This is a genomic window from Roseovarius sp. W115 (genome assembly GCF_032842945.2).
Lineage (GTDB): Bacteria > Pseudomonadota > Alphaproteobacteria > Rhodobacterales > Rhodobacteraceae > Roseovarius > Roseovarius rhodophyticola.
The window spans coordinates 3,275,162-3,330,771 of the sequence record NZ_CP146606.1; the positions used below are offsets into that span (position 1 = coordinate 3,275,162).

The 55,610-nt window shown below is 55.9% G+C and carries 61 protein-coding genes, 2 tRNA genes and 1 pseudogene (2 of these 64 running past the window's edge); 25 read left to right on the forward strand and 39 right to left on the reverse strand.

The genetic code is table 11. The features are described from left to right. Positions 1-96, forward strand: the end of a protein-coding gene (locus RZS32_RS16615; RefSeq protein WP_339106719.1) for an aspartyl/asparaginyl beta-hydroxylase domain-containing protein. The gene continues 804 nt to the left of window position 1, outside the view; the window shows 96 of its 900 coding nt (coding positions 805-900); its start codon lies beyond the left edge, outside the window; its stop codon occupies positions 94-96. A 74-nt stretch (positions 97-170) separates the two neighbouring features. Beyond that, positions 171-1,130 carry an agmatinase gene (gene speB / locus RZS32_RS16620; RefSeq protein ID WP_317054678.1) on the forward strand — a complete coding sequence of 320 codons (960 nt, stop codon included), beginning with the start codon at positions 171-173 and terminating at the stop codon, positions 1,128-1,130. A gap of 8 nt (positions 1,131-1,138) precedes the next feature. Here the strand turns inward: speB and RZS32_RS16625 are convergent, their stop codons facing one another. Then, a complete protein-coding gene (locus tag RZS32_RS16625) occupies positions 1,139-2,023 on the reverse strand; it encodes a sulfotransferase domain-containing protein (RefSeq protein WP_339106720.1) in 885 nt (294 codons plus the stop codon). 87 nt (positions 2,024-2,110) lie between these two features. Here RZS32_RS16625 and RZS32_RS16630 point away from each other — a divergent pair, with 87 nt between their 5' ends. Then, complete coding sequence (locus RZS32_RS16630; RefSeq protein ID WP_317054680.1) at positions 2,111-3,106, forward strand: alpha/beta fold hydrolase; 996 nt, start codon at positions 2,111-2,113, stop codon at positions 3,104-3,106. On the opposite strand, the gene yidD is transcribed toward RZS32_RS16630, so the two are convergent. The 3 genes from yidD to rpmH are packed head-to-tail and all read right to left on the reverse strand — an operon-like array spanning position 3,042 to position 3,854. Next, positions 3,042-3,299 carry a membrane protein insertion efficiency factor YidD gene (gene yidD, locus RZS32_RS16635; protein ID WP_317054681.1) on the reverse strand — a complete coding sequence of 86 codons (258 nt, stop codon included), beginning with the start codon at positions 3,297-3,299 and terminating at the stop codon, positions 3,042-3,044. The genes RZS32_RS16630 and yidD overlap by 65 nt on opposite strands. Next, positions 3,296-3,694 carry a ribonuclease P protein component gene (gene rnpA / locus RZS32_RS16640; protein ID WP_339106721.1) on the reverse strand — a complete coding sequence of 133 codons (399 nt, stop codon included), beginning with the start codon at positions 3,692-3,694 and terminating at the stop codon, positions 3,296-3,298. Before rnpA ends, yidD begins: the two co-directional genes overlap by 4 nt. A 25-nt stretch (positions 3,695-3,719) precedes the next feature. Further along, positions 3,720-3,854, reverse strand: a complete 135-nt coding sequence (rpmH, locus tag RZS32_RS16645) for a 50S ribosomal protein L34 (RefSeq protein WP_005980833.1) — start codon at positions 3,852-3,854, stop codon at positions 3,720-3,722. A gap of 293 nt (positions 3,855-4,147) precedes the next feature. On the opposite strand from rpmH, the gene RZS32_RS16650 reads away from it, so the two are divergent. The 4 genes and pseudogenes from RZS32_RS16650 to RZS32_RS16665 all read left to right on the forward strand — a co-directional run bounded on the left by RZS32_RS16650 (position 4,148) and on the right by RZS32_RS16665 (position 7,849). Continuing rightward, positions 4,148-4,879, forward strand: coding sequence for a TVP38/TMEM64 family protein (locus tag RZS32_RS16650; protein ID WP_317054682.1), 732 nt, complete (start codon positions 4,148-4,150; stop codon positions 4,877-4,879). Between the two features lie 3 nt (positions 4,880-4,882). Further along, the gene (locus RZS32_RS16655) at positions 4,883-6,301 is read left to right on the forward strand and encodes a dihydrolipoyl dehydrogenase family protein (protein ID WP_317054683.1); all 1,419 of its coding nucleotides are present in this window, start codon (positions 4,883-4,885) and stop codon (positions 6,299-6,301) included. A gap of 18 nt (positions 6,302-6,319) precedes the next feature. Then, positions 6,320-7,715 (forward strand): annotated as a pseudogene (locus RZS32_RS16660) (HAMP domain-containing sensor histidine kinase). Between the two features lie 57 nt (positions 7,716-7,772). Beyond that, positions 7,773-7,849: transfer RNA gene (locus RZS32_RS16665), tRNA-Arg, on the forward strand. A 90-nt stretch (positions 7,850-7,939) separates the two neighbouring features. Here RZS32_RS16665 and RZS32_RS16670 read toward each other — a convergent pair. From RZS32_RS16670 to RZS32_RS16680, 3 genes are read right to left on the reverse strand one after another with little or no spacing between them, the layout of a single operon-like run. Continuing rightward, a complete protein-coding gene (locus tag RZS32_RS16670) occupies positions 7,940-9,424 on the reverse strand; it encodes a carboxypeptidase M32 (protein ID WP_317054685.1) in 1,485 nt (494 codons plus the stop codon). A gap of 20 nt (positions 9,425-9,444) precedes the next feature. After that, positions 9,445-10,584 carry a heme A synthase gene (gene ctaA, locus RZS32_RS16675; protein ID WP_317054686.1) on the reverse strand — a complete coding sequence of 380 codons (1,140 nt, stop codon included), beginning with the start codon at positions 10,582-10,584 and terminating at the stop codon, positions 9,445-9,447. A gap of 49 nt (positions 10,585-10,633) precedes the next feature. Beyond that, entirely contained in the window at positions 10,634-11,377 is a 744-nt protein-coding gene (locus tag RZS32_RS16680; RefSeq protein WP_317054687.1) for an RNA methyltransferase, read from the reverse strand. A gap of 161 nt (positions 11,378-11,538) precedes the next feature. Here RZS32_RS16680 and RZS32_RS16685 point away from each other — a divergent pair, with 161 nt between their 5' ends. Continuing rightward, positions 11,539-12,159, forward strand: coding sequence for a thiamine phosphate synthase (locus RZS32_RS16685; RefSeq protein ID WP_317054688.1), 621 nt, complete (start codon positions 11,539-11,541; stop codon positions 12,157-12,159). A gap of 7 nt (positions 12,160-12,166) precedes the next feature. Here RZS32_RS16685 and RZS32_RS16690 read toward each other — a convergent pair whose 3' ends face one another. From RZS32_RS16690 to RZS32_RS16700, 3 genes are all read right to left on the reverse strand, one after another. Next, positions 12,167-13,006, reverse strand: a complete 840-nt coding sequence (locus RZS32_RS16690) for a lysophospholipid acyltransferase family protein (protein WP_317054689.1) — start codon at positions 13,004-13,006, stop codon at positions 12,167-12,169. Next, the gene (locus RZS32_RS16695; RefSeq protein ID WP_317054690.1) at positions 13,003-13,770 is read right to left on the reverse strand and encodes a GNAT family N-acetyltransferase; all 768 of its coding nucleotides are present in this window, start codon (positions 13,768-13,770) and stop codon (positions 13,003-13,005) included. The genes RZS32_RS16690 and RZS32_RS16695 overlap by 4 nt, the downstream gene beginning before the upstream one ends. 149 nt (positions 13,771-13,919) lie before the next feature. Beyond that, positions 13,920-14,102: a DUF3553 domain-containing protein gene (locus RZS32_RS16700; RefSeq protein WP_317054691.1), complete on the reverse strand. Its 183-nt coding sequence runs from the start codon at positions 14,100-14,102 to the stop codon at positions 13,920-13,922. Positions 14,103-14,134: 32 nt separating this feature from the next. Between RZS32_RS16700 and RZS32_RS16705 the strand changes: the two genes are divergently transcribed. Next, entirely contained in the window at positions 14,135-14,770 is a 636-nt protein-coding gene (locus tag RZS32_RS16705) for a histidine phosphotransferase family protein (protein WP_317054692.1), read from the forward strand. Here the strand turns inward: RZS32_RS16705 and RZS32_RS16710 are convergent. The 10 genes from RZS32_RS16710 to RZS32_RS16755 all read right to left on the reverse strand — a co-directional run bounded on the left by RZS32_RS16710 (position 14,730) and on the right by RZS32_RS16755 (position 23,143). Beyond that, entirely contained in the window at positions 14,730-15,995 is a 1,266-nt protein-coding gene (locus tag RZS32_RS16710; RefSeq protein ID WP_317054693.1) for a glutamate-5-semialdehyde dehydrogenase, read from the reverse strand. The genes RZS32_RS16705 and RZS32_RS16710 overlap by 41 nt on opposite strands. Positions 15,996-16,038: 43 nt before the next feature. Continuing rightward, on the reverse strand, positions 16,039-17,145 hold the full coding sequence (proB, locus tag RZS32_RS16715; protein WP_317054694.1) for a glutamate 5-kinase: 1,107 nt from the start codon (positions 17,143-17,145) through the stop codon (positions 16,039-16,041). After that, positions 17,133-18,170 (reverse strand): GTPase ObgE, encoded by a 1,038-nt coding sequence (gene obgE, locus RZS32_RS16720; RefSeq protein ID WP_317054695.1) that lies wholly within the window; start codon positions 18,168-18,170, stop codon positions 17,133-17,135. Before obgE ends, proB begins: the two co-directional genes overlap by 13 nt. A 53-nt stretch (positions 18,171-18,223) precedes the next feature. Beyond that, on the reverse strand, positions 18,224-18,727 hold the full coding sequence (locus tag RZS32_RS16725) for a GNAT family N-acetyltransferase (protein WP_317054696.1): 504 nt from the start codon (positions 18,725-18,727) through the stop codon (positions 18,224-18,226). Next, positions 18,720-19,265, reverse strand: a complete 546-nt coding sequence (locus tag RZS32_RS16730) for a GNAT family N-acetyltransferase (RefSeq protein WP_317054697.1) — start codon at positions 19,263-19,265, stop codon at positions 18,720-18,722. The genes RZS32_RS16725 and RZS32_RS16730 overlap by 8 nt, the downstream gene beginning before the upstream one ends. Further along, complete coding sequence (locus RZS32_RS16735; protein WP_317054698.1) at positions 19,262-19,867, reverse strand: LysE family translocator; 606 nt, start codon at positions 19,865-19,867, stop codon at positions 19,262-19,264. The genes RZS32_RS16730 and RZS32_RS16735 overlap by 4 nt, the downstream gene beginning before the upstream one ends. Continuing rightward, positions 19,864-21,270 (reverse strand): RtcB family protein, encoded by a 1,407-nt coding sequence (locus tag RZS32_RS16740; protein WP_317054699.1) that lies wholly within the window; start codon positions 21,268-21,270, stop codon positions 19,864-19,866. The genes RZS32_RS16735 and RZS32_RS16740 overlap by 4 nt, the downstream gene beginning before the upstream one ends. A 125-nt stretch (positions 21,271-21,395) precedes the next feature. Further along, a complete protein-coding gene (gene rpmA / locus RZS32_RS16745; RefSeq protein ID WP_317054700.1) occupies positions 21,396-21,665 on the reverse strand; it encodes a 50S ribosomal protein L27 in 270 nt (89 codons plus the stop codon). Positions 21,666-21,676: 11 nt separating this feature from the next. After that, positions 21,677-22,354 carry a 50S ribosomal protein L21 gene (locus RZS32_RS16750; RefSeq protein ID WP_317054701.1) on the reverse strand — a complete coding sequence of 226 codons (678 nt, stop codon included), beginning with the start codon at positions 22,352-22,354 and terminating at the stop codon, positions 21,677-21,679. Positions 22,355-22,606: 252 nt separating this feature from the next. Beyond that, a complete protein-coding gene (locus tag RZS32_RS16755; protein WP_317054702.1) occupies positions 22,607-23,143 on the reverse strand; it encodes a peroxiredoxin-like family protein in 537 nt (178 codons plus the stop codon). A gap of 90 nt (positions 23,144-23,233) precedes the next feature. Between RZS32_RS16755 and RZS32_RS16760 the strand changes: the two genes are divergently transcribed. Then, entirely contained in the window at positions 23,234-23,980 is a 747-nt protein-coding gene (locus RZS32_RS16760; RefSeq protein WP_317054703.1) for an AraC family transcriptional regulator, read from the forward strand. 214 nt (positions 23,981-24,194) lie between these two features. Here the strand turns inward: RZS32_RS16760 and RZS32_RS16765 are convergent, their stop codons facing one another. Then, positions 24,195-25,022 carry a DUF2059 domain-containing protein gene (locus tag RZS32_RS16765; protein WP_317054704.1) on the reverse strand — a complete coding sequence of 276 codons (828 nt, stop codon included), beginning with the start codon at positions 25,020-25,022 and terminating at the stop codon, positions 24,195-24,197. Beyond that, positions 25,022-25,861 carry a DUF2059 domain-containing protein gene (locus RZS32_RS16770; RefSeq protein ID WP_317054705.1) on the reverse strand — a complete coding sequence of 280 codons (840 nt, stop codon included), beginning with the start codon at positions 25,859-25,861 and terminating at the stop codon, positions 25,022-25,024. Before RZS32_RS16770 ends, RZS32_RS16765 begins: the two co-directional genes overlap by 1 nt. Before the next feature lie 536 nt (positions 25,862-26,397). Between RZS32_RS16770 and RZS32_RS16775 the strand changes: the two genes are divergently transcribed. From RZS32_RS16775 to RZS32_RS16795, 5 genes are all read left to right on the forward strand, one after another. Beyond that, positions 26,398-27,120: a hypothetical protein gene (locus RZS32_RS16775; RefSeq protein ID WP_317054706.1), complete on the forward strand. Its 723-nt coding sequence runs from the start codon at positions 26,398-26,400 to the stop codon at positions 27,118-27,120. After that, positions 27,117-27,728, forward strand: a complete 612-nt coding sequence (locus tag RZS32_RS16780) for a hypothetical protein (RefSeq protein WP_317054707.1) — start codon at positions 27,117-27,119, stop codon at positions 27,726-27,728. Before RZS32_RS16775 ends, RZS32_RS16780 begins: the two co-directional genes overlap by 4 nt. Positions 27,729-27,931: 203 nt before the next feature. Continuing rightward, positions 27,932-28,021, forward strand: a tRNA-Ser gene (locus tag RZS32_RS16785). A 142-nt stretch (positions 28,022-28,163) separates the two neighbouring features. Continuing rightward, positions 28,164-29,432 (forward strand): tyrosine-type recombinase/integrase, encoded by a 1,269-nt coding sequence (locus RZS32_RS16790; protein WP_317057813.1) that lies wholly within the window; start codon positions 28,164-28,166, stop codon positions 29,430-29,432. A gap of 1,050 nt (positions 29,433-30,482) precedes the next feature. Further along, positions 30,483-32,270 carry a DUF3363 domain-containing protein gene (locus RZS32_RS16795; protein WP_339106722.1) on the forward strand — a complete coding sequence of 596 codons (1,788 nt, stop codon included), beginning with the start codon at positions 30,483-30,485 and terminating at the stop codon, positions 32,268-32,270. A gap of 49 nt (positions 32,271-32,319) precedes the next feature. On the opposite strand, the gene RZS32_RS16800 is transcribed toward RZS32_RS16795, so the two are convergent. From RZS32_RS16800 to RZS32_RS16830, 7 genes are all read right to left on the reverse strand, one after another. After that, a complete protein-coding gene (locus RZS32_RS16800; protein WP_339106723.1) occupies positions 32,320-33,537 on the reverse strand; it encodes a helix-hairpin-helix domain-containing protein in 1,218 nt (405 codons plus the stop codon). A 212-nt stretch (positions 33,538-33,749) separates the two neighbouring features. Next, a complete protein-coding gene (locus tag RZS32_RS16805) occupies positions 33,750-34,517 on the reverse strand; it encodes a protein kinase domain-containing protein (protein ID WP_317054711.1) in 768 nt (255 codons plus the stop codon). A 2-nt stretch (positions 34,518-34,519) separates the two neighbouring features. Then, a complete protein-coding gene (locus tag RZS32_RS16810; RefSeq protein WP_299280786.1) occupies positions 34,520-35,266 on the reverse strand; it encodes a PP2C family serine/threonine-protein phosphatase in 747 nt (248 codons plus the stop codon). A gap of 4 nt (positions 35,267-35,270) precedes the next feature. Beyond that, positions 35,271-35,957 (reverse strand): vWA domain-containing protein, encoded by a 687-nt coding sequence (locus RZS32_RS16815; protein ID WP_317054712.1) that lies wholly within the window; start codon positions 35,955-35,957, stop codon positions 35,271-35,273. A gap of 951 nt (positions 35,958-36,908) precedes the next feature. Continuing rightward, entirely contained in the window at positions 36,909-38,684 is a 1,776-nt protein-coding gene (locus RZS32_RS16820; RefSeq protein ID WP_339106724.1) for an SLC13 family permease, read from the reverse strand. Positions 38,685-38,924: 240 nt separating this feature from the next. Beyond that, entirely contained in the window at positions 38,925-39,296 is a 372-nt protein-coding gene (locus tag RZS32_RS16825) for a c-type cytochrome (RefSeq protein WP_317054714.1), read from the reverse strand. An 81-nt stretch (positions 39,297-39,377) separates the two neighbouring features. Continuing rightward, positions 39,378-39,791 carry a universal stress protein gene (locus tag RZS32_RS16830; protein ID WP_317054715.1) on the reverse strand — a complete coding sequence of 138 codons (414 nt, stop codon included), beginning with the start codon at positions 39,789-39,791 and terminating at the stop codon, positions 39,378-39,380. A gap of 210 nt (positions 39,792-40,001) precedes the next feature. Here RZS32_RS16830 and RZS32_RS16835 point away from each other — a divergent pair, with 210 nt between their 5' ends. The 4 genes from RZS32_RS16835 to RZS32_RS16850 all read left to right on the forward strand — a co-directional run bounded on the left by RZS32_RS16835 (position 40,002) and on the right by RZS32_RS16850 (position 42,867). Next, positions 40,002-40,361: a spore germination protein GerW family protein gene (locus tag RZS32_RS16835; RefSeq protein ID WP_317054716.1), complete on the forward strand. Its 360-nt coding sequence runs from the start codon at positions 40,002-40,004 to the stop codon at positions 40,359-40,361. Positions 40,362-40,371: 10 nt separating this feature from the next. Beyond that, a complete protein-coding gene (locus RZS32_RS16840; protein ID WP_317054717.1) occupies positions 40,372-40,926 on the forward strand; it encodes a hypothetical protein in 555 nt (184 codons plus the stop codon). Then, positions 40,923-41,204, forward strand: coding sequence for a hypothetical protein (locus RZS32_RS16845; RefSeq protein ID WP_317054718.1), 282 nt, complete (start codon positions 40,923-40,925; stop codon positions 41,202-41,204). The genes RZS32_RS16840 and RZS32_RS16845 overlap by 4 nt, the downstream gene beginning before the upstream one ends. Positions 41,205-41,307: 103 nt before the next feature. Further along, positions 41,308-42,867 (forward strand): PAS domain S-box protein, encoded by a 1,560-nt coding sequence (locus tag RZS32_RS16850; protein ID WP_317054719.1) that lies wholly within the window; start codon positions 41,308-41,310, stop codon positions 42,865-42,867. Here the strand turns inward: RZS32_RS16850 and RZS32_RS19030 are convergent. From RZS32_RS19030 to RZS32_RS16880, 7 genes are all read right to left on the reverse strand, one after another. Then, positions 42,840-42,932 carry a winged helix-turn-helix domain-containing protein gene (locus tag RZS32_RS19030; protein WP_422395925.1) on the reverse strand — a complete coding sequence of 31 codons (93 nt, stop codon included), beginning with the start codon at positions 42,930-42,932 and terminating at the stop codon, positions 42,840-42,842. The two genes, RZS32_RS16850 and RZS32_RS19030, sit on opposite strands and share 28 nt — an antisense overlap. A gap of 5 nt (positions 42,933-42,937) precedes the next feature. After that, positions 42,938-43,732, reverse strand: a complete 795-nt coding sequence (locus tag RZS32_RS16855; RefSeq protein ID WP_339106725.1) for a response regulator transcription factor — start codon at positions 43,730-43,732, stop codon at positions 42,938-42,940. After that, positions 43,696-44,028: a TraR/DksA family transcriptional regulator gene (locus RZS32_RS16860; protein ID WP_317054721.1), complete on the reverse strand. Its 333-nt coding sequence runs from the start codon at positions 44,026-44,028 to the stop codon at positions 43,696-43,698. The genes RZS32_RS16855 and RZS32_RS16860 overlap by 37 nt, the downstream gene beginning before the upstream one ends. A 1-nt stretch (position 44,029) precedes the next feature. Next, entirely contained in the window at positions 44,030-44,284 is a 255-nt protein-coding gene (locus RZS32_RS16865) for a YgaP family membrane protein (RefSeq protein WP_317054722.1), read from the reverse strand. Beyond that, a complete protein-coding gene (locus RZS32_RS16870) occupies positions 44,248-44,778 on the reverse strand; it encodes a hypothetical protein (RefSeq protein ID WP_317054723.1) in 531 nt (176 codons plus the stop codon). Before RZS32_RS16870 ends, RZS32_RS16865 begins: the two co-directional genes overlap by 37 nt. Before the next feature lie 132 nt (positions 44,779-44,910). Next, the gene (locus RZS32_RS16875; RefSeq protein WP_339106726.1) at positions 44,911-45,612 is read right to left on the reverse strand and encodes a sodium:calcium antiporter; all 702 of its coding nucleotides are present in this window, start codon (positions 45,610-45,612) and stop codon (positions 44,911-44,913) included. Further along, complete coding sequence (locus RZS32_RS16880) at positions 45,588-45,947, reverse strand: hypothetical protein (RefSeq protein ID WP_339106727.1); 360 nt, start codon at positions 45,945-45,947, stop codon at positions 45,588-45,590. Before RZS32_RS16880 ends, RZS32_RS16875 begins: the two co-directional genes overlap by 25 nt. 95 nt (positions 45,948-46,042) lie before the next feature. Between RZS32_RS16880 and RZS32_RS16885 the strand changes: the two genes are divergently transcribed. Further along, positions 46,043-47,197, forward strand: coding sequence for a site-2 protease family protein (locus RZS32_RS16885; RefSeq protein WP_317054725.1), 1,155 nt, complete (start codon positions 46,043-46,045; stop codon positions 47,195-47,197). 26 nt (positions 47,198-47,223) lie between these two features. On the opposite strand, the gene RZS32_RS16890 is transcribed toward RZS32_RS16885, so the two are convergent. After that, on the reverse strand, positions 47,224-47,661 hold the full coding sequence (locus RZS32_RS16890; protein ID WP_317054726.1) for a host attachment protein: 438 nt from the start codon (positions 47,659-47,661) through the stop codon (positions 47,224-47,226). Between the two features lie 204 nt (positions 47,662-47,865). On the opposite strand from RZS32_RS16890, the gene RZS32_RS16895 reads away from it, so the two are divergent. From RZS32_RS16895 to RZS32_RS16905, 3 genes are all read left to right on the forward strand, one after another. Beyond that, entirely contained in the window at positions 47,866-48,540 is a 675-nt protein-coding gene (locus RZS32_RS16895; RefSeq protein ID WP_317054727.1) for a helix-turn-helix domain-containing protein, read from the forward strand. Positions 48,541-48,731: 191 nt separating this feature from the next. Further along, the gene (locus RZS32_RS16900) at positions 48,732-49,211 is read left to right on the forward strand and encodes an Hsp20/alpha crystallin family protein (protein WP_317054728.1); all 480 of its coding nucleotides are present in this window, start codon (positions 48,732-48,734) and stop codon (positions 49,209-49,211) included. Between the two features lie 40 nt (positions 49,212-49,251). After that, the gene (locus tag RZS32_RS16905) at positions 49,252-50,091 is read left to right on the forward strand and encodes a universal stress protein (protein ID WP_317054729.1); all 840 of its coding nucleotides are present in this window, start codon (positions 49,252-49,254) and stop codon (positions 50,089-50,091) included. On the opposite strand, the gene RZS32_RS16910 is transcribed toward RZS32_RS16905, so the two are convergent. Further along, positions 50,081-50,791: an endonuclease/exonuclease/phosphatase family protein gene (locus tag RZS32_RS16910; protein WP_317054730.1), complete on the reverse strand. Its 711-nt coding sequence runs from the start codon at positions 50,789-50,791 to the stop codon at positions 50,081-50,083. The two genes, RZS32_RS16905 and RZS32_RS16910, sit on opposite strands and share 11 nt — an antisense overlap. Before the next feature lie 82 nt (positions 50,792-50,873). Here RZS32_RS16910 and RZS32_RS16915 point away from each other — a divergent pair, with 82 nt between their 5' ends. Both RZS32_RS16915 and RZS32_RS16920 read left to right on the forward strand, forming a co-directional pair. Further along, positions 50,874-51,500, forward strand: coding sequence for a hypothetical protein (locus RZS32_RS16915; protein ID WP_317054731.1), 627 nt, complete (start codon positions 50,874-50,876; stop codon positions 51,498-51,500). 84 nt (positions 51,501-51,584) lie between these two features. Beyond that, the gene (locus RZS32_RS16920) at positions 51,585-53,714 is read left to right on the forward strand and encodes an acetate--CoA ligase family protein (protein WP_317054732.1); all 2,130 of its coding nucleotides are present in this window, start codon (positions 51,585-51,587) and stop codon (positions 53,712-53,714) included. Here the strand turns inward: RZS32_RS16920 and RZS32_RS16925 are convergent. Next, a protein-coding gene (locus RZS32_RS16925; protein WP_339106728.1) for a cation-translocating P-type ATPase crosses the window boundary here: on the reverse strand, positions 53,637-55,610 show its 3' portion. 633 nt of this gene lie beyond the right edge of the window; the window shows 1,974 of its 2,607 coding nt (coding positions 634-2,607); its start codon lies beyond the right edge, outside the window; the stop codon is at positions 53,637-53,639. The genes RZS32_RS16920 and RZS32_RS16925 overlap by 78 nt on opposite strands.

Genomic DNA, 55,610 nt, shown 5'->3' on the forward strand with positions numbered 1-55,610 from the left:
TTCCTCGGCAAACGCGTGAAGGCTTGGAACAGCAACGTCTATTACGTGGTGCAATACGGCATTTACCTCGCGCTGATTTACTGGATTTTCTTCTAGGCTTCCGGCACAGGGACGCTTTCAATTCTGCACCCCGTCTGTAATCTTCTGTGCAAGGCGACTAGAGGACCCACATGAGCACACATGGATATGAAGGCGGCAGGCTGGATCTGCCCTTTGTTGGTATTTCTACCTTTGGCAAACGACCCTATGTCTCGGACTGGAGTGCCATAGACGCTGATGTGGCCATCCTTGGGGCGCCTTTTGACTTTGGCACGCAATGGCGCTCGGGTGCGCGGTTTGGTCCACGCGGGGTGCGAGAGGCATCGACGCTATTCTCTTTCGGTCATGCCGGGGCTTATGACCATGAAGATGACGCCACCTACCTGCCTGGCGACGTGCGCATCGTGGATATTGGCGATGCCGATATTGTGCATACGGACACAGAAAAATCGCACGCCAATATTGAGTCCGGTGTGCGCGCTATTCTCAAGGCCGGTGCCCTGCCCGTCACCATTGGCGGAGATCATTCGGTCAATATCCCTTGCGTGAATGCCTTTAAGGGTCACGGCGACATCCACATCCTGCAAATTGACGCACATCTCGATTTTGTCGATGAGCGCCACGGGGTGCGTTACGGACATGGCAATCCGATGCGTCGCGCCGCTGAAAAGCCCTATGTCACCGGCCTCACACAACTTGGCATCCGCAACGTCAGCTCCACAGCCAAGGAGGGCTATGAGGATGCACGCGCGCGCGGCTCGGACATCCTGTCGGTGCGGCAGGTGCGCGCTCTTGGCCCGAAGGCCACATCAGAACGCCTTCCAGAAGGCGCACGTGTCTATATCACCATCGACATAGATGCCTTTTGCCCCTCCATCGCGCCGGGCACAGGCACACCAAGTCATGGTGGGTTTCTCTACTACGATGTGCTGGAAATCCTCCAGCAGGTGGCGCAGCGGCATGAGGTGGTGGGCATTGATCTGGTAGAAGTGGCCCCGGACTATGATCCGACAGGCTCAACCTCGATCCTCGCTGCACAAGTGCTTCTGAACCTGCTTGGCTTCATCTTCCACTTCAGCTCAAAAACGTAGGCAGGGGTTCACCCCGGCTCTCCCTCCAAAGCCTTGCGCAAAGTGGCATAGTCCTCAAACCCAAATTGCGCCTCAATCGTCTCGGTCCATGTGGCGGCAAAAGCCGCTTGGACCGCATCACTGACCAAAGGCTTGCCTGCCCCTGCTTTCCCCGTGCTGACCTTTGAGGCCACGCTGCCCGGTGGCAGGCCACACGCGGCATCGCGTGCCATCCGGGTCAGATGGTCATCAAACTGCGTCTCATGTGCCTTCATGAAGTCAAACTTCGCCTGCGCCTCGGCCACAGCAATTGTTGCATCATCCGTGATCTCAAGAAACGCGGCCACTTGCGCTACGGACGCCCTCAAATCATGCTTCATCGCCTCATAGCTTAGCAGCAGGACATCATCCCGCTCTCGCATCGCCCACCAGGAGGCCAGATGCGTCCAGTAGTCCCGCCCGTCGCGTTCACCCAGAAAGTAGTCGGCAAACCTGTCCAGAGCTACAGACCCGGTCTCAAAGAACCACCCCTCAAAGAACCGAAAGAGCGACACCATCGCATCCACCGGATCACGCAGAACCACGATATAGCGCCCGCCTTTGGGAATCTCGTTCCAACTCAGATGGCTCTTGAAGACACGAAAATCGCCCGGTTGTGGGTCTAGTGGCAGTCCAAGATCATGTGCCATCTCGATCCAGGGTGTGACGGCGGTGATCTCGTCAAAGCTCATATCTCCACCGGTGCGCAGCCCATGCACGATCTGTTGCATCCAGGTGGTGCCGCATTTGGCATAGGGCGAGATAAACACATCGCTGGCCCGAACCGGATGGGACAGCCCCCTGGCCTTGCCCTCGGCTGTCATGAAGCCCTCAAGCGCGCGCATCATCCCGGCAATATCGGTGGGTCTTTGCATGTCTTCTGCAAAGCACGGCCAGACCACAGACGCAATGTTCAAAACGTGCTAGGATCTATCATTATTTGAGTAAAAGGAGCATTTGTTATGGACTATTTCTTTTCCGTACGCGGTCGATCGGGTGATGGGTATTCAAATTCTTTGGGCGGGGCAAAGTACCTCGCTATTCCAGGCGATGTGACGCGCGCCATCCGCAGTCATGAAATCTCTCGCACGGCCTTTTTTCGCGCAGTGCAGGACAAAGCCGGGGCCACCGACACGGACAAGGGCAACATTGTTTTCTTTGTACATGGCTTTAACACCGACCAGTGGGACATGCTCGAACGCCATCGCAAAATTCGTGATGGGTTAATGGCGCATGGGTTTAAGGGTTGTGTCGTCAGCTTTGACTGGCCAAGCGATGGTTTCGTATTGGGCTACAATGCCGACCGGCGCGATGCGCGGCTATCGGCGGACCGGCTGTTCAAAGACGGCATTACTCATGTGGCGCGTGCACAGGAGCCGGATTGCAGATTTAACATTCATGTGCTGGCCCACTCGATGGGGTGTTTTCTGGTGCGCGAGGCGTTTGATTTTGCCGATGACGATCATGCCACGGCACAGCAAAGCTGGACCGTCAGCCAGATTGCGTTTGTCGCCGCGGATATCACCTCAAAGTCGATGGCAGAGGGCAATCCGAAATCAAGCTCTTTGCTGCGCCGCTCCACACGTCTGACCAACTATTACAGCCCGTTTGACGAAGTTCTTTCAATTTCAGAAACCAAACGCATTGGTGTGTCCCGCCGTTTGGGGCGTGTTGGGTTGCCCGATGATCATTCTCAGAAGGCGGTCAATCTCTACTGCGGGCATTACTTTGACACGCATCGTGCGGAGTTCGGCACAAGTGCAGGTATTTCACACCGCTGGTATTTTGAAGCGCCGCGTTTTTATGAGGACCTGTTTCATACTTTTGAAGGTAAGCTTGATCGCAACGTGATCCCGACCCGTGCCATGACCGATCATTGGAATCTGGCTCTGGTCAGTGACGGCCCTGCCCCTGATCCGACCCCGCGTCCGGATCCGATACCGGATCATAACCGCTAGAGCCCCACGGATTGCAGCGCAATATTCGGCGCAGGGCCAGCCACCCGCCCCGCAGCCCGCCATGTTTTGCCAACGCGTCCAGCGCGTATTGACTGCACGTTGGCTGGAAGCGGCAATTGTGGCCGACCCATGGGGAAAAGATCAGCCGGTAGGCTTTGACCGGGAGCGCGAGGATATTTGCCAGCGGGCTCATGTCGGACCGTGCAGCTTTTTGAGCGCATAGCCTAAGTCAGCTTTGAGCGATGCAAAGTCGCGCTCAACCGTCGCCCCCGCGCGTCCGATCAGAACGTAATCCCATCCCGGCTGTCCATCTCGGAGCAGCACGTCACGGGCCACTTCGCGCAACCTCCGTTTGGCGCGGTTGCGCAGCACGGCATTTCCAACTTTTTTGGAACAGGTAAATCCGACCCGTATTTCGCCGCTGTCATCGCCGCGATGGCGCGCCTGCACCATCATGCCCTTGGTCCCTTGCCGGCGTGCGCGTGCCGCGGCCAGAAAATCACTGCGTTTCTTGAGAACCTCCAGACAAACGGACACCGCCGGGGGCGTGTTCCCCGCTTGCGCAGCAGGGGCCTCCGGCGGTGTCATATCCGTTGTCCTGTCTGGCGCGGGTTTACGCGCTCAGGCTCTTGCGGCCACGTGCGCGGCGCGCATTCAGGATTTTGCGTCCAGCCTTGGTGGCCATGCGCGCGCGAAAGCCGTGGCGGCGTTTGCGCACCAGGTTCGAGGGTTGATAGGTGCGTTTCATCGCTCCGATCTCCGATCAATGGGGTGTTGCATATGAATCGCGCAGCACCCGGAATACGTCGTGAAGCCCGGTCTATAGGGGGCGGTTTTTGCGAAGTCAAACCCAAGCTGACCCTTCTGCAACAAAAAACCAATGAAATTTCCCGCCAATGTTTCATTCCTGCAAGAATAGGCGTCATAATGGGGGTGTTTCCATCACCCATGATCACCCCCACGTGAGCGCTATAGCGCCAGACTGGATCGAGACGCATTTACATGGCAAGCCACCGCAACGGGAAAGCATCGGACAGCGACATGGAAAATGTAAACCAGGGCAGCAAGCCCTCCATCCTTCGTCACGCCCCTCTAGGCGCAATCATTATCGCAGCGGTCGTCGGATATTTCACTTTGGGTGACTATCTGTCATTCGACACGCTAAACGAAAACCGCGAACAGCTTCTGGCCTTCCGGGACAACCACTTTGTGCTTATGGCACTGGCATTCATTGCCATCTATTTCACGATCGTGGCCTTCTCATTGCCTGGAGCAGCGGTGGCGTCGGTCACTGGTGGGTTCCTCTTTGGCCTTGGTCTGGGTGGGGCTTTCAATGTCACCGCAGCGACTTTAGGAGCGATTGCGATCTTCCTGGCGGCACGCTGGGGACTGGGAAAAGCTCTGTCCGCCAAAATGGACGCCTCAGAAGGCTCTTTGAAGAAAATCAAAGAAGGCCTGCGCGAGCATGAGATCAGTGTCTTGTTCCTCATGCGCCTTGTGCCTGTGGTGCCGTTTTTCGTGGCCAATCTCCTGCCTGCTCTTGTGGGGGTGCGGTTCATCAACTTTGCCTGGACGACATTTGTCGGCATCATTCCGGGCGCACTGGTGTTTACCTGGATTGGCGTGGGCCTTGGCGAAGTGTTTGACCGCGGCGAACGCCCTGATCTGTCCCTGTTGTGGGAACCACAGGTTATCGGCCCCATTCTGGGCTTGTGTGCCCTGGCCGCTTTGCCCATCGTGATCAAAACGATCCGCGGCAAAAAGGACATCTGATCAATGACACAATTGAAAGCGGATTTGCTGGTCATCGGCGCCGGCTCTGGTGGGCTGTCTGTTGCGGCCGGTGCAGTGCAGATGGGTGCCTCGGTTATCCTTCTGGAAGGCCACAAGATGGGTGGCGATTGCCTGAATTATGGCTGTGTGCCGTCTAAGGCCCTCATCGCGTCTGGTAAGGCGGCATATGCCCAATCTCACGCCAGCGCTTATGGCGTGGCCGATCTCAAGCCGAAAGTGGATTATGCTGCGGCCAAAGATCACGTGGCTGATGTCATCGCCACGATTGAACCTCATGACAGCGTGGAACGGTTCGAAGGGCTTGGCGTGCAGGTCATCCAGGAATTTGGCGAATTCATCTCACCCACCGAGGTGCGCGCCGGGGAGCACACCATAACCGCCCGCCGCATCGTCATCTCTACAGGCTCATCGCCCTTTGTGCCGCCCATTCCCGGCCTCGACACCGTGCCCTATGAAACCAACGAGACACTTTTTGAGCTGCGTGAACAGCCCAAACATCTGCTCATCGTGGGCGGTGGCCCCATTGGCATGGAAATGGCGCAGGCGCATGTCCGGCTGGGCAGCAAGGTGACGGTTATTGAGGGCATGAAGGCACTTGGCAAGGACGACCCGGAAATGGCTGCGGTTGTGTTGGACCGGGTGCGCGCTGAGGGCGTCGAGGTCGCCGAAGGCGCCATGGCCAGCGAAATTCGTGGCAAGGCAGGCGCGATTGAACTCGAAACCAAGGATGGCCGCGTCTTCAAAGGCACGCATCTTTTGATGGCTGTGGGGCGCAAAGCCAATACGGACCGCCTCAATCTTGAGGCCGCAGGCATTGAAACCACGCGCGCAGGCATCAAGGTGGATGCCGCGCTCAAAACCACCAATTCAAAGGTGTATGCCATTGGTGATGTGGCGGGCGGCCTGCAATTCACCCACGTGGCGGGATATCACGCCGGGATAATCATCCGCTCTGCACTTTTCGGGCTGCCTGCCAAAGCCAACCATGACCATATTCCATGGGCCACTTACACCGACCCGGAACTGGCGCAGGTGGGTTTAACCGAAGCACAGGCCCGAGAGGCGCATGGCGATGCGCTTGAAGTCGTGCGCTTCCCCTACTCCGGCAATGATCGCGCCATCGCCGAGCGCAAGACCGAAGGCCTGATCAAGCTGATGGTTGTCAAAGGCCGTCCGGTCGGCGCATCCATCGCAGGCGCACAGGCCGGAGAATTGATCGGGTTTTGGGCGCTGGCACTGGCCAATAAAATGAAAATGAAGCAGATTGCGGCCATGGTTGCGCCATACCCGACTTTGGGTGAGATCAATAAGCGCGCGGCAGGGGCTTATTTCTCTCCACGTCTCTTTGAAAGCGACGGTGTCAAACGTGTTGTGCGGCTTGTACAGCGCTGGCTGCCCTAACTCAGAAACAGGATCAAAATGCAGTTTCTCAAGTCACTCTCGGGACGGTTTCTTATCCTGACAGTCATCTTTGTGATGCTGGCAGAAATTCTGATCTTCGTTCCCTCCATTGCCCGTTTTCGGCAAGAGTTTCTTATGGACCGGCTGGACCGCGCACAGATTGCCTCTTTGGCGCTTTTGGCGGATGGCCAGATCTCGGAGGATTTGCAGGAAGAGCTTCTTTTCAACGCGGGTGTCTACAATGTCGTTTTGCGCCGGAACGAGGCTCGCCAGCTTGTGCTCTCGGCGCCCCTGCCCTCTGCGATCTCAGAGACTTACGACTTACGTGATCCAACGCCTGTGACGCTTATTCGGGATTCTCTCAAGTTTCTGATGCAGCCCAATGATGAAATCATTCGCGTGATTGGCGAGCCGTCAAACATGGGTGGCTTGCTTATTGAAGTCACTGTCGACAGCGCGCCATTGCGCGCGGCGATGCTGGATTACGGTTTGCGTATTCTTATCCTGTCGGCTGTGATCTCCGTTGTCACGGCTGCGCTGCTCTTTCTGGCTGTGCGCGGTTTCCTGGTCAAACCGATCCGTCGGGTTGTGGGCCACATGAAGGTCTATGCTGAAGCACCGGATGACGCGCGTCGCATCATTGAGCCGTCCTCAACCACCACCGAGATACTGCAGGCTGAAGAAGCGCTGAAATCCATGCAGCAACAGCTGACCGCCTCTCTCAAACAGCGCGAGCGGCTGGCGCAGTTGGGCGGTGCCGTGGCCAAGATCAGCCACGATCTGCGCAACATCCTCACCTCGGCGCAGCTCTTTACCGATCGCATCGAAATGAGCGAAGACCCCGCCGTCAAACGGATGGCCCCAAAACTGGTCAATTCGATCACCCGCGCTGTGCATCTCTGCGAGATCCACCCTGGCCTATGGCAAGGCCGAGGAGCAGGCTCCGATGCTCAGTCGCTTCATGCTGATCGATATCGTGTCGGACGTGATCGAAAGCGAACGCCTGGCGGTGGGAGACGCGGATGTCAGTTTTGGCGAAGATATTCCGCCAACGCTTGAACTTCGCGGCGACTCTGAGCAGATTTATCGCGTCATCTCGAACCTTGTGCGCAATGCGCGCCAGGCGATTGTGAACACCGGCAACGCGGGTGAAATCGCCATTTCCGCTGAAGAAACGCCTGCAAGCTGGGAAATCTGTGTGTCCGACACCGGCCCCGGTCTGCCGCCCAAAGCCAAAGAGCACCTCTTTCAACCCTTCCAAGGCGGCGCGACCAAAGGTGGCACAGGGCTGGGCTTGTCGATTGCCGCAGAACTTATCCGTGGTCACGGCGGTACCCTGGACTTGGAACGCAGCGACGAGACCGGAACAACATTCCGCATCTCTATGCCGCGCGGCGAAGTCTCTGCCGCCTAAGATTTTCCCAAACCCTCTTGCATTGCCCGGCACGAGGGTCTAGATGCCTGATCCGACGGACCGATAGCTCAGCTGGATAGAGTACCTGACTACGAATCAGGGGGTCGGGGGTTCGAATCCTCCTCGGTCCGCCACATTCCCAAACTGCAAGAGTGCGATAGCGTTCTGCTGCTTCTCTTTTTGCGCAGCGCATTGACCTCGCCGATCGCGTCAGCCTGCGACGCTCAGCGGCCACTGGCCGCGCTCGCCCCCAAAACCTCGAACTTGTCTTTGAGATATCGCATCAACGGCTCGGCTGAGGGCTCAAACCCGCAAGCCAGGGCAATGATATCACGCGGTTCATTGAGACCACCGTGGCGTTGCACGTGCGTGCGCAGCCACGACGTCGGAGCGCTCAGGTCACCTTTGCTCAAATGTGTCTCGAGATCCGGCACAGCCCTCTGCAATGCCTCATAGAGGCATCCGGCATACACATTTCCTAGGCTGTAGGTCGGGAAATATCCAAACAACCCAACCGACCAATGCACGTCCTGCAAAATCCCGTTTGAGGGCCGGTCAACATCGTATCCGAAATCAGACAAAAACCGGTCGTTCCAGGCAGCCTCAAGGTCGCTCACCTGAAGGTCACCCGACATCAACGCCCGCTCCAGATCAAAGCGCAGCATGATGTGCAGGTTGTATTGAACTTCGTCTGCCTCGGTCCGTATGTACCCGCGATTCACGTTATTTACCGTCCGATAGAACGTGTCTTCATCGGACACACCAAAGTCACCAAAAACATCCCGCATCCGGCCATAGAGATATCCGCAAAACGCCCGACTGCGCCCCAGTTGATTTTCGTAAATACGGCTCTGGCTTTCATGCACCCCCATCGACACGCCCTGCCCTATGGGCGTCAGGTGATAGGTCGGATCGATGCCTTGTTCGTAACAGGCGTGGCCGACCTCGTGGATGGTCGAATAGATGCAGTTGAACGGATCATCCTCGGCGGTTCGCATAGTGATGCGCACATCCTCGCCAGAGCCGCTGGAAAACGGGTGCACCGCCTTGTCAATGCGGCCGCGGCTGAGGTCATACCCAAAACTTTGCGCCAACTCACGGCTGAGCGCCACCTGCACCGCTTCGTCAAAAGATCCGGTCAGTTCGGGCGCTGCAGGCTGCGCCAGAGCCGCCTCGCGCAACGCCACCAATCCAGAGCGCATGTCCTCAAACATCGCACCCAGTTCAGATGCTGTCATTTCAGGTTCAAAGTCATCAATCAGCGCGTCATAAAGATCGCGACCATTGGCCAGCGCACTGGCCTCTTCGCGCTTGAGAGCGACCACGTCTTTGAGTGTTGGCAGAAAAGCAGATACGTCTTCCGCCTCGCGAGCTTCGGCCCAGATGCCCTGTGATTTCGAGGTCAGACGTGCCAGGGCTGTGGCCAAATCCGCCGGCACTTTGATCGCGCGCTCATAACTGCGCCTGATCAACCGAAGCTGCGCCGCGCCGTCCTCATCCGTTGCCTTTGCATTCGCCAGCCAGTCGCCAACCCGCGGGTCGGTGCGGCGCGCATGAAGCACCGCTTCCATCGCGCCTGCTTCCTCCGCGCGCTGCCCTGTGGCGCCACGAGGCATCACTGTTTCCTGGTCCCAGCTCAACCGTCCGGCCACCCGCGCCAGCGCCTGGCTTTCGCGCTCAAACGCCATCAACTCGTCAAAAGCAGACATCTTTACCCTCGTTGCAATGATTATCCGCGCACCGACTGCGCAATTGGATATTGGCTCAAAAACCGTGCCCGCAAGATCAGCACCCAAAGCACAACAGCCACAAACTGGTGCACGATCGCCACTTGCCAGGCTGCCACGTAGAGCACTGTGACAATGCCCAGCACAATCTGTGCCAGAAGTGCGAAGAAAGCGGCGGTGAAGGCTGCGCGTGTGGCCGCATGTGCACTCTTGCGTCCCTTGAGCCAGACCATGACCGCGAAGGCAAAAAGCAGATAACCCGTAAGACGGTGAATGAATTGCACCAGACCGGGGTTTTCAAAGAAATTGCGCAAGCCCAGCTCGGCCATCCAGATATCGGGTGGTAAAAATCCTCCCGCCATCAAAGGCCAGTCGGTATAGGTGCGCCCGGCATCAATACCCGCCACCAAAGCGCCGATGAGAATTTGGAGAAACGCGAAATGCAGCAACCCGGTCGAGAGGCCAAAGAGCTTTGCTTCGCGTCCGCGACGGGCCTGCATCAACTCGCGTTCTTCACGCCCCAGCAGCATGACATACCAAGCGATGAAGCCCAGAATGACAAAAGCTAGTCCCAGATGTACGGCCAGCCGATAGGAGGCCACATCCAGCATCTCGCCGCGCAACCCGGAGCTGACCATCCACCAGCCAATGGCGCCCTGAGCGCCGCCCAGCACACCCAGGAACAAAAGCCGTCCCGTCCAGCCCGGTGGTATCTTGCGTGTGGCCAGAAACCCAAGAAAGCCAACAGCCCAGACCAGGCCGATCACCCGGCCCAGCTGCCTGTGGCCCCATTCCCACCAATAGATGATCTTGAACTCTTCCAGGCTCATGCCCTTGTTCTGCAGCTGATACTCCGGGATTGCGCGGTATTTCTCGAATTCCGCGTCCCAGGTTGCCGCATCCATTGGCGGCAAGGCCCCCGTCACGGGTTTCCACTCGGTAATGCTCAGGCCGCTATCGGTAAGACGTGTGAGACCCCCAACGGCAATCATCACCACAACAAGCGCAAATAACACCATCAGCCAGACGCGCACCGCCCCGCGCGCACCACGCCTGCCGGCATCGATCATACCACCCTTAGGTGCAGATGGCTGCGCGGCGCCCTCGCCCACGTCTTCAAAGATGCTGCGTTTGTCGCTCATGGCCTCTTCCCCGGTTTTCATCGCAACCTAGCCTTGCGCCCGGTTGCCTTCAACCGCGCTCCTTCCAGCGCACCATTTGCCGCAGAACACCGTGCAGCATCTGCACATCGGCCCGCGTGAGGGGCATCCGGCTCCACATGTTGCGCAGATTGGTTTTCATGCTTTGGGCTTTTTCGTCAGGGAAAAAGAACCCGGCCTGACCCAAGCGATCTTCATAATGGGCTGAGAGCGCATCAACCTCTTCCTGCGAGGCCGGGACTGTTCCGGCCATATCGACCCTTTGGGACATGATCTCTTGTGTGGCTCGGCGCCATTCATAACCACAAAGCAATACACATTGCGCAAGATTCAGGCTTGGAAACTCCGGGTTCACAGGCACGTTGATAAGCGCATTGGCGCGGGCAATGTCGTCATTCTCCAGACCCGCACGCTCCGGCCCGAAAAGAACCGAAACCCGCTCACCACGCGCAATGCGTTCAGCGGTCTGCCGCATGGCCTCCTCCGGGCTCAGCACGGGCTTGGTCAGATCACGCACCCGCGCGGTGGTTGCCATCACGAAATGATCTTCGGCAACGGCCTGTGGCAATTCATCAACCAGCCGCGCCTCATCCAAAAGCCGCCCTGCGCCGCTGGCCATGGCATCTGCCGCCGGATTGGGCCAGCCATCACGCGGGGCCACAACCACCATCCGATCCAAGCCAAAATTCCACATTGCCCGCGCCGCTGCGCCGATATTCTCGCCCATCTGTGGGCGCACCAGTACAAAACTGGGTTGAGCCTGAACACCTGGCATCATCCATCCTCCATGCCTTCGCTTTAGGCCACAGGCGTGAGCCTGAAAACCCCCAAGCCTTTCTTCTTGCCTGAAATATCCTCGCCGAAGGCATGCCGAACATAGACACCCGTACCAAATTGCCGCTATAGCAGCGCAACGAGCTGCAGAAAGACCAGAACATGGCCGAGACAGAGCCACCGCGCCTTTACCTCATTACACCCTCCGAGATCGAATTGAGCCGGTTTCCCGGACAATTGGCGGATGTTCTGGATGCGCATGAGGTGGCCTGTGTGCGACTGGCGCTTTCAAGCCATGACGAGGACACGCTGTGTCGTGCGGCTGATGCCTGTCGCGACGTGACCACGCCGCGTGATGTTGCGCTGGTGATCGACACGCATTTTGTGCTGGCCGAGCGATTGGGCCTTGACGGTGTCCACCTGACCGATGGTGCGCGCTCGGTGCGCAAAGCGCGTAAGGCGCTTGGAGCGGATGCCATCGTCGGGGCTTTTTGCGGAACCTCGCGACATGAAGGCATGAATGCAGGTGAATCCGGGGCCGATTACATTGGTTTTGGCCCCGCGGGCCTGTCGGCTCTGGGAGATGGCACACAAGCTGATCCCGAGCTTTTTGAGTGGTGGTCGCAAATGATTGAAATTCCCGTGGTTGCCGAAGGTGCGCTTGACCCGGGCACGATCCAAACCCTGACACCGAACACGGATTTCTTTGGCATCGGTGATGAGATTTGGCGACAGGACACGCCGAGCAAGGCTCTTGAAAGCTTAGTCTCTGCAATGCGCTAGGCCTGTGTCACGTCTCCTGTTGTCGTCCCTCAGGCATCCCGCTGCGGACATGTTTTTCCAGTTCAGCCGCCAACGTCTTGCGCCCGTCGAAATCCGCGACAGCCAAAGGCGCATGGTAGATCACCCGCACGCGTCCTTGCCGTGTTGATGCCAGAACCTGCAACGCATGTGGACCCAGATCCATATCTCCCCACCATCCATAAAACCTGGGTTCCTCTGAGTTTTGCGGCGCTTCATATACCACTGTCACGGGCTGAATATAGGCGATGTCACGTAGGCTTTGTGCGAAAAACGCTTCGAAAAGTGTTGATTTAAATGGCAAAACTCTCATTCCGTCCGTGGACGTGCCCTCGGGGAAGAACAACAGCTTCTGACCGCGCTCCATCCGCGCACGAAACATTGCGCCCTGAGCCATCGCCTCATGCCGATTGCGTCGGATGAAGGCTGTGTCCACCAGACGCGCCAGCCAGCCGATCACGGGCCAACCTGCAACTTCGGCCTTGGACACAAAGACAACCCGCTGACCGGCATTGAGCACCAGGATGTCAAGCCACGAAGAATGGTTAGCCACCACCGCGCCACCCGTTTGCATCGGGCGCCCCACGGTGTCGCGCCGTAAACCGAGAACCCAAAGCCCGACACGAAACACATTTTGTGTCACAGGCGCCGTCAGCGGTCGCCGTATGTCCCAGATTAGCCTCTCTATCGGGCGCAGTATGAGTGTGAGCAGGAGACCTATGAGCAAGACAAGTGCCATGGCCGAGCCTCGTAACATCGCCCGCACAAGCCCCAAAGCGCCAATGCGATCTGGCTTGGGCCCCTCTCCATCGTCCCAGGTGAGGTTCATGCTTTAACTTCTTTGGAATAAATGGTTTTCCGCCGCTCGCTTAGCCGATCTGTATCCATGATCAGACAGACATCTGTGGTGTTAAAGGCGTGGTCAATAAAGGCGCCTTCGCCAACAAATCCACCGAGCCTCAGATACGCCTTGATCAGTGCGGGAACCGCCAGCATGGCGGCCCTTCTGTCAATCTGGGCCTCCGGCAGCAGGTTCATGTTCTGAAAGGACGTCTCCAACGCCCGCACCCGCAAGGTTTCGGGCGCCAGATGACGGTGATGCAAAAGCGATAAAGGCTGTGCGAGCGACCGCGCATCGGTGCCGTGAAAACTTGCCACGCCGAAAAGAATTTCGACATTGTGCTCTGCCACATACCGCGCCAGTCCGTTCCAGAGGTGATACATTGCCGCTCCGCCACGATAGTCGCGCGCCAGACAAGATCGCCCCAATTCCATGCATTTGCGGCCAGACCGTTTCAGGACACTCAGATCGTACTCATCTTCTGAATAGAACTGTCCCACCTGCGCGGCCTGATCGTCTCGTAAGAGCCGGTAGACACCTACGATGTCTCCCGAGCGCGCTTCATCCAGTAGCAACAGGTGATCGAAGAACGGATCGAACTGGTCCCGCTCCAGTCGAGCGTCATGATCGACCAGCGGCCCATCGCCCCCCAGCTCGTCGATGAAAACATCATATCGCAAACGCTGAGCCGCGCGCAGATCAGCGTCGTTCTCAGCAAGCCGGACGGTGAACTGCGCCGCGTCAGACAGCATTTGGGATCACGCTCCTTTTCGTGGCGTTCTACTGGCATTCGCAGCTGGGCTGCAACCCATGCAGATGTCCTTATGCGCCCTAACACTATTGACGTGTGGCTTTGCTTGTTACACACTTTAAACGAGTATTAATCCTTTACTAACCACCTTTATGGTTCGATGACCGGCATCAGAGCAACCCGAGTCCCATCGATGACCACCTTTCCCGCATCGGGAAAATTGACTGTAACCTTACCCCCGACATTTGACTGGACCTGCCCTGTGCCCCAGTCGGGTTTTTGGGGGTGCTGGACCAGCATGCCGGGTTCCAGAATGGAATTGAGGTCGCTCATATCGTTTTGGCCCTTGAGCAGGAGAAAAAGACGTGTCGTATAATACCAACAGCCTTGCAACGATGATAGGGTCGCGCATTTGTCATGACCTGATCAGCCCGCTTGGCGCAGTGAATAACGGGCTTGAATTGATGCAGCTGTCAAATTCGACCGAAAGCCCCGAGATGTCACTTATCTCGCAAAGCGTCACTTATGCCAATGCGCGCATCCGGTTTTTCCGGCTGGCCTTTGGCATGGCATCCGAGGATCAGATGACCGGTGCAGAAGAAGTGAACACGATTTTGCACGACTTGCAGACCGATGGCCGGTTAAAGATCAGCGATTTCCCCCAAGGCGTCCATCCCCGCAGTCAGGTGCGCGCGATCCTGCTGGCGATACTCTGCGCTGAGCAGGCAATCCCTTATGGCGGTCAAATCGCGATCACCGAGCAGAATGGAACCTGGAACGTGATCGCGCAGAGCGATCGGCTGAAACCTGATCCAGAGTTGTGGGGCTTGCTCAATGGAACCGATCTGGCGCAATCTTTGACGCCCGCTGCGGTACAATTTGCAATTTTGCCAGAGCTATTGCCGGGAATTGGCATGGCTTGCTCCACGCGGCTTACACCGAACTATGCTGAGATCCGTATCACGCCCGCGTCGCACCATCCCCCGTCACAAGATACTTGAAACTTGTCAGTTGCGCGGCGCCCACCGGGCCGCGCGCATGCATCTTGCCGGTGGCAATGCCAATCTCGGCACCCATACCGAATTCTCCACCATCGGCGAACTGGGTTGAGGCGTTGCGCATAAGGATCGCACTGTCGAGGCGGGCAAAGAACCTATCCGCTGTTGCGTCGTCCTCGGTGATGATGCAATCGGTGTGGTTGGAGCCATATTTTCGAATATGATCAATCGCTTCATCAGCATTCTTCACGCGTTTTGCAGCCATGATCATCGCCAGGAACTCGAATCCCCAATCCTCCTCTGAGGCAGGTTTGGTTCCCTCGACACTTTGCAGAGCCGCATCCGCACGTAGCTCCACACCCTTCTCCATCAGCGCGCGCATGACGCCCTGTCCGATCGTGTCAACCACATCCTCATGCACCAAAAGGCATTCGGCCGCACCGCAGATTCCAGTGCGTCGTGTCTTGGCGTTGATCACAACCTTGAGCGCCTTGTCCGGGTCGGCGTGTTTGTCGATATAGATATGCACGATGCCTTCGAGATGGGCGAAGACCGGCACCCTTGCCTCACGCTGCACCAACCCGACAAGACCCTTGCCACCACGCGGCACGATCACATCAATAGTGTCGGTCATGGTCAGCATTGCCTGAACCGCTGCGCGGTCCCGCGTCGGGACAAGCTGAATGGCGTCTTCCGGCAGACCTGCTTCGGCCAATCCTTCGACCAGACATGTGTGAATCGCGCCGGAAGAATGAAAACTCTCAGAGCCACCCCGCAGGATCACCGCATTCCCGGATTTGAGGCAGAGCGCCCCTGCGTCCGCGGTCACGTTGGGGCGGCTTTCATAAATCACGCCAATGACGCCCAAAGGTGTGCGCACGCGTTTGATATGCAGGCCATTGGGACGATCCCATTCGGCCATGACCTCCCCCACCGGATCATCTTGCGCGGCCACAGCGCGCAGCCCCTCGCAAATGCCATGAATGCGCGCTTCATCCAGCATCAGGCGGTCCATCATCGCATCCGACAGCCCCTTGTCGCGGCCATAATCGAGATCTTTTGCATTGGCCGCAATGATGCCCGCACGCCCCGCCCAGACGGCATCTGCAGCCGCCTCAAGCGCTGTTTGTTTGACCTCTGCCGGAGCAACCGCCAAAGCACGCGCCGCAACTTTGGCACGTGCACCGATCTCGTCCATCAGCGCGGGAATATTGTCGAGGTCTTTCATGGCAACACCTTTTGTCTCTTGCGCCAAAGTAAATCGTACGCGGTTAAAACGCCATATCATCGCGGTGAATGAGCGGGCCTCGTGGCGGATAACCCAGAACCGGCTCCAACGCATCACTGCGCAACCCTTTGATCTTGCTGGCATCAGCGTGATCATAACGTGTCAGGCCCTGCCCTAGACTAGCCCCATCAACACTTACCACCTCCACTGCATCGCCACGCCCAAATCCGCCTTGCACCTCCGTGATCCCGGCAACCAACAGGCTTGATCCCGCACGCAGTGCCTTGGCCGCACCGGCATCGACGGTTACCCGCCCCTTGGGCTTCATTGCAGCAATCCACTGCTTGCGCTTTTGCTGCGGGTCACCTTGGGCTGTGAACCATGTCGCCGCCGCCCCTTCTGACAGAGCGCGGATGGGATTGAGCACATCACCTTGCGTGATCGCCATCACACAGCCCGCAGCCGTGGCTGTGCGCGCAGCGAGAAGTTTCGTCTTCATGCCGCCCTTTGAGAGCCCCGACCCGGCCTCGCCGGCCATGGCTTCAATTTCGGGTGTGATCTCGGCAATCACATCAAACCGTTTGGCCGCGGCATCCACGCCAGGTTGACCCGAGTAGAACCCGTCCACGTCACTCAGCAAGACCAGTTGATCCGCCCCGGCCGTCACCGCCACTTGTGCGGCCAACCGATCGTTGTCGCCATATCGGATTTCGTCCGTTGCCACCGTGTCGTTCTCATTCACGATAGGCACCACACCAAGGCTCAAGAGCTGTTCCAGAGTGGCGCGGGAATTGAGATAGCGCCGACGGTCTGCGCTGTCTTCCAGAGTCACCAGAACCTGTGCCGTCGTGATATCATGCGCCGCCAGCGCCTCGGCATAGGCGCGTGCCAGTTGAATTTGCCCAACTGCTGCCGCCGCTTGCGATTGTTCCAGCGTGAGGTCCTTGCCCGGCAGGTTCAACACACCGCGCCCAAGAGCAATGGATCCCGATGAGACAAGGATCACATCTGTGCCGCGCGCGCGGATCATGGCCACATCCTCGGCCAAAGCCCGCAGCCAATCGGCGCGCAAGTCTCCTGTGGCGCGATCCACCAAAAGCGCCGAGCCGATCTTGATGACCAGCCGTTTGGCCGCGCTCAGGGACGCCATGGTCCGGCCTCCTGAATATCGCCGCGTTCGCGCAGGCGCTTGGTGTCAATCTGCGCTCTGAGCGCGCGCAGGACCTCTGTGACGCCTTCTTTTGAGACACCGGACATCAGCATCACAGGCGCGCCCACCGCCGCCTCCAGCTCGTCTTTGAGAAAGTCGCGTTCTTCGCCGTCCAGCGTGTCGATCTTGTTGAGCACCGTTATGCGCGGCTTCTCCACCAGCCCACCGCCATAGGCCTCTAACTCGTGAATAATCGTTTGATAGTCCTCAATGAGCGTGCCGGAGGACCCATCCACCAGATGCAAGAGTACCGCACAGCGTTCGACATGGCCCAGAAAGAGATCGCCCAGCCCCCGGCCCTCCGACGCGCCATCAATCAGCCCAGGAATATCAGCCACGACAAACTCGGTGTTGTCGACGCCCACGACGCCCAGATTTGGGTGCAGCGTGGTAAAGGGATAATCGGCCACCTTGGGCCGCGCATTGGAGGTGGCGGCAAGAAAGGTGGACTTGCCTGCATTGGGCAGCCCCAAAAGGCCCACATCGGCAATCAGTTTAAGGCGCAGCCAGATCGTGCGCTCCACGCCCTCCTGTCCCGGATTGGACCGGCGCGGTGCCTGATTTGTGGAGGTTTTGAACCGCAGATTGCCCCAACCGCCATTGCCGCCCTGGGCCAGACAGACGCGTTGTCCTACCTCTGTGATGTCGTCAATCACCGTTTCCTGATCTTCGTCGAGGATCTCTGTGCCCACCGGCACGCGCAGCACGATGTCGTCGCCGGTGGCTCCGGTCCGCTGGCGTCCGGCACCGGGACGGCCATTGTCGGCAAAGAAATGCTGCTGATACCGGAAATCAATCAGCGTGTTCAGCCCATCCACCGCTTCGACCCAAACCGAGCCGCCATCGCCCCCGTCGCCCCCGTCCGGGCCGCCATATTCGATATACTTCTCCCGCCGGAAGCTGATGCATCCGTTGCCGCCCGATCCGGAGCGGATGTAAACCTTGGCGAGATCAAGAAATTTCATTGGGGCTGCCTAGTAACTGTCAAGGCTTGCGATAGAGCGAAACGGCGCGCGGCTCAAGCCTGTGGTCGCGGCAGGGCGTAATTGATGATCGGGAAAACGCCGCCCCGCGCGGCGCTCGGCCCTTCGCAGGGGCCAACACGTGCAAAGCCCAGTTTTTCCAGAACCCGTCCCGAAGCAGGGTTGTCGTCAAACACACAAGCCTCGATTCGGGACCAATCATAACGCGCAAAGATCACATCGATCGCCGCATGCCCCAGCTCGGTGGCATAGCCTTTGCCCCAATGCGCAGGCGCAAACATGTAGCCCATTTTGCCATGGTCCAAGCCCATCATGCCGATCACCTCGCCTTGGGATGTCACCACGCCGCCAAGACCTTCGTCCCTGGGCATCGGTTGACACCGGCTCGCGGTAAAATCGCGATCCGCAGGCCAGGGCCAGGTCGATGTCTGGCGCACCACCTCAAATTCTGATGCAATCGCATGCAGGGCGTCCAAATCCGCAAGCGTGGCGGCACGCCATATCAGACGGTCTGTCGTGGCATAGACTGTTTCAGACATCGGGAGATTTCCGGCTGTATGTCCATGTCGGCACCGTGCTGTTGCGCGCGACCGAAAAGCTCTCTGCATCGCCCAAATACTCAAACCCGCAAATGGTCAGCACCCGCGCCGATGCGGCATTGTCCTGAAAAACGCTCGCAAAGATCGTGCGGGCCTTTTGCGGATTGGCCTGCAAAATCGCCTCGACTGCGGTCGAGGCCACGCCTGAATTCCAATAGGCTGGTGCCACCCAATAGCCGATTTCGGATTGTTCGCGGTCCATGCGCTCCAACCCGATCACGCCCATGACCTCGGCCCCGCCCATGCGCGTGGCGTCCATCACCCAGACATCCTCGTGATGCTCAGTGTCCACCACACGGTCGATAAACGCCTCGGCGGTGCCCGGTGGCAGGGGGTGGGGAATGTCCGTGGTGTTCCATGCCACCCGTCTATCTCCGCCATAAAGCGCAAGCAGCCCGGCATCCGAGGTCCGGATCGGGCGCAGATCAAACCGGCCTGCGTCGATCAGGGTGTCGTGTTGAACAGCTTTGAGTTTCATGCGCCTTCTCCTCCAAAAAGCACAAAGAGCACGGATGCCACGGTCAAAACCGCCAGCCCGCGCATCAAGTAAGTTTCCGCTGGCGTGCCTGCGACCGTGCGGGCCATCCGGTCGCCTCCCAGCGACCAAAGCGGATGCAAAATGAGCTGCAGCGCCATCAATGAGATGGCGATGGTGGCCGTTGCCTGCAAGGCAGGCGTGCCGGGGCTCACGAAATTGGTAAAGCTCGTGACAATCATCGCCCAGGCCTTGGGGTTGAGCGGATGCACCACCAATCCGGCAATGAAACCAGGGGCTTGACTGCCTGCTTCGGCTGGCCCCAGCCGCATATTGGCGACCTTCCAGGCCAGCCAGCAAATATAGGCCGCCGAGATCCATTTCAGAGTTTCAAAGAGAAATGGCTGCGTTTCCGCGAGTTCCATCAGCCCAAATCCGATGGGCCAGATGATGAGCTGCTTGCCCAGCACCACGCCGAACACAAACGGCAGTGCCGCGCGAAATCCAAACCGCGCGCCCGTGGCCAGCAAGGCCATATTGGCAGGCCCCGGCGTGCCGACTTGGCTTACGCCGAAGACAAGAAAGGATGTGATGGCGACGCTCATGACCGCGCCTCCCGTCGGGCACGCGCCGCCCGTTTGGCCGCAGCTTTCTTCTTCCACGGCGCGTCACGCTCCCAATCCCCGGCCATGATCGAACCGTAAGGCAGGATGCGGTCCACCGTGTCGGCCAGATCAAACTGCTTCATCTGCGCCTGCACGGCAGAGGCGGATTTATACGCCGACGGCAGCTCGGATACGTCCACATTGCCCGAGTAGAAGCGCACGTCGAGACCGTCCGTTTCCTCATCGAAAACGGATTGATCCGTGCGCCCTTCCAAAGCGCGTTTATGCGCCGAGCGTGACATGTTCCGTCCTGCGCCATGTGGCGCGAAGCCCAGGTTGCCGTCATGCACAGCTCCGCGCACCAGAAGAACCGGCTCGGCCATGTTCATCGGGATGATCTGCGTGCCGTTGGTGTCGGGCAGCATCTCGGGGTCGATCGGTGTCGCGCCCTTGGCATGGTAGAACAAATCACCTTTGCGGAAGACAAAGTTGTGCTCATTCCAGAACCGCTCGCGCACATCGGCTCCCGCGATCATCGCAGCCCGCTGATGCAGCGCGTTGTGGTTGGCTTTGGTCCATTTGCGAATAAGCTGCAAGGCCTCCCAATAGGCCTCACCCTCTTCGGTATCCGCCGGGATCCAGGCGTTTTGCTTCTTCACGCCTTCAGACAGCTTGGTGCGATATCCTTCGGCACAGCGCATCCCGAGTTTGTAGAGCCCCGCCCCAGGTCCGCGAGAGCCATGGTGCGTGACAAGACAGGTCGCGCCCGTCGCCTCGGAGCGCCCGACATAGGCAAAATGGTTGCCATCGCCTTGCGTGCCCAGATGCTCCTGTGCGGCCTGCAGGATCTTTTTGTCGTTCAGGAACGCATTTCCGCGAAACGCATCATAGAGATCCGGCGACATGGTAAAGCGCATGCCGTTGGGCCGCCCGCCGGGGCCAAAATGTGTGGCCTCGTGAATGGCGTTCAAAATGTCCTGTGGCTCGGCATCGGCAAACTCCGTGACCATCACCGAACAACAGATATCTGCCGAATGCATGCCGGGATGAATGGCGTTTCTGGCCACAGCCACCCCGCCCACGGGGATCGTGCCCTCAGGCCCTGCCGGACAGGCATCGGGCATCACCGCCCCATCCACCAACGTGGGCGTGCGCATCAAGACATCCATCGTCGCGCGGACCTTGGCGACGTTGTCGACCTCATCCTCGGTCTCGGCTTCAAGGTTGAAGCGATACCCCAGGTTTTCCTGCAGTTTGATCCGCGGTGCTGGTTTGTTGGCGGCAACCCAAGTGGACAACGCCTGACCCTCAAGCCCAAGCGCATTGACCGTCTCAATGGCTCGGCCAAGCTCTGGCCCTTGCTCAAAACCCAATTCAATCAAATCTTTACCCGTTACGGCCATCGTCTTTGTCCCTCTTATGGGGGCGCAATTTTGCGCTTTTGTGACTCGGTCCGGATTTCTTTTACCAAAAAGAAAAGGGACCGGTTTTTCACCGATCCCTCTCAAATTCAAACCTGAAGATCGGCTTATTCAGCGGCCTCCGCCATCGGGAGAACCGAAATAAATGTGCGGCCTTTGAGGCCTTTGTGGAACTTCACAGCACCCTGCACGGTGGCAAAGAGCGTATGATCTTTCCCTTGGCCCACGCCTTCACCCGGCCAAAATTTATTGCCGCGCTGACGCACGATAATGTTGCCCGGTATAACGGCTTCGCCGCCATATTTCTTTACGCCAAGGCGGCGGCCCGCTGAATCGCGACCGTTTCTGGATGAACCGCCTGCTTTCTTATGTGCCATCTCGTCTCTCCTTAGCCTTTAGCCAATTTCTTGGCTTGTTCGACCCAGCCTTCACGCTCGATCCGGCCTTTGAACGAAAGCTTTTCGTCAAATTCCGCAATCTCGGCTTCGGCCCAGGCTGCGATCTGGGCAAACGTGGTCACGCCTGCCGCATGCAATTTCTTCTCCAGCGCCGGACCCACGCCGCTCAGCTGTTTAAGATCATCGGCCTCGGCCTTGGCCGCCTTTTTAGGTGCGGCTTTCTTGGGCTCGGCCTTTTTGGCCTCTGCCTTGGGCTCAGCTTTCTTCGCTGGTTTCTTGGCCTCTGCTGCTGCAACGGCCACAGCCGCGACTGAGCCTGCGCCCATTGCCGCCTTCACGCCCGACTTGTCGCCACCTTTTTCAAGGATGTCGGTCACGCGCAACACAGTCAGCTGCTGACGATGGCCCTTGGTGCGTTTTGATCCATGCTTCCGGCGGCGTTTGACAAAGTGAATGACCTTGTCGCCCTTGATCTGATCAACCACTTCGGCCTGCACGGCCGCGCCGGCCACAAACGGCGCTCCAACAACCGGCTTGTCACCGCCCAGCATCAGAACTTCGTTGAATTGAACTTTCTCACCGGCATCCGCTGCAAGCTTTTCCACACGGAGCATATCGCCCGACTGGACCTTGTACTGCTTGCCACCGGTCTTGAGAACCGCAAACATCGCGTTTTCCTTTCGCTTCCGCGTTCTGCGGCCCCGGCCCTGATATCCAGGATCAACCGGCGTTTGGTGCCTCGAACAGCGCGCCCTTTGGGCGTCAAAAATAAAGTCCCGCACGAGTCTCCTCGCCGGGATGCGCGCTTATCCAAGTCTTTGCCCCTCAAGTCAAGGCTGATTTCAAAGAAAAACCCGGGGGAAAACCCCCGGGCCCGTGAGTGGTGTATCGGGCCATAAAGCCCTATCTTGGCGACGCATCTAGACCGCGCCAGTGTATTCGCCACGCGCCGGGTAATCATTGGCAATGGCAAAATCGAGAGCGCCGACAAGTTCAGAGAAGTGCGGACGAACAAAGGGCATGGTTTGCACTGACCCGTAATAAAGCGACTGCTCCGGTGTCACCATGAACAGGCCGGGCTCAGAGAAAAGCGCCGGCTCTTCGATGCCAATCGACGTCTTGCCGCGCGAGGTGGAGATATAAAGCCCCCATTCCTTTGCTTTTGGCAGGCTCAGATCATAGCCAAAGCGCAGTTTGCTTGCGCCGATCTTGTCGGCCATGGCACGGGTGCGTTCTTCGCCATCTGAGCTAACGGCAATGGTCTTCACGCCGCGCTCGGCAAAGTCATCAACCTTCTTTTCCAACTCGGTCAGGTAGTTGGCGCAAAGCGGGCAGTGCAGACCGCGGTAAAAACACACGACCGTGCCGCGCTCAGATCCATCTGAAGCGAGATCAAAACTGCCATGATCCAGTGTGGGTAGCGACAGGTCGGGGGTTTTCTGGCGGGGCATCAACATCTGTGGTCTCCTGATTGCAATATATCGTCAGCTTGGATATAGATGGTGTTGAGATCAATTTTTTCCAAAAAACATGATAATTTTTCCTACATGAGCAAAATCGACCGCCTTTCGGCTCTTATCCAACATTTTGACTTGCGGGTTTTTCCGACAGATCCAAACGAAGCCAATCTGCTGATCTTTGAAAACGCTGAAATCCAGACGCCCACACGGGTGGTCTTTGCCCCGCTTTGCGCGGCCTATACCGCCGCTGAAACCGATGAGACACTCAGCTTTGCCGCTCAGGCCGATTGGGGCGGTGCCACCAATCCGTTTCTGAGCGCCCTGCCTGCCGAAGTCACCCTACGCCTTGATGCAGAACCGGAGGTCATCCACATCCTCAAAGCGTTGCAAAGCGAAAGCGCAACACCACGCTGCGGCGGCAGCGCTGTGCTTGATCGCCTTGGAGAGGTCCTGCTTATTCGCCTTTTGCGCCTGACGATTGAACGTGGCGCCACTGATGTTGGGCTATTGGCGGGTCTGGCTGATCCTCGCCTCAGCCGAGCAATTGTCGCGATGCACGATGAGCCCGGCCGCAAATGGCAGGGCGATGATCTGGCGCGCCATGCAGGCCTCTCGCAGTCGCGGTTCTCAGAGCTCTTTCGCGCCAAAGTGGGGGAAACGCCTGGTGCGTATTTACGCCGCTGGCGCATGGTGCTGGCGCGTCAGGATGCGGAACGTGGTGAGCGTGTCCAAACCATTGCGCGTCGTTACGGCTATGGCTCTCCCGAGGCGCTCAGCCGCGCCTTTAAACGGGCGCATAATCAATCCGCCATCGCCTTGCGCCCATCCGCCTGATTAAATTGTTTCGTTATAAACATAAAAAACTCAGATAATCGCGAAACGCAGCGTGACACTCAATTGTTGCACGGGTTTCGCCGTTCGCTGATGTCTCAGGTTAATGTCGAAACGCTTTAGGTCTCTGCTTCTTTCTTGTCAAAAACACCCCGGGGAGCGCGAGGGGCTGGCCCCTCGCATCTGTTGGATTTTGCCAAGCAAAATTCGAAACGCCTTACAGCTCCTCGCTCTGCATTTGCTGCGCCACGGCGCGTCCCAGAAGATATGACAACTCCTCATACATCTGGTCATAGGCCTCAAAAATGGCCGCGTTCAGAACCTTGCCCTGCTCGGAGCGGTAAACCTCAGCATATGCTTCCAGTTCAGCGTCGTCCAATGGCTGATACGCCAGGATCAGAAACGCGCCCAGCCACCCTTCTGAGTCGTTGCGGACGTCGCCTTCCTGCGACCAGACATCGGCGAGCATATCCTCTTCGCTCATCTCAAAGGCCCCGCCATCAGCCAGCCCACGGTAGAACATCAGGTTGGAATTCAAGGCCCCCATGACGTTATAGTCCACCAGATCACTGTCCGAGATCAGCGTCTCTACCTGCTGAAACAGATGAGAATTCTCATCCCGGGCGCGCTCGTAGGCATCCATCGCGGCCATTTCGGTGTCTTCATTCAGAAAGGCCTCACGCGCCGAAAGTTCAAGCGATATGATCTCCTGCCCGGTCTCTGATGTGAAGAAAGCAACGACCTCGGCGATCTCCTTGCCATCCAGAGCCGTTTCAAACCCTTGTGTCACCACCTGTGCCATCTTGTCAGTGTCGTAGATCCGCGCCACCTGATCCTGCCAGGCCTTCGCATTCACACCGGGCAGCATTTCCACTCCAAGCTCGGATCCATAGCGCAGTCCTTCCTTGCGCATGATCTCAACCGTCTCATTGATCCTAAGCGCGTCGATCAGAGCGGCCATATCTTCGCCCGCCGCGCGGGCCATTGGCGAGGTGACCAGCAGGGCAAAGACCGTAGCGCATGCCAGTGAAAGAACCCGTGTCATCATAACTCCTGTCCGGGATGCAGATCAGCCATACGTCCAGCTAGAATTTCAAACCTGTTGGCCATGATCTCATATTGCACCGCATTCATCAGCTCATAGACCAGCTGCATGTCAGGATGCTCCAACGCCTCAAGATAAGCGCGAATATCCTCTTCCGAGAAATCCTGATATGTGTAGGCGGCATTGGCCAAAGCAGAGACCTGCAAACTGACGCGCAGCTCCGCTTCCCCTTGCTTGATCACCCGGCGCAGGGTTTCTTCATCAATATCATAGTCCAGAATGCCGGATCGCGAAGCGGCCACGAAGAAACGTACCTGTATTTCCTGCACAGCCCGCACACCACTATCGGCGGCATCCACGGCCTGGTTAAGCTGTCGCAGAACATTCACCCGCGCGTCTCCCTCGGCCACCCAGTCGGCGACAAGCGCTGTACCCTCGCTTTGCTTGGCCTCGTCATTGGCCATGTGTGAGGCGTTCTCCGCCTCCACCAAACGTTGACCCAGAGGGGAGGCATAAAACGCCGCTGCGTGGGTCAGAAGGTCATCGCTCAGCGCCGCTTCAAGAATATCCATTGCCATGTTGTGCATGGTTTCGGTGTCAAACACCTCGTCGGCAGTACGTTTCCAGTCAGCACCAAAATCACTGGCCTGCATGCCCAAAAGCCCCGGTGCGTCCCCTGCCGCCAGGCCGATACTTTCAAGTGCAACATCAAACCCTGTGACCTGCAAGAACGCCTCCAGGCGGTCACGTTCCGCCGCGCGTGCAGGCAGGCTGAGCACCAATACAACCCCCAGAATTGTCAGCCAGATCAGCGGACGAAATAAAGTTACGTTCCTCAAGATACCCTCGCTTGGTTCACCCTTTGCGCCACCCTAATGGCTTTCGCCCCTCCCCTGCAATGTCGGTCAGGGCAAAGGCAATGAACCTTGCGTGATCATGCCGGAATGGGAGGCAGGTTTGGTTTTCAGAGGTGCATGGCATGGACCGACCAGCTGGGTATCAAAGCCAAAAACAGTCGCTAAGAACCCAATGGTTCGTATTAACACTCCAGTTCCAATATTTGGCCGGGGTTAACGCGTTAACCATATTTTGCTAGAGTCTGCTGGCACATTCTTGATTCTAATTCAGTAGTTTTTTGTATTTGTTTGTTAATTTGTCTGATTTGAACGGCCCAGTAATTTTCAGTGTGGTGCCTGAGTGATCGCATAAAACAAGGCGACATTCGTTATGAGTTCCAAAATGTGCCCCGCTCGAACATTTTGCGTGAAAACGCAGATATTTGGGTCGAAACTTGGGAAAATAATGGAAACAGAAAGATCAAACATATGACCCTTCCATAGGCGGTTTGAGCTTCTGCTATTGAACGGAGAACATCATGCCTGAGGAAATTATCTACGACCCAAATCAGGTCGCGACACTGAAATACCAAGATGGCGATCGTAATTACACGGTTGAGACCTGTCAGGAGTCGCTGAGGCAAATGCACGAAAAAGTGCTTGAGTACCAAGGAACACGCGATTTCTCGGTGACGCGTGATGGTGTATTTTCCTCCACACAGACAGGCCAGGTTCGCACGGCTCAAAGCACGGGGTCCGATCCCACACCAGAGGACTCTATCGTTGCAGCGATTGGCGAAGAAGGTGTCCCAACCGGGATTGATGATGAAATTCGGGACGCAATCAATGATGCGCTCGGAAAAGCGCGCGAGGAACTGAAGAAGGTTTTGGACGACGGTATTCAGGTTCTTATCGAACGAACGCCCGAAGGCGGCTTTGACATCAAGGCACAAAGCCTCGCGATGGCAACAAGCAGTGCTACTGCTGGTCAGCCTACGGGCGCGGAAGACAAGAAAGAAGTGTTGATCCTGCCGGAGGCTGGCGTTGAAGTTTCCCACGAAGAAGCCGTAGTGGAGCCCGGAGCGACACGACCCAAAAGCACTGTAAGTGTCGGTGTTGCCAACCCTGCAACAGAAGACGAGACATCCACCTCAACTTTTATTCCCTCAGCCAAAGCAGATGCCGAGTCGATCGGTTTGATCGCAGTCAGTACAGCCGTTGCAATCAATGCACCTTTGATCTCAATCCAGGTTACAGATTGACGCTTACGATTACAGCGAGCGGCAACCGTGGCGCTTCGGGTGGTTGGGTTCGTCCAATGGACGAGGCGCATCGTATCTTGGTGCCAACTGTGGCGCATATCCTCTATGACCGGTCAGGACGCCTGCGTTCCAGAGTGCGCATTGCCGGTATGTCAGCGCGCGTTCATGCCTTGGTGCGCTTGCCGAGCCTGAGTAACGCGCGCGCGGATGCCGCGCTTGTCGAACCGGATCGGGACTGGGCTGCGCCACGCGTTGCCTCTTCCCGCGGCCACTTGAACGAATTCATTGCAGGACTTGCCGTTCAATGCTGTTTGCCAGATGGAGGGCATTTATCCGGCCGAATGCTCAGCTCTGACTGGGCTGGGCGCATGCGTTATTCTTTCGGAACACGAAACGTATTCCGTCAATGGATTATCGCAGTAGATCGCAAGTCCAGCGAGCCAGGAACAAGACCGATCAGACGCGGTGACAGCGGATTGTTGTGGCATACGCCAGATGGAGTTGCTGTTGGATTGCAAATCGGCGTTTTGGCAACTTGCCCAGATCGCACGATTATCACACCTTTCACAACCATCTGCGACCTTTTCGAAGTACGCACCGCTGCATAAGGAATAGAGTATTTGAAAAGAGCTTCCGACGCTCTCCAAAGTTCCCCATCTTGCGTTTCGTGCGAAAATCGAGAGGGCATTCCATTGCCGATGAACTCACGGTCTTCTTTACCGACGACAGATAGGCCACCAAATCACCCGACACTCCCTTCCCCCTTGCCAGCCTGCGCAAAGCCGATTACACGCACGCTCCAGACCCCCGCGGAGAGGTGCCGGAGTGGTCGAACGGGGCGGTCTCGAAAACCGTTGTGGGTGCAAGCCCACCCAGGGTTCGAATCCCTGTCTCTCCGCCATTTACCCCAAGATCGCTGTTTCGTAACGCGCTGATAGTAGTGCGAATTTCGGCGTTTTCGCGCTTATGGCGATTCCCGGTCCGCTTGATTTGCTGCACATTTTGCTACACAATTTGCTGCACAAACGCGGAGGTTTTCCGTCATTAGCATTGCAAAGAGAGGCCGTCTCTACCATCTCCGCCGCCGCGTTCCGCGCCGGTATGGAGGGGTTGAGCTACGCGAAACGGTCTGGATCAGCCTGCATACAGACTCCGAGATGGTTGCCAGGAGCAAGGCGGATCGCGCGTGGAGCCAGATGATTGAGGCATGGGAGGCGCGGTTGGCTGGGGATAGCCGCGACGCGGAGGCCCGCTATGAGGCCGCGCGGGACCTGGCCCGAGTTCGCGGCTTTCGGTATCTGGACGCAAGTTCTGTGGCGGAACTTCCGGTCGGCGACGTTTTGGAGCGCGTTGAGGCCATCCCTGCGCCTGCGAACCAACCGGATAGGGTCGAGGCTGCAGCCCTTCTCGGCACCATCCCCGAACCCCGCATAACGGTCACCAAGGCGCTCGAGCTCTACTGGACGCTTGCGCGTGAGAAGACCTTCGGCAAAAGCGAAGACCAATTGCGCCGTTGGGAAGCCCCCCGGAACAAAGCCATCAAGAATTTCGTTGCGGTCGTCGGTGACAAGGAGATCGCGAACATCACCCGCGATGACATGCTGGACTTCCGCCAGCACTGGCTCGACCGGATCGAAGCGGGCGAGGTCACTGCGAACTCCGCTAACAAGGACCTGATCCACCTGGGCGACGTGTTGAAGACCGTGAACATGATGAAGCGTCTTGGCTTGGCGCTGCCGCTCGGCGAGTTGTCTTTCAAGGAGGGCGAGAAGAAGACGCGCCCGCCGTTCAGTGAAGACTGGATCAGGACGCGGCTGCTCGCCCTCGGCGCGCTCGACGGGTTGAACGGTCAGGCGCGCGCCTTACTCCTGGGCATGATCAACACCGGCTACCGACCGTCGGAAGGTGCTGCGCTGACGGCGGAGACGATCCGGTTGGACGGCGACGTGCCGCATATCTCCATCGAACCCGAGGGACGGCAGCTGAAGAGCCACTACGCCCGCCGGGTGATCCCGCTGACCGGTGTCTCGCTGGAAGCCCTTAAGCAGTACCCCGAGGGCTTTCCCCGCTACCGCAACCGAGCCACGTTGAGCGCGGTCGTGAACAAGTTCCTCCGCGCCAACGGCCTGCTCGAGACCCCGCGCCACTCGCTGTATTCCCTGCGCCATGCCTTCGAGGACCGGATGCTCGCCGCCGGGATCGATGATCGCATTCGCCGCGACCTTTTCGGTCACCGGCTTGATCGTGAGCGGTATGGCAAGGGCGCGTCACTGGAACATGTCGCCGAGCTTGTCGCCCGGATCGCCTTCTGACCCAGCAAGGCATGCGCCCGGCGCTGCACTTGTGTGAGCCGCGTCTCTTCCTTCACGGCTGCGGCCAGTTCCGCCTCAAGACGCTCGAAGATCGGTGTAAACGCTGCGTCCTGGACAACGAGCTTCGACACCTTCATGAGCGCCGCCTCGATCCGCGCGGCATCGACCGTCCGGGACGGACGGGGCTGCTGCTGGGAAGGGCCAGTCAAAGGTGTCATGCAAGATAGCATGGAGCCATGCGTTCGGCTTGTGCAGATCACGCAGACCGCCCGCGCAAAACGGCTTGCCACAGCGTACAAAACGGACAGTTGGATTGTCCGGCGCATCGGCGTCTCGCGATGAATTCGACCGGCGACCGCCATGCCTCAGAGCGATATTGCCGAGCTTCGAATCATCCCGGTCCGGTTGGCTGCGCAGGCACGTTGGCGGCATGATGAACATCACGCATTGGGCTTTTTGGGAGGGCCGACGGGAGCTACGGAAGGGGATGGCAAGATAAAGCGAGTTCCTCGCTGCCTGGGCCTGTGGCCCTAAGCTGTTGTCTGCACATTTTTTTTCGGCGTGATATCCGATGGGCCGCACCGTGCCGTGCGGCAGGGTTTTCCGTTTTTCTCAATGATATCAATAGTCAGACGTGGCACGCCGCGCGGTGTGTTCGCGCTGGAACCCGCTACGGCGTCTCTTTGCACGCCAGGCTTCGACGCCCCTCAAACGCTGCTTGATTGGCCCAGAATGGGCGTCGATCGTGGTCCCATGACCCGAGATGAGAACGACCTCCGCATCCGTCCCGGTAAGGTCCGGGACCGCGCCCAGAGCTCCCCACGCGTGCGGCGCCCGGCACGAGGCTTCCTGGCCGACGTGCATCGAGCAATCCGCCGGGCGGGCGGTGACCCGAACAGGCTGGCCGGGAAGAGGAAGGCAAGCGGACGGTTCAACGCCCGTGGCCGGGGTGCCAAGGTGGCGGCGCAGTTGAAAGGCCGGAGTCCTTGGTCCCGAAGCGCTGACGGGACCCGAACCCGCGCCCGTCGGGTGACCGTGAAAGCGCGGATCGTGAAGCTGAATCCGCAGCGCGGTGCGTCGCGCGGGCGGTCATTTGTCAGTGCAAAGGCGGTCGGTGCGCATCTGCGGTATCTGGAGCGTGACGGTGTCACGCTGGACGGCGAAAAGGGTCCGGTCTATTCGGCGGATCAAGACACAGCCGACGGTCGGGACTTCCTCGACCGGGGCCGTGAGGACCGCCATCAGTTCCGATTCATCGTCTCCGCAGAAGGCGGTGTCGAGCTTGCCGACATGCGCCAGACGACCCGAGATATCATGGCGCAGATGGAAGCCGATCTTCAAACTCGGCTCGATTGGGTCGCGGTCGATCACTACAACACCGGGCATCCGCACGCCCACATTCTGGTCCGGGGGATCACCGATGACGGCAAGATTCTGAACATCGCAGGAGATTACATCGCGCATGGGGTCCGCGAACGGGCGACCGACATCGTGACACTGGAACTTGGACACCAGACCGATCTCGAGGTGACCGACCAGCTGCGCCGCGAAGTGCACGCCGAGCGCTTTACCCGGCTCGACCGGATGCTGATGGCCGAGCAGAGGGCGAACAACGAATTTGCTGATCTGCGACCGGACAAGGACATGCTGGAGACGATGAAGCGGAATCGCGCGCTGTTGATCGGCAGGGCGCAGTATCTGGAAAAACTCGGTCTTGCTGAACAGAGCGCGCCGGGTGTCTGGCATCTGGACGACAGCACGGAACCTACGCTGCGTGCGATGGGGGAGCGCGGCGATATCATCAAATCGATGTATCGCGCGTTGGATTCCAACGATCTGGCGGCGCAGCGCGGGGCGGCACAGCTCACGATGCATCGAGACGGACTGCAGCAGCAGATCGCTGGCCGCGTTCTTGCCAAGGAACTCGCGGGCGACGGGTCTGGCGACCGGATGCAGCTGGTCATCGACGGGACCGATGGCCGCGTGCACCAGATCGAGCTGCGTGCCGATCATTGCGAGGGGATCGGACGCGGCATGATCGTGTCGGCAACACCGCCGCCAACGGAGCCAAGAGCGGCTGACCGGAACATACTCGCGGCCACAAAAAGCGACGGCACCTATAAACCGTCGCGGCACATCGAGATGGCCCGGGAACAAGAGATCAGCCCCGATCCGGCCCGATTTGTCGCGGCCCATGTGCGGCGGCTCGAAGCCCTGCGGCGAGCGGGGATCGTCGAGCGGAGAAGTGACGATCACTGGAAAGTGCCGACGGACCTGCCCAGACAGGGGCTTGCACATGATCGCAAACGCCACGGCCATGGCCCGCGTATGACCCTGCTCTCGCCAATCAGTCTGGACCGGCAAGTAACCCACGATGGCGCGACCTGGCTCGATAGGGAATTGACCGCGCAGAGGCGGGGCGCGGTCAGAGAAACGGGCTTCGGTGCAGAGGCAGGCCGGGCGATGGACCAACGCAAGCGCGTGCTGGTGACGCGCGGAGATGCAGTCGATCTCGGCAATGGTCGCATACGCGCGCCGCGAGACCTCATCCAGCGCCTCGAGGCGCGTGAGGTCGAACGCGTCGGGCGCGCGATGGCTGCGGAACAAGGGAGAAAATGGAAGCCCGTGACACCCGCCAGCCAGTTTGCAGGCCAACTCACCGGCAGCACGCAACTGGCCAGCGGACGCTTCGCGATGATCGACGACGGCTTAGGGTTCAGCCTCGTGCCGTGGAACACCACATTGGAGCGGCGCATCGGGCTGCAAGTGTCCGGGGTTGGCATGTCCGGCGGCGGGATAGACTGGACGTTCGGAAGGCAGCGAGGGCTGGGGTTGTAGGCAATACACGTGGCATCGGCCATTATGTCGCAAAGATCGCCTAAGTGGCCTATGGGTTGTAGCTCGATTTTCCGACCAGGTTTCGGGTGCCTTTGCAATGTGGATAGCCTGAACAACCCCAGAACTGATTCCCGGCGTTTTTGCCCCTCCGTGCCCTACGCAGGACCATGGACCTTCCGCAGTAGGGGCAATCAGGTGTGCCTCCGGCATTTGCTACGCGTGGTGCCGTCGGTGGAGTATTGGGCGTTGGCGCTCTTGGTGAATGTCGCACGGGCTGGGGTGGCGGCGTCACTGTCAGCGCCACTGTTGAAGTCGGAACGGAAGCCCCCAGGATCTTCAAGTCTTGTTCGGCCTGTGCACGGGTTCCCAGCGCCACCAAAAGCGCACTGTCACTACGTGCTTTTGCTGGCAACGCATCAAGCCGCGCCTTAGCATTGCGAAGTGTTCCCAGCCCATTGCGGATATTGGACTCCAATTTGAGTTTCTCAGCCGCGAAACGCCCACGCAATGCTCTTTCGTCAGTGACGTCCTGAGCGTTGGCTGTTCGGTCATACTTGAACCGGGATTCGTGCCTACGCCGCCACTCCACCAGCTTGCCAGTCATGACGTCACCAAAACCCGGTACTCTCAGCACGGATGATCGACTCACATCGGCAGCGGTTTCGATCCCGAACGAAATCAGCGTCGCTGTCTTGGAAGGCCCAATCCCGGAAATGTTGGCGCGACGGATTGAGAAACCGTCAAGGTAGGCCTGTCGCTGACGCGACTCCCGGTTGGATTTCAATATCATCAACTCGCGCGTCAGCGCCTCGTCATGCCCTTTGTAGGCGGCGATTGTGGCGTCCAGATCGCCGCGCACCTTCACAACCTCCGTCAGACCATTCCGGCGAACGAATGATTCCAACTCGCGCTGCACCTTTTCATCTGCGTCCTTGAAGGCTTTCTGGAAGGGGCCGGGTTCAACTTCACGGTCTGAGAACGTAACCCACCCCCAAATCGCCAGCCCGACCCATACAAACCATGCGGGAATAGCGACGATGAACCCGGCAACAGCGCCGCCCATCATGAGCAGACCCAAGAAAGCACGCCCGCGCTTGCCACTCTTGGCCTCACTGAGAGCGGCACTTGCCCCACGCGGGGCAGGTGCCTGCGGCAACAGGTCAGCAACCGTTGGGAACCGGAAGGCGAGTATTTCGCGGATTGCTTGTGCTGTCCCGCGTGTATCAGTTGGAATATTCGGCGTGACGGCTGACAGGTCCGGGAACATGTCAAAGCCGCTATTGGCCGTCAGTGCGCACCATACGCACCCCTTGGCATTGCTTGGGAAATAGTGCGTCTTGACCCTGCTACAGTGATTCAGTGAGCCTTCCAACTTCGTCAGGGCACCAACCCAATCCAACGCGCTAGGACGCACGCCAGCGTTCAATCCGAAAGCTTGTTCAAACGCAGTCACAGCGGCGTCGGGAAATAGATCGAGTGTCAGTGCGCCGGGGGTGGTGTTGTCCGCGTAGCGGACTGGCGTGTCAGCGAAAACGCGAAGCGGTTTTGTGCTATTGCATCGCCCATGGAAATATCTGGACCGCTATAACGCCCCGCATATGGGTGACGGCCCATGAACAACAGGTGAAAGATCGCAACGGCAAGCCCGAAGTTGTCGTGCTCAATCGTACGCTCTACAGATGCGAGGTTTTTTCCGTGAAGTTCGGGCGGCGTAAAATCCGGCACGCCGACGACGCAGGGATAGGACTTTCCATTCAAGCGAAACTGAAAGCTATCAGCGTCGATTAGGGCAACAGTCGCGTCTTGCGCCACCAGAACACCGGAATGGTTCAAGTCGCCAATGACACAGCCTGTTTGATGGACCTTCCCAACGGCGCGGGCCACATTCAGTGCAGTATGGACAATGAACCGGTAGTCGGCTTTCGGGAAGTAGCGTTGGCGGGATTTAGGACTGTAAAGCTCGTGCAGCGGGCGGTAGCCCGACACAAGTCGCATAACAAATCCAAGGAAGTTGCCCTGGTTGTCAGTGACGATTTCACCAGGATAGGCCACAAGGTCAGTCTTTATGGCAAGGCCTTCGCCAACCATCGCACGCACTTTGTCTTCACGCTTTGAACGCAAACCGGCGTTGTAGATTTTGACGGCCTGCCCAGACCGACCCTTGATCGCGTAGACCTCACCTTCGCCGCCCTTGCCAATCAACTCAGCAACTGAAAATCGACTATTCCCGATAACGATTTCCTGCACGATCAGCCCCCGGAAATGAGGACAAGCGTTTTGTCGTCGTCAGTGCGCTCACAGACGGCTGCGCCAGCAAGATAGCCCCTCAGCTTGGACGAAAGGTTGGGCAGGCGTCCGTCTTCCGTCGCTGCGTCAACCGGGCGCATCATCGGCACAAAGAACCTTTGATGTGCAGCCTGTTCTGAGTGTGACAACGCCAAATCGCCCACGCCGTCTGAAAACAATGCAAATGCATCGTGTTCCCTTGGCTGGCGGGCGATGTTCAAGCGCGGTTCCGGGTCGTCAGTAACAAAATAGGTGGTGGACGCATATTCGCCATTTTCGGGCCAACAAAGCACCTCCCAATCGGTGCCCCGTCTTCCAACAATGGCGCTATCGCCAACATGCAGAGTCAGCACTTCATCTGGCGTTATTAATACAGCCGCCAAAGTCGCCGCAAATTGTCGGGGTGTACTTTCGCGTTGATTTGCGATTGCTGCAATCCGATCCCGCAAATCATCAATCCAATCAACTAACAATTCGTCGTTTGGTAATTCCGAATTGTCCCTCAACCACTCGCGGAAACGCACCGTCAGAGTGCGACAAACAAGCCAAGCACCATGGACTCCAAATTTCGCGCTGCCCGCACCATCTGACACAACTGCGAAAATGCAGTCATTTGCCATGCACGAAACGGCGTAGGCATCTTCAAGTCTGCCGTCGTTTTGAATGTGCGAGGTGCCAATTTCGGACGCTGCCGCCCAACGCCATGCCACCCCGTTACCCTGCTACGGCCCAACCATCCGGGGCGGTGGGGTTCTCAAGGTTGATAGCATCACCGGGGTTGGACTGTGAGACCGCGCTAAGCGAGCTGGACAGCCATTGAAAAAGTTCCTTGAAGGCCAATCCCTTGAGTTTGAGCGGTTGCCGTGTGGAAATTTGCGACAACACGTTCATGTCAGCTTGGTCAACGCCAACAGCATAGAACATGAACTCCTTTTTCTCTTCGCCTTCATGCACGCGGGTTTTCGCTTCACTCCAACTGTCGGTGGGTCCACCGTCAGTAATCAGGAAGACCCAAGGGCGGTAATATTTCACCCCATTTTCACGGTACCGATCTTTGCGCTGGCGCAACATGTCTAGGCTGGTAACGATTGCTTCGCCCATCGGTGTCGCGTTGTTCGCCTCAAGAGTTTCAGGGTAGAAATGATCCACTGTGGCAAAGTCGGATTTTATCTCGACTGGTCCAAAGGTGACCATCGCCAATTCGACCCGTTTTGCAGCCATTGGGTCATTCATCAACTCTTGGCGAAGCGTTGCCAGTCCTTCATTTAATTGCGCAATCGGCGCGCCGCTCATTGAATACGACGTATCCAATAAAAGAACTACTGGGCAGCGCTGTTCTGGGTTTTCTGCAAACTCTGCATCGCTAAATGGCTGTTGTTCAAATTCGTCAATGTTTGTCACCCCGAAACGCATTTCTCATGTGGAAGTTTTTTTCGATAGTGCTGAGGCTTAGCCCAAATGTCCACAGTGGAACGTACAGAGACGAGACTACCGGAGGCTCTGGCTCGTGAAGAGGGTGGAGCGTTCGTCACTTGGCCTCACTCAATGCCGTCCTCGAGAACCCGCATTGGCCCGCAGAGCGCAAACATCGGGCGCGAGGTATTGGTCAACATCGGCGCATCTCAGGCATATCACCGAAGAGTTGACGCTGGGAAAGCCGTGCCCGGCACAACAAGACCCGCTCAGTCTGGTCACGGCTAACGAAATTTTTGCTGCACATTTTGCTGCACAAAGTGCAACGCAAAAAACCATCGAGTCTTGCAACTTCAAAGACTTAAGGCATTGTTAAACAACAGCTTTCGGACTGTCTCTCCGCCACCCAGTCCTGGCTCAGCAGTTGATTTTCACAGGCGCCAGAATAGTCCCGCATTTCCGGTGACTAGCGGGCGGTGGTGCATCCGGAGACTGACAGTGAGACCCGATTTCAGGCCCTTTCGGCCAAGAGTCTCAGCGTCCCTTTTCCAGAGTAGACTTAGCGATGCGTGGGATGTTCAGAGCTGCGCGATGATGCGGTCCTGTTCGGCCCAGGAGGCCGGAAGGCCGTGCTGGCGGATCCAATTCGTGGTCAACGCCGGTGGCTGGCGTCCCTGATGCGGTGAGCAAAATCGAAGCGACATTGGGTTGTGACGTATCAGTCGTCTACCAACACATTTGAACGCTGCGCTCATTAGCCGACATTGGCGGAACAAGGGTCAACGGCAGCAAAGTCCGCAGACTGTTAATTCCGCCACCGCCGGGGTTTTGCGTTCGCAGCGAAAGCCCGGTTCGGTGAAACTACAACGCAGCGCTGACTGACCACTGGATGTCTGCAAAGAAGCACAACACACTGAATCAAACAATTGGGTGGTTTCTTTACAACGGCCAAACCAACAAAATTGTTGGCAAGGCTACGAGCACAACAAGTATCTCAAGCAATAGCCCCATACGCCAATAGTCGCCGAAACGGTATCCACCGGGACCCAGGATAATCGTATTGTTTTTGTGTCCAATTGGAGTAAGGAACGCACAAGACGCGGCGACCGCGACGGACATAAGCCAGGCATCTGGATTGGTGCTGGTTGCTGCCGCCATGCCAATGGCAATTGGCGCAGCGATCAAGGTGGTGGCGACATTGTTTAGGAAATCAGACAAGGTCATTGTGACAATCATAAGTGCGAGAAGCGACACCCATGCCGGGAACCCATCCGTTATGGACAGTATTTGTGTGGCAATAAGTTCTGCACCACCGGTTTTCTCGAAAGCCTCCGCAAGTGGGATCAAACTGGCAAGGAGAACAATCACCTTCCATTCTATTGACTCGTAGACTTCCCGACCTGACACCAAACCGACTGCAACCAGGGCAATCACGGCGGCGGAGAGTGCTACAGACAGAGAGACCCAACCTAAAACGGCTACCGCAATCGCACCCAAGAAAATTGCAATAGAAAGCCCCGCTTTGGAGCGTTGCACCATCTGAGTTTCACGCCCTTCGAGTGGGAGAACCCCCATGAAAGAGGCCGCTTGAGCGTTTCTTTCGGCATCACCTAAAAGTAAAAGCACGTCACCCGGTTTGATAAAAAGAAGCCGCACCCGATCTGTAAACCGCCGTCCGTTACGCGACACACCGAGCAGCGTAACCGAATGCCGATAAAGTAGCTTTAGGCCACGCGCAGTTCGCCCAACAATCCGCGCACCCTCTGGTACGATTGCTTCGGTAAGGGTCAGGCCACCGGAAGTGACGCGCCCATCATGCTTTTCTGAGCCTGAGAACTCCAGCACAGATTGCCCCATAAAAGCTTCTATGGATTTGGGCTCTCCTTCGACAACTACAAAGTCACCTGATCGGATTTCCTGTTTCGCTGCAAAACCCGGAAGCCGCTTTCCGCGACGGACCAGTCCTAAAATGTGAACATCATGGTCATCGGCGCGAGGGTAAAGATCGGAAATGGTAGAGACGTCCTGAATCGATTTTTCGCTGACACGAAGTTCAGCAATGTAGCGACCTTCTGCAAACGCCGCCTCCTGTTCCAAGGCCCCTTCGCGTTTGGGCAGAAACCGCCTACCCAGCAAAGACACGAACGCGATTCCAACGACGGCTACTGTGAGCCCGACCGGAGCGAAATCGAACATACTAAAGGGCGCGCCCAACGCATCCTGTCGATAGGCTGCAATCACAATGTTTGGTGTCGTTCCAATCAACGTTATCATTCCGCCAAGTATGGTTGCGAAAGACAGCGGCATAAGCGAAAGGCTGACGGCGCGTTTTGCTTTTGTAGCTGTGTCGATATCGAGGGGCATCAAAAGAGCCAGCGCTGCGACGTTGTTTATGACTGCCGATAAACCCGCTCCCACGACGGACATCACCGCAATATGAAGTGGCAAAGGTCGTTCCGAGTTGAGCAACCGCGCCGCTAGTTTTTCGATTGCGCCCGAACCGACAAGGCCACGTGATACAATCAGTACCAAAGCAATGATCGCAACTGCGGAATGCCCAAAACCAGAGAATACAGCGTCCGTTGGAACAAGCCCGAGTATTGCCTCCAAAACGAGAGCTCCGAATGCCACCAAATCGTATCGGATGCGTCCCCAGATTAGCAGTACGAAAAGGACAATAAAAATCCCGATGATCATCGTCTGGTCAGATGGCATTTGCAAAACGTCTTTCATTTGCAGCCAGACTAAGGCTAGCTCTCTCAATGTGTATCCAGACACCTTGAAAGAGCCAATTCTAATCGAAACCATAGGCGACTTGATTTTGACATGGCAGCCCTGAAATCGGGGGTGGATAGCACCTGTTTTGGCAACAGAGATGCAGCCCTGCGCCCATGCATAACAGTCCACAAGGTTACCGAACTAACGAAATTGAGCGGCTTTCTTCAAATGTGCGGCTTACTGCTGAACCGATTTCAACCACTCGACCAGATCGACAATAGGCTGGCTTGTCATGATTGGCTGACCACTCTTGGTCTTCACGGCCACATCACGACCTTCGAAGAATTGACCATAGATCGGCATCGGCGATCCATGACTTACCAACGGATCCCTGCCATCAATTTTGCGAATGACACGTGCGATTGGGAAAAAGCCCCCGTTTGAATTCTGCAACTGTGTCAAATCAGGCGGTTGTAGGATCAGCGCCGGAGCCATCGGACCATTACCAGTCGCATCGCGCCCGTGACACATGGCACAATGCTGGTAGAAAAGATCTCTTCCGTTATCGGCATCTTGTGCGTTTAAGGGCGATACTAGAAAACACGCCATTGCTATTCCCCAGAAAAGTCGTCGCATCTTGGCCTCCAAGGCGTCGTGTAAGAGAACGTCAAAGTTCAGAGCCCTAAGCTTTTAACGCACAACATAAACCGAGCATTTTGCGTGGCTCGCAACGTAACCCGCATTCGAAGCGATTATATGCTCCAAAAAGCCCGGAATATGAGACGCCATGACGATCAAATCAATTTTCAATTCATCAGATCTGTCTACAAGAACATGGCCAAGATCAGCGCTGACATCGACATCTACCAATGACAGGGTCTCTACAGGGCAACCAGTTTGGTCGGAGACTTCCTTTGCAAACGCTTTGAGTTTTTCATCATAGGATTCGGGCGTCTTGGCGACTTCGGTAGGTGCTGAACTTGTAACTCCGATCAAGTGTATCGTGGCTGAATTCAGTTTTGAGATTTGTCCCGCCTGTGAAACGGCATTTTTCAGATCATCTTTGTGGGCAAGATCGACAGGTACCATGATTTTCTTAATCATCTTGAGCCTCCATGAAGCATGAGAACTCTGATCTTGCCCGCTTTCGTTTCCGCATGTTTGACATTTCGCAATGCTCTTACCGCCCAAAGCACAAGACGCTTCCATTGTCACCGCACTACCGAACTGGAATTGACGGATGTCAAACCGGTATTGGCGAGATGTGCCAAAAGCTTTCCATTGCTTGCTCACCCCGAATGAAAGGAATGCGACATGGAAAACGTGGAACGCTTGTTGAAAGGCACAGTCGAAGAGTTAGACCGCCTTTTGAACGCGCGGAATGTTCTTGGAGATCCGATCGAAAAGGACAACGCGACCGTGATCCCCATCGTGAGCTATGGTTTTGGTTTCGGTGCAGGAGGCGGCGCCAATACAAAGACTGGTGACGGAGCTGGCACAGGTGCAGGCGGCGGGATCAAGCCGTTGGGCGCGATCATTCTCGATGACCAAGGTGCACGTGTTGAGTCTGTTCAAGGCGCGATGACGACCTTTGCTGAAGTGCTCGGCAAGACAGCTAACAAAGCCATTGAAACCACGGCTTCCAGCGCAAAGTCCAAGGCCCAAAATAGCTGACGCATTTGGCATGTCGGTTGCAATTACAGTGTTGCTTAGCTTTGCCCCAGTCTTGCTCAGCTTTTTTGTGCTTATTCTGTTTCTGCCGCTCCATATCGAACTTTCGGTTTTGAAGGACCCAAATTGGAGAATTCGTGCGACGTGCCGCCCACTGATGGGATATGGACCTCTAATAAATTTGAAGAGCGCTAGACCGAAGACACAAGACGAACTGCCCGAGGTCAGGAAAAAACCAAAACCTACATTGGCCAAGCTAGAGCGGATGGCAAAAGCGGGGGCTATATTTTATATCGACGTTCTAAACCGCGTCACATTCCGCCACATAGAGCTATCAGCGCAGTTTGACATGGGTGACGCCAGTGAGACCGGCCAAACCTTTGGTCAACTGGCACCTCTTGTCTACGGGTGTTCCGCGGTACCTGCGGGCAGCATTGATATAAAACCTTTGTTCATCAATCGCCCCTTCCTTTCAGGTCATGCTGAGATAGGCCTTTCGGTTGTTCCGGCCTCGCTTGTAACTCCCGCTATAAGGTTTGGCTGGCGCATATTTGGACCCAAATCATGACATGGACGGTGGATCCTCCGATCCAAATGGGACAGGCTTCGTTTGCTGCAATCTCGGAGATCGAAGTCCTTGCGCATCAAATCGGCCGAACGGTCCTGGGCAGCGCACGAAAAAACCCCAAGCTTGTCCTGATGTGTGTTCGCGGTAGAGTTTCAGCTACGGACTTTGCCGGGAACAATTTTGACGCTTTGGAAGTCGAACGTCGCTATCCCGGTGCGATAGTCCAAATGAAAGCTCTTTTGGACAAGCGCCACACAGACCGCACAGATCCTGTATAACTCATAGCGAGTCTTGAGCCTGAACAGGTGAAAGAACACGGGCACGAAAAGGGTGCCAAATGTGATACGACGTAGTGTGAGGTAACGAACCCGATCAAAGCAAATGTTAGAAAACCAAACGGATATCAATGACGCAACTCTGCTGGATGCGATTTTCGAAGCGGTTATTGACGCGATCGTCGTTACCGATGCTACCGGCATTATTCTTCGCACCAATGCTTCTGCAACTGAGATGCTTGGCTTCGAAGCTTCCGACATGATGGGTCAAAACGTGCGGATGCTTATGCCAAGTGAGGACGCGCAGCGTCACGATAGCTATATCAGTCATCACGTTAAAACTGGCAAAAGTTCCGTGATTGGGACCGGTCGAGAGCTAACGGCTCGACACAGAGACGGGCATTGTTTCCCAATCCACATATCATTGGGCCGCGTAGAGGTGTCGCAAGGGCCAATCTTTGTGGCCGTTATGCACGATCTGACTGAACGAAAGGCGGCAGAAGAGGCCTTGTCGCGGTCTCAGCGTCTAGAAGCCGTTGGTCAGATGACCGGCGGTATTACACACGATTTCAACAATCTTCTGACGATCATCATCGGAAATCTTGAGCTTTTGCAAAGCAGGTCAGAGGGTCGGTTTGACGAATTGGTTAATGACGCGCTCGAAGCCGCAGAGCTGGGAGCTGACCTGACTTCGCGATTGCTTGCTTTTGCCAGAAAGAGCGATCTGTCCCCAAAGATGCTCGATCTGGCGGAAGAATGTGATGAGGTCATTCGAATTCTGTCTAGAACTCTTGGGGCTGGTTTCGAAATCGAAAGCTTACATGCCCCGAACCTACCAAACGTCAATGTTGATCCGACGCAGCTTCAAACTGCTATCATGAATCTGGCACTGAATGCCCGTGACGCCATGCCGGATGGCGGCAAGCTTTTGATTCAGACCGACCGCGTTCAGATCGACGACACCTACATCGCTCAGGAGATCGACATTGTTCCCGGTGATTATGTGCGTTTGTCGATGAGCGACACGGGCACAGGCATGGATGACATCGCAAAAGAGCGCGCTTTTGAGCCATTTTTTACGACCAAGCCTGCAGGAAAAGGAACGGGTTTGGGGTTGTCCATGGTATACGGTTTTTCCCGTCAATCCGGCGGGCACGTAACGCTTTACAGCGAACCAGGACATGGAACGACGGTTGCGCTCTACTTCCCAATCCTCGCAAATGCCAATGCAACATTCAAAGAACCCAGCGCGCATAATCTTGTAACGCCAGGCCACGGGCAGGTTATTCTTGTGGTGGAAGATAACGCTTCTGTACGCCGCTTAGCCGTTGTTCGATTAAAAGAGCTTGGGTACAAGACACTGGAAGCGGAAACAGGTGATGACGCCCTGGAGTTGCTGAAAAACATTGGACAGGTCGATCTTTTGTTCACCGACATGGTCATGCCGGGCCAACTCGATGGATATCAATTGGCGAAAGAAGCGCAGTCTCTGTATCCGCAAATGAAGTTTTTACTCACGTCCGGCTACTCAAAAGATATTGCCATCCAGCAAGAAGACAAAGAGCGGTTTCCTCTGCTGCACAAACCCTATCGGATCGCTGACTTGGCAGAACACCTCAAAAAACTACTCTCTGATAATCAAACGACTTCGGCCGTAAAGGAGTAGCCAATTCCACGCACGGTTTTGATAAATTTGGGATCTGTGGGGTCGACCTCAATCTTCTTACGCAATCGCGCTACTTGATTGTCAATCGTGCGGTCCAGTGGCGCGTAGGATGCCCCCCCAAAAACTCCATAAGTTGCTCGCGCGAGAGAATACGTTTGGGGTGATTTAGGAACACCATCAAGAGATTGAATTCGCCGGTTGTCATGGAGCAGTCTTTTCCGTCAGGTCCAGTTACTTCAAATTGGTCAGGGACAACTGACCAGCCTTCAAACTTTATCTGTTTGCCGTCAGAGTCAGGATTTTTGTAAGTGCTGACATGTGTTTCACTCTTAGCGCTGCGGCGTAAAACGGCCTTGATGCGCGCCACCACTTCTCGAATGTGAAACGGCTTAGAGATATAGTCATCCGCGCCAATTTCTAAGCCCACAACCTTGTCTAGAACATCGTCCTTGCTCGAGACCATGACAATCGGTACGTCAGATATCTTTTTGATTTCACGCGCTATTTCCAATCCATCATCTTCACCAAGACGTAAATCCAGTGTGACAAGATCTGGACAGTTTACGCGCACCATTCGCAGTGTTGATGACGTATCATAGGCCTCTAACGTCTCGTAACCCTCGTCACCAAAGCAAGTGCAAAGCAACTTGCGAAGCCTTGGTTCGTCATCAACGACTAAGATGGTCTTTCTGGACATTTTGCTGTCTGAACCGGAAATCAGCTGAATGAATACGCAGTATATGTTCGTGTAATCAATTTTATCATTCAGTGCAGCAGGGGCAAGCAGACAATATATTTCAACAACAGTGCGGGCAGCACCTTTCCGCTCTACCCTGTCTTGCTTTGATTTGCGCAGTCCTTGCACACAGAAGCGTATAGCACAGCCTTTAACCTTTCAGTCGAGATCGGCTGTTCGCACATAGCGCAGGTTCCATAGTCACCCTCCCTGATCCGTTTCAGAGCTTGTTGCAAAAGACCTACCTCTTGCTGCTCGACCAGGCCAATGCCCTCCAGAACCTCATCATCTTCCAGATCTATCGCCTGATCGCTAAGGTCTTGCGGCTTTGGCGCATCAAGCTCGTCTTCAATTTGATGCAGTCGCACACCCAATTCTTTTAGGCGTGTTTCAATTGCAATCTTGAAGTATTTGAGATCTGCCATCCTATTCGCTCTGCACTTTGCACGTGGACATGCCCAGCACTCTGTAGAGTGGGCAGAACGTGAAATACGCCGTTGCAACCATCACAAAACCAACGATGAGAGCCCCGGCCGACAATATCGCACTGGACCAAATCGACGGAAAGTTTGCCAGAGGAGCGATGATTAGGATTATGCCCAAAACAAGCCTGGTAAGGCTATCAATTCTTCCAACATTTCGTTTCATTGGGGTTTTCCTTTCTGTAGTTGCAAAAGCCATTGAACGCTCATTCTGTGCAGTTCCAAAGGCCTGCGTTGCGAATGCAAAAACGTAATTGCTTCTTCTGCATTGAGTTCATCCAGGCCCTTGCTGGCCTGCGCTATGCCTTCTGCGGTTGCTGCAAAGACCATCGCCCGGAAATAGCGTGACGTTCCCAGCAAAGAACGGCAGTCTTGCTTGCCAAGGCTGACCAGGGCTGCATCAGTGACAGCGTTGAGGACAAATTCCTGCGTGAGCGTAGGCAAGAGAACCGGGATCTTGTTTTTGGCAACATGGTATGTCTGTTCCAGAGACAAAACCGGCACATCACTATCCGACCAAAACTGCGTGAGGCTTAAAGTGCCAACGCAAAGAAAATGGACGCTTTCTTCATCAAACTTGCTACCAGGATGCTGTTCTCCTTGGTGCAAAGTTTGGATTTGGGCACATCTTAAGAAAGCAGCATGCTGCTTCGTTTGAGACGCTAGCAAGGAATTGGGCGTGTCTATGGTCAATATGGCACTCGGCATCAGGAAGCTTGTGTATTTCTAGAATTTATGCCGAGGCGCCGGCTGCCAATTGAGATTGATCAAATGGCATTGAACGAAACTTCTTTCGAACGCTTTCAACACGGAAAAGGAAGACGCTTAACGTGCGACGTAATAGGCCAAAAGACTGAACGCAAAGACAAGAAGGACGAGAACAGAATCTACCCCAACTTTCCCGATCTTGGGTTTGCGCCGGACGATCAGACCGGAAAGATAAAGCGAAGTCACGATTATCCCGAACCCTAGCGCAAGGGAAACAGTGTCCGAGGCCTGTCGCATGATAGGTCCTGATCGAAAAAGTAAATCCGCTGGGAAGACCAAAACCAGCATGATGAGATTGCTGCCGAAGATGTTGGAAATGGCCATTGTGTAAGCGCCAAGACGGACCGCAGCGATGCTCGTGGTCAGCTCTGGCAGCGACGTGGCACCCGCCAGCAACGTGACACCGATGAAGCTTGCGCCGAGTCCGGACTGAACTGCGAGACGCTCTGCAAACAAGACAAGCAGAAGCCCAAAAACCAAGATTGCTATGCATGCCAATGCTGTCTGTAAGAGCAAAGCTGATGACCGCGTGCCGGCTAAGCCAGATGGGTCCGTAAACCCAGATAATTTCTGTTCTGGCAGATCCACAGGAACCCAGTCGCTGGCATCATCATAGCGCCGCAAGAGCCAGATAGCCCCACAGTAAAATAACGCGATAACACAGCTTCCCAAACCAATGCCCCAAATCGCAAAAGGCTCGTTCAAAGTTGTGATGACAAGGGTCAAACCAAGCATCAGAACCAGTAATGTCGCCTCCAACGCGTGGTTGGCTTTTCGAGGGTAGTTGGTGATTGCCCCCTCGCCCAAAAATCCGACATGGCAAGAATAGCGGTTTGAAGAGCAATGCCGCCAAAAAGGTTGTTGAGCACCAAATCCTTGGCTTGCTGCACAGCGGCGCTAAGCGTTGTTGCCACCTCCGGCAAAGATGTCGCCAATGCCAGTACAATCAAACCCATGATCGACTTGGCGAGCTTGAACCGATCCGACAAAGCATCCGCCAAGTAAGCCAGCCGCGCGCCCGCGACCCATACCACGACCGCGGATGCGACAAAGAAAAACAAGGTTGCAAAGAGAGAGGTCGCAGGAAGGGTCATGCCGCCTGACTAGACGCGTATTCGCAGAACACGATTGATCTTACTCAATTCGTTGCGCCTTGCAGGCGATACTCTTTCCGCAGCCGAGGTTCACCATGTTCAAAAATGCCAGACCTGTCCTGAACCTGTTGGGATTCGAGATAAAAATCGACCCTAGCTGGTTGCTGATAGCCGCTCTAATCACCTGGAGCTTGTCCCAGCATACCTTTCCAGTGCGCCTTCCCGAAGCGGCATCGTCACAGCATTTCACAATGGCGGTCGCAACGATGCTTTTGTTCTTTGCATCGCTTCTCCTGCACGAGGTCGCACATGCGGTTGTTGCACGGTCGTACGGAGTTGCGACGCGCGGCATTACTCTTTTTCTTTTTGGAGGTGTTGCAGAGATAGAAAGCGAACCAAAAGCCGCATCGCACGAGTTCTACATCGCGGTGGCAGGGCCGTTGATGAGCTTCTTCTTAGCTTTCTTATTTTGGATCCTTTTGCAGATCTCTACGATTCTCAGTGGACCAAAAGAATTTGCCGCGGTGTTTTCGTATTTGGCACTCATCAACTTGATCCTCGCGCTATTCAACCTCTTGCCTGCGTTTCCTTTGGACGGCGGTCGCATATTACGAGCGTATCTTTGGAAAAAATCGGGCAACATGCTGCGCGCGACACAAACAGCCTCCAAATCCGGAGAGTTTCTTGCGTTTACACTCATTGTTTTGGGTATTATGACGCTATACAATGGCTTTGTTGTCAGTGGCTTTTGGCAAGTCTTGCTCGGCTTCTTTTTGTTGGCTGCCGCGAAGACCAGCTATCAAAACCAGCTCATGCAAGCGGCGTTTGCCAAGCGTTCTGTTGGCACCTTGATGACCAAAACACCCGTCATAACCACCGATCCCGACACGACAATTTCTGATCTCATCTACAACAAAATACTTCGCTCCAATGTAAGTTTTGTGCCGGTCGTCGAGAACAAAGTGCTGCTCGGCTATATTGACACTGAGGTGTTGTCGCATCTTGAGCGTGAAAATTGGCGGAACACCAAGGTCAACGATGTGTTTGTCGAACTTAATCCAGACAACTGCATCACAGAAGACATGCCCCTATCTGAATTGATGAAAAAAATATCAGAAACAAACAGGCGTAAGTTTTTGGTTTCTCAAAACAGCACGCTGACAGGTGTGATTTCACTCTCAGATCTAATGGGATATCTGGGGCTTATCTCTTTGCTAAAACTTCACAACAATGGACATGAGACCAATTAAAACCGTGTCGGGCATTCATAACATAATCAGATAATCAGGATTGTTCCCAGATGCTCTTCAAGTTGTTTCAAGTTGAGCCCGGAAAAGTCCTTGGACACTTCTTCTTTGATCCGGCTCTTCAGTTGAGCAGTCATAGACTTTCGTAAAAGCCCCAGCATGTAAGGCCCAGCGCAGATCACCAGCCGATCAAATTTCTTTTTCCTGAACGCCGCGTCTAGTTCTTCGCAAACGGATTTTGCAAAGATCAGATCAGCTTGTTCCTTTGGGTCACCTTGGCCCACTGCCGAGGTGCCAGGCCCTGCTATGCTGTGGCCGACACCGGCGCGATCCGAGTAATCCACAGGCGGATTGGCATGCCAAACCAAATCTGCCATTTCGCTCAGACCGTGTCCAAAACCGCGATGCAATATGACGCGTGCATATCTTGCATTGGCAATGAGAACCCATGTCACTTTCGGCTTCATTTTATCCTCCGGTTTCCACTTCGGAGATCAGATTATTGCTTCAAAAAATTAAGCTGTTGAGCAATGTCAAATGCGTTGAGGATACGTATGGTTGAGCCTTTCAAAAGCCCGATTACAAACTGATACAAATTCGCACACTAGATCGCGTCATGTCGTTACTCAGATAGGGCAAGACTTTTCCGTTGATCACGGGAGGCTGCCAGAATGTACGTCACGACGTCTACCAACCATGCGCGATTTACTCCGCCAATTTCGGAAGAAATTGAATCCCACGCTATAGGCGCTGCACGGATTCATGAAGGTGAATGCCTTTACTATGAAGGCGATGAGGTCGAAAGACTTTATCAGGTTTTGACCGGTGCAGTTCGTTTAACGCGTCTTTTGGAAGATGGCCGCCGGCAAGTGATTGCGTTTGGTTTTCCGGGGGACATCATCGGCTTTCCAAATGACGGGCTGCACCAAGCAGATTGTGACGCGCTAACCGACACAAAATTGAAATCCTTTCGCCGGTCGGCGCTGGAAAATGGGGAAGGCGAGCCGGCTCTACACTTCGCCCTGCTTCAGGCAGCGCTGCGGGAAATCCATGCGATGCAAGAGCACTTCATGATGTTGGGACTGAAATGTTCCGACGAACGGGTCGCGTCGTTTCTTGTCACTATGCTTGAACGGTGTGGTGAGACGACCAATGTCGGACGGCGGGTCTTTTTGCCAATGAGCCGGTTGGATATTGCCGACTTCTTGGGCCTGACGGTTGAAACTGTCAGTCGTTGCTTCACTGCCTTACGTCGATCCGGAATCATATCGTTGAAAAACAGCCAAACCGTGCTTGTGCGTGACGAAGCTGCATTGGCAGCTAAAGCCCTAAAAGAGCATGACTAAATAAAATGTAATCGTCACATTGTGGAACGCGATAGGCCACTTTTCCACGCTCTGTTTCATGTTCGGCTTGGCGTTAAGACGAGGTCTGACCCTAGCTTCAGCCTGGAAATTGAGAAGTATCAATCGGCTGCCGACATCCGCAATTAAACTTAGTCCTGCAAAACCAATAGCTGAGCAAAAAGGAGATCGAAATGCCACGTCAAACCCTCCCTTCACTGTTTTCGGATGCATCGCCGTTTTTGCATCCGTTCTCAAAAGAGATGGCGCAAATCTTTGACCAGTTTCGCCGAGGTACAGCCCCGGAGGCTGGAGACTTAGCATCTGGGTTTGATACCGCACTGGTACCTTCTCTCGACATCGCAGAGAGCGATGAAGAGCTTGAAATCAGTGCCGAAATGCCCGGCGTTAAAGACGAAGATCTCGATGTGTCAGTTAATGGCGAAATGCTTGTTATCAAAGGAGAGAAAAGCAGCGATCGGGAAGAAAAAGAAAAAGAATACCACCTGGTTGAACGCCGCTACGGCAGTTTCCGGCGCCAAATACCTTTGGGCTTCGTGCCCGAAGCCGAGGCTGTGAAGGCAGACTTCTCAAACGGTGTGTTGAAACTCAAGATTCAAAGGCCTGCCAATACCAAAGCGGGTGTTCAGAAAATCACTGTGAAGAGCTCCTAGCTCCTCAACCTGTCCATTTGCGACGAAAGGCGACCGATCAATGCCCCTAAAAACAATCCTTGTCGGCCTGACAACCAAAGATAATACCGCAACGTTATTGAACTTTGCGGTACCCCTGGCGCGCAAGCACGGGGCACATTTGATCGGCCTACATACATTAGAAGCCATCGAAGTCTATCCTGGCATAGCAATGCACATTGATGCCGGGGTCTTTGCAGAATTCTCGCGAAATCAGGAAGAAGAGGCTGATGCGATCGAAGCGATTTTTGATGCGCATACAAAAACAGAGGATTTTGTATGCGAATATCGCCGGGTCAAAGCACAATCCAAAACCGCTGCGGACCGAATCGTGGAATCGGCGCGCGCAGCGGATCTGGTAATCATGGCGCATGCCGACGACGACGTGGACCGGTATGATCAACGCGGCATACAACGCACTGTCATCCAGCAAAGTGGTCGTCCCGTCATTATCGTACCGCTTGGCTATGATGGGCCAGAGATTGGCAACAAGATCGTGCTCGGTTGGAGCGACACACGCGAAGCCGCGCGTGCGGCCCATGACCTTTTGATGGTTGCCAATGCAGAAGCCGAAGTGACCGTGTTGCGTGTGGAACGCAATTCCTCTGACGAGTTGGACGATTATGATCTGCTCGACCTGTCATCAGCGCTTGCTCGCCACGACCTGAATGTCAACGTGCGTCATGTCCCCCAAGGAGCACAAGGCATAGGTGACGTGTTGGTACAAAGCGCTTTTGAACAGGGAGCGGGGCTGGTTGTGACCGGAGCATTTGGTCATTCCAACGTGTATGACTTTGTTGTTGGCGCGACCAGCCATTCGCTTTTGCGTGATGCCAAGCTGCCCGTCTTGTTCAGTAAATAGCGTCGGTTTCGACCTTTCTTACATCTGCCCAAATTGGAAGGTGGTCTGATGCACGCTGAGCAAGAGCGCCCTGCTCTACGCCTGCGTCGGAAAACATTAAGGTCTCAGAAAACGCAAAGCGATCAAGAGCTGCCATAGGACGACTTGCGTGAAAGGTGCGCCCTGGCGCAACAATCTTGAAACGATCTTGAATGGGAGCAAACCCCTTGTGCGACGACCATTCGTTGAAATCGCCAAGCAACACAACATGCTCATCTGGCTCTGCCAGAGCTTTGATCTGTTCCAGTTGTGCTTGCCTGTCCGAACGGCGTAATCCCAGGTGCATCGCGATGATGGAAACCGCGTTTTCACAGCCAAGTGTGACCTTTACCGCACCACGCGGTTCTAAGCCAGGCAAGTCAATTTGCTCTACACACGCAACCTCAAGGTCCTTGCGCACGAGAACGGCATTACCATGCCATCCGACACTTGCCTTACGCTTGGCAACCGGAACCACCTTCAAGTCTGTCTCAGCTTCAATCATTTCGGCTGGTACCGCAGCCACTCGTTCTCCAAAACGCCTGTCCGCTTCTTGCAGCGCGACCAGATCAGCGTTGAGCGAATTGATAACTTCGATCACTCTTTCGGGCGATCTGCGCTGGTCCAGGCCACGTGCCTTGCGGATGTTGTAACTGACTAGTCTGAGCGCATTGCGTTGCATACCTTATATATAAGTATGGATATCGAAAACTGAAGGAACAAAGGACTTCAACTTACGTGAGTACATATTAAGTTTTGGCCCGATGCTGGCTCTGATCTGGGTGGGTTTGCTGACCTGCGCACTGGTCGCGTTATTCCTGGGCCGCTGGTCATTGGCATTTGTCAGCCTTGCAACTCTTGTCCTGTCCGCAATGGTGCCCTTTCTGGCAAAACGGTTTTCCCTGAAGCTTCCAATACCTTTTTTGCTGGCCACGACCCTTTTCATCTTTGCATCGATTTTTCTTGGTGAAGCTTTTGACTTTTACGAGCGTGTTTGGTGGTGGGATCTTGCCTTGCATGGCTCCGCCGCAGTCGGGTTCGGACTCTTGGGGTTTTTGTTTGTCTTCATGTTGTTCGAAGGGGACAAGTTTGCGGCACCACCATCTGCGCTAGCGTTCATCACATTCTGCGTGGCAATGACCATAGGTGGTCTTTGGGAAGTCTTTGAATTCAGCATGGATCAGATGTTTGGACTGAACATGCAAAAATCGGGACTTAATGACACTATGGGTGATCTGATCATCAACGCGTTTGGCGGATTGATCGCAAGTGTGACTGGATACCTCTATGCCCGTGATTTTTCCACTGGCATTTTGGGCCAGGCGCTGACGCAATTCATTGAAAAAAACAAAGCGTTTTATCGCAAATCCCGCGACCGAATTCGAAAATAGATCAGCTTAACTCAGGTTGCGTTAAATCAACTCCTGAGCTTTTACGACATGCAATGTTTCAGCGGATCCAACACAGGGTGCTTTATGACCAATTCGTCCGACGGCTTTTTGAACCCGCAATCTATCGCAGTCTACGGAGCTTCCGAACGCGCATCCTCGCCAGGGACACATATTTTCCGAAATCTTACAAGCCAGGGTTATGGTGGCAAAGTGATTGCAATTAATCCCAAGTATGACTCGCTCGGAGGCCAGTCGTGCGTGCCCTCTCAAGAGGCCGCCGGAACCGGAGCTGATTTAGCCATCATCGCCATTCCTCCGAAAGCCGTTCCGGGCGCTCTGCGCGATTGCGCGTCGATGGGGACTAGCGCAGCAATCGTCATTACCGCCGGCTTTGTCGAAGGTAATGGTCCAGCCGGAAAACAGCGACTTCTCAACACAGCCAAGGCTGGCAATATCCAAATCATGGGGCCAAACTGCCTTGGGCTTGTACGCCCGCATCTTCGCCTCAACGCCACGTTTCAACCAGCCCTTCCACCTAAGGGCGGCCTTGCCTTGATTTCGCAATCTGGCGCAATCTGTTCAAGCATGGCGGACATGGCAGAACAGGATGGCCTTGGCTTCAGCCTGATGATGTCGCTAGGCAATTCATTTGAGCTGGGATTGGGCGATGCGATTGTGATGGCCGCCGACGACGCACGCACAAAGGTCATCCTTGTCTATGTAGAGGGTGTTCGAAACGGCCCGAAGTTTCGCTCGGCGTTGCGCGCCGCATACAAAATCAAACCTGTTATTGTTCTCAAGGCAGGACGCCATGCCGAGGGTGCCGCGGCGGCGGCCACACACACAGGTGCACTTGTCGGATCAGACGCGGTATTTTCAGCGGTGTTGCGCGAAGCAGGCGCGGTTCAGGTTGCCACGCTGGGTGAACTTCTGGATGTGGCGCGGTTCATGTCATCCCATCAACGATCATGTGGAGGTCGTCTTGCCATTGTGACAAACGGTGGTGGTGTCGGTGTCCTGACAGCCGATCGTCTTTCTGACCGGTCGTTGCCGATTGCGCCGCTGCCCCAGGACGTTTGCGACAGCCTCGAAGGACAGCTTAGCCCAAACTGGTCACGACGCAATCCGCTCGACATTGTGGGCGACGCGACCGCTTCGGACTTCAAGGCGGCCCTGGATGCTTGCCTGCAAAGTGACGAATTTGATGCCGCACTGGCCCTTTTGAGCCCACAATCCATGACGGCACCAGATCGGGTGGCCGATGCGGTGCTGGAGGCACACCACCGATATGACAAGCCGGTCCTGTCCTGCTTTTTGGGTGGGCACTCGGTGTCATCCTCACGCACCAAATTGCGCAGGCATGGCATCCCTGACTTCAACCGCCCCGAAGAAGCGGTGCGGGCGTTTGCCGCCGCGGTCAAGGCGGGTGAACGATCTGCCCGTGTGGATGACGCGCCAAAGCTGAAGGGGACAAAACGAACTACCCTAACCAAGGCCGTCCGTTCCCTGGGCACCCTGACACCCGGCATGCTCAGTGACATCGCCTCTCGTAGGTTGCTGTCCGTCGCAGGCATCCCCTGCCCGGTCCCCGAACTCGCGGCCACGGATGACGCGGCCGTCGCGATCTTTGAGAAACTTAGGTCGCCTGTCGTTCTGAAAGTCGTGTCGCCAGAGATATCCCATAAAAGCGAAGTGAACGGTGTGCGGTTGAACCTGCAGTCGCAGCCTGAAGTGGCCGCCGCGTTTCATGACATATGCGACACCGCAAAACGCATAAGACCGGATGCCAGCATCCTCGGGGTTTCGGTCGAACCCATGGTGCAACCCGATGATGCCCGGGAAGTTCTGATCGGTGTCACGCGCGACCCGGCCTTTGGACCCGTCATCACATTTGGCGCAGGAGGCACTCTGGTCGAACTCCTCGGAGATGTGGCAACCGGTATGCTGCCTCTAAGCCGCAACGCGGCTGTCGAATTGATTGGCCGTACGCGCGTTGCGCGCCTCTTGGGTCCGTTTCGCAACACGGCCCCAGTGGACACGGGCGCTCTTGTGGATGTTTTGATGCATGTGTCTGATCTATGCCTGGCCATGCCCATGCTTGAAGAGATGGACATCAATCCGCTGATTGTAGCGCCTTCAGGGCTTTGTGCTGTGGACGTTCGTATCCGTTTGGGCTCGAACGATCCCGCGCTGCGGCTGACCGGTCAGCATTAGCATCTTGATGCCTTCCGGCACGACAATCAGTGGCAAGGCCAGCACCGCAATCCATTGCCAGTGAAAAATTTCCAGCGGAACGGTATGCAATATCGCTTGGAAAAACGGCAGGTAGACAGCCATCACCTGCAGAGCGAGCATGCTAAGAAGCGCCAACAGGAGTGCCTTGTTTGACCACCAGCCAATGGCAGTGACCGGTGTTCGAAATGAACGAAACGCAAAAACAGACATCTTTTCGAACACAACCATGGCTGTGAAAGCCAGGGTATTGGCCAAGACAGGATCAACCGGCAGGAATTTGTAAAACAGAAATAAACTCGCTCCGCCCGTATAAAGCCCAAAACCCAAGATCATCAGAAACCCCGCCCGCCCCAAGATGGGTTCTTTTGGTTTGCGCGGTGGTTGTTTCATTTGGTCAGGCTCACTCTTCTCCAGACCCAGCGCGACCGCCGTGACACCGTCGGTAATCAGGTTCATCCAGAGTATCTGTGTCGCCAGAAAGATCAAAGGTCCGCCAATAATCAGATTGACCACAAGCGCAACCACCTCGCCCGCGTTCGAACTCAGCAAGTAGCGCACGAACTTTTTGATGTTTGCAAACTGCCGTCGGCCTTCTGCAACCGCATTCACAATGGTCGTAAAGTTATCGTCCAGAAGAATAAGGTCTGCGGCCTCTTGTGCGACATCTGTGCCCCGCTGGCCCATGGCGACACCAATATCGGCACGTTTCAATGCGGGTGCATCGTTCACACCATCGCCAGTCATGGCGACAACCGCACCTGTACTCTGCAATGCTGTGACCAGACGTAGCTTATCCGCCGGGTGTGTTCGGGCAAAAATTACGTCACGCTGCAGCAAGGGCACCAAATCCGCCTCTGAAATCGCTGCCAATTCCTTGCCCGTGACAACCTTATCGGCGGGCAAGTCCATTTGGCTGGAAATCGCACGTGCTGTGACGGGGCTGTCACCGGTAACCATGATCACTCGAATACCCGCATCCCGCGCGCGCGCAATAGCTCCGGGAACTTCTTGGCGCGGGGGATCAATCAATCCGACAAAGCCCAACAGAACGAGGTTTTCGTCCACCAAATTGCCTTGGGCGGTCGCGCGATCGGCAAGCGCCAGCACACGCAGGCCTTGCGACGCCATGCTTTCATGTACAGCCTTGAGCTCGTTGCGCAATTCCGCATCGATCTCCATGTCTTCGCCCGACATCGCAACAAAGGCGCACTTTTCCAGAACAACTTCTGGCGCGCCCTTGACCAAGAGACGAAAACAGCCATCGCGCTCAACCAGCATCGCCATGCGTTTGCGCTCACTGGAAAATGGCATTTCTTGCTGTATTTCTACAGCCTGCGCATCGCCCAAATGCTGCACCAATTCCAGCAAAGCGACTTCTGTCGGACTGCCCAAAGACTCAACATTGTTATGTTGGTCGGTGTAGCGCGACGCATGCGTGCATATGGACGCCACATCAATGAAGCGCTGGATCACATGTGACTGATTTCTGGCCGTGATATCCTTGATTGCATCACGCCCGGCATCATACCAGGATCCCGCCATCCAGAAGCGCGTCGCAACCATTTTGTTCTCAGTCAGGGTTCCTGTCTTGTCGGTACAAATCACGGACGCTGCGCCAAGAGTTTCAATTGCCTGCATACGACGGACAAGCGCCTTTCGGCGCACCATGGCGGATGCGCCAAGCGCCAAAGTTATGGTCACAACCGCAGGAAGCCCTTCAGGCACCATGGCCACAGCCAGTGATATCGCCGTGAGCATCATGTCGAGAATTGGCTGCCCGGTCAGCAACCCCAAGCTTGCAACGGCAACTCCGACACCTATGGAAAATATCCCAAGCCACCAAGCAAGGCGGCCCAAAGCCTGCTGAAGCTGTGT

Bases quoted from the DNA above. Each gene is read 5' to 3' on its own strand.
- speB (WP_317054678.1), top strand. From the start codon at position 171: ATGAGCACACATGGATATGAAGGCGGCAGGCTGGATCTGCCCTTTGTT.
- RZS32_RS16625 (WP_339106720.1), bottom strand. From the start codon at position 2,023: ATGCAAAGACCCACCGATATTGCCGGGATGATGCGCGCGCTTGAGGGC.
- RZS32_RS16630 (WP_317054680.1), top strand. From the start codon at position 2,111: ATGGACTATTTCTTTTCCGTACGCGGTCGATCGGGTGATGGGTATTCA.
- yidD (WP_317054681.1), bottom strand. From the start codon at position 3,299: ATGAGCCCGCTGGCAAATATCCTCGCGCTCCCGGTCAAAGCCTACCGG.
- rnpA (WP_339106721.1), bottom strand. From the start codon at position 3,694: ATGACACCGCCGGAGGCCCCTGCTGCGCAAGCGGGGAACACGCCCCCG.
- rpmH (WP_005980833.1), bottom strand. From the start codon at position 3,854: ATGAAACGCACCTATCAACCCTCGAACCTGGTGCGCAAACGCCGCCAC.
- RZS32_RS16650 (WP_317054682.1), top strand. From the start codon at position 4,148: ATGGAAAATGTAAACCAGGGCAGCAAGCCCTCCATCCTTCGTCACGCC.
- RZS32_RS16655 (WP_317054683.1), top strand. From the start codon at position 4,883: ATGACACAATTGAAAGCGGATTTGCTGGTCATCGGCGCCGGCTCTGGT.
- RZS32_RS16670 (WP_317054685.1), bottom strand. From the start codon at position 9,424: ATGTCTGCTTTTGACGAGTTGATGGCGTTTGAGCGCGAAAGCCAGGCG.
- ctaA (WP_317054686.1), bottom strand. From the start codon at position 10,584: ATGAGCGACAAACGCAGCATCTTTGAAGACGTGGGCGAGGGCGCCGCG.
- RZS32_RS16680 (WP_317054687.1), bottom strand. From the start codon at position 11,377: ATGCCAGGTGTTCAGGCTCAACCCAGTTTTGTACTGGTGCGCCCACAG.
- RZS32_RS16685 (WP_317054688.1), top strand. From the start codon at position 11,539: ATGGCCGAGACAGAGCCACCGCGCCTTTACCTCATTACACCCTCCGAG.
- RZS32_RS16690 (WP_317054689.1), bottom strand. From the start codon at position 13,006: ATGAACCTCACCTGGGACGATGGAGAGGGGCCCAAGCCAGATCGCATT.
- RZS32_RS16695 (WP_317054690.1), bottom strand. From the start codon at position 13,770: ATGCTGTCTGACGCGGCGCAGTTCACCGTCCGGCTTGCTGAGAACGAC.
- RZS32_RS16700 (WP_317054691.1), bottom strand. From the start codon at position 14,102: ATGAGCGACCTCAATTCCATTCTGGAACCCGGCATGCTGGTCCAGCAC.
- RZS32_RS16710 (WP_317054693.1), bottom strand. From the start codon at position 15,995: ATGAAAGACCTCGACAATATTCCCGCGCTGATGGACGAGATCGGTGCA.
- proB (WP_317054694.1), bottom strand. From the start codon at position 17,145: ATGGCGTCCCTGAGCGCGGCCAAACGGCTGGTCATCAAGATCGGCTCG.
- obgE (WP_317054695.1), bottom strand. From the start codon at position 18,170: ATGAAATTTCTTGATCTCGCCAAGGTTTACATCCGCTCCGGATCGGGC.
- RZS32_RS16725 (WP_317054696.1), bottom strand. From the start codon at position 18,727: ATGTCTGAAACAGTCTATGCCACGACAGACCGTCTGATATGGCGTGCC.
- RZS32_RS16730 (WP_317054697.1), bottom strand. From the start codon at position 19,265: ATGAAACTCAAAGCTGTTCAACACGACACCCTGATCGACGCAGGCCGG.
- RZS32_RS16735 (WP_317054698.1), bottom strand. From the start codon at position 19,867: ATGAGCGTCGCCATCACATCCTTTCTTGTCTTCGGCGTAAGCCAAGTC.
- RZS32_RS16740 (WP_317054699.1), bottom strand. From the start codon at position 21,270: ATGGCCGTAACGGGTAAAGATTTGATTGAATTGGGTTTTGAGCAAGGG.
- rpmA (WP_317054700.1), bottom strand. From the start codon at position 21,665: ATGGCACATAAGAAAGCAGGCGGTTCATCCAGAAACGGTCGCGATTCA.
- RZS32_RS16750 (WP_317054701.1), bottom strand. From the start codon at position 22,354: ATGTTTGCGGTTCTCAAGACCGGTGGCAAGCAGTACAAGGTCCAGTCG.
- RZS32_RS16755 (WP_317054702.1), bottom strand. From the start codon at position 23,143: ATGTTGATGCCCCGCCAGAAAACCCCCGACCTGTCGCTACCCACACTG.
- RZS32_RS16760 (WP_317054703.1), top strand. From the start codon at position 23,234: ATGAGCAAAATCGACCGCCTTTCGGCTCTTATCCAACATTTTGACTTG.
- RZS32_RS16765 (WP_317054704.1), bottom strand. From the start codon at position 25,022: ATGACACGGGTTCTTTCACTGGCATGCGCTACGGTCTTTGCCCTGCTG.
- RZS32_RS16775 (WP_317054706.1), top strand. From the start codon at position 26,398: ATGCCTGAGGAAATTATCTACGACCCAAATCAGGTCGCGACACTGAAA.
- RZS32_RS16800 (WP_339106723.1), bottom strand. From the start codon at position 33,537: ATGTTCCCGGACCTGTCAGCCGTCACGCCGAATATTCCAACTGATACA.
- RZS32_RS16820 (WP_339106724.1), bottom strand. From the start codon at position 38,684: ATGCCATCTGACCAGACGATGATCATCGGGATTTTTATTGTCCTTTTC.
- RZS32_RS16825 (WP_317054714.1), bottom strand. From the start codon at position 39,296: ATGGCGTGTTTTCTAGTATCGCCCTTAAACGCACAAGATGCCGATAAC.
- RZS32_RS16830 (WP_317054715.1), bottom strand. From the start codon at position 39,791: ATGATTAAGAAAATCATGGTACCTGTCGATCTTGCCCACAAAGATGAT.
- RZS32_RS16835 (WP_317054716.1), top strand. From the start codon at position 40,002: ATGGAAAACGTGGAACGCTTGTTGAAAGGCACAGTCGAAGAGTTAGAC.
- RZS32_RS16840 (WP_317054717.1), top strand. From the start codon at position 40,372: ATGTCGGTTGCAATTACAGTGTTGCTTAGCTTTGCCCCAGTCTTGCTC.
- RZS32_RS16845 (WP_317054718.1), top strand. From the start codon at position 40,923: ATGACATGGACGGTGGATCCTCCGATCCAAATGGGACAGGCTTCGTTT.
- RZS32_RS16850 (WP_317054719.1), top strand. From the start codon at position 41,308: ATGTTAGAAAACCAAACGGATATCAATGACGCAACTCTGCTGGATGCG.
- RZS32_RS16860 (WP_317054721.1), bottom strand. From the start codon at position 44,028: ATGGCAGATCTCAAATACTTCAAGATTGCAATTGAAACACGCCTAAAA.
- RZS32_RS16865 (WP_317054722.1), bottom strand. From the start codon at position 44,284: ATGGCTTTTGCAACTACAGAAAGGAAAACCCCAATGAAACGAAATGTT.
- RZS32_RS16880 (WP_339106727.1), bottom strand. From the start codon at position 45,947: ATGACCCTTCCTGCGACCTCTCTCTTTGCAACCTTGTTTTTCTTTGTC.
- RZS32_RS16885 (WP_317054725.1), top strand. From the start codon at position 46,043: ATGTTCAAAAATGCCAGACCTGTCCTGAACCTGTTGGGATTCGAGATA.
- RZS32_RS16890 (WP_317054726.1), bottom strand. From the start codon at position 47,661: ATGAAGCCGAAAGTGACATGGGTTCTCATTGCCAATGCAAGATATGCA.
- RZS32_RS16895 (WP_317054727.1), top strand. From the start codon at position 47,866: ATGTACGTCACGACGTCTACCAACCATGCGCGATTTACTCCGCCAATT.
- RZS32_RS16900 (WP_317054728.1), top strand. From the start codon at position 48,732: ATGCCACGTCAAACCCTCCCTTCACTGTTTTCGGATGCATCGCCGTTT.
- RZS32_RS16905 (WP_317054729.1), top strand. From the start codon at position 49,252: ATGCCCCTAAAAACAATCCTTGTCGGCCTGACAACCAAAGATAATACC.
- RZS32_RS16910 (WP_317054730.1), bottom strand. From the start codon at position 50,791: ATGCAACGCAATGCGCTCAGACTAGTCAGTTACAACATCCGCAAGGCA.
- RZS32_RS16915 (WP_317054731.1), top strand. From the start codon at position 50,874: ATGCTGGCTCTGATCTGGGTGGGTTTGCTGACCTGCGCACTGGTCGCG.
- RZS32_RS16920 (WP_317054732.1), top strand. From the start codon at position 51,585: ATGACCAATTCGTCCGACGGCTTTTTGAACCCGCAATCTATCGCAGTC.